This is a genomic window from Xylophilus sp. PBN-3R, assembly GCF_057747805.1.
Map to the genome: position 1 here is coordinate 4,006,551 of NZ_CM173225.1, position 56,599 is coordinate 4,063,149.

The following is a 56,599-nucleotide window of genomic DNA, read 5'->3' on the forward strand; positions in this document are numbered from 1 at the left end:
TTCGAATCCGTGAAGCGCCACCAATCCTAAAAAAGCCTTTGAAGTCAACGACTTCGAAGGCTTTTTGCATTTGCAGGGGTGCCACATGGGAGTGCCACTTTATGGGATTGTCCACAGCGCGTTTGTATCGTCGCGCCGAGTCAGGCGTCTACTTTATCCGGATACTTTTGTTGTATCCAGGCTCAGCAGCCCTCGACGGCGAACGCACCAAATCGGGGGGCTTTGCCGGAAACGCATTGAGCATTGCGGGCGTTGGGAACCCGCGCCCATCGCAGTAGACCACTGTCGCTAGCGAGGCTCGGAGCGCGCTGTCGGCGGCCGAATGACCCTGCGCCGCCCAACCCAACGCGAAGTGGGCAGCAAAGACGTCTCCCGAGCCGATCTTCCACACGATGTCAGTTTGGAAGGCAGGTACTTTTGACCAGACGTCGCCGTCGAGCACGAGCGCACCGAGCGGCCCGCGCTTTAGGACGACCCCGCGAGCCCCGTGGAGCGCGCGCGTTGCTTGAGCCAATTCGTAGGGAGTGGCCCTTCCTTCCAGTCCCGTGGTGGCGCGAGCTTCGCGTTCGTTGAGCACAACAAAAAGCTCATGTGCAGATGAGCCGTTCGAGTTGAACGGGCTACCGGTCAAGTCGCCTTGCGGGTCGTAGACGACGCGCTTGCCGTGCACGACTGCATCGCCCTCCAGGAAGCCGAAGCGCAGAACGGCCTCCGCCTTCACGCCGATGGGAGCATATGTCGACCTTGGCCCTTCGACCTCCGGGCGATGGAGCGCATGGGTGTAGCGGAAAGAGCAGGTCGCCCTCACGGCGGTTGCGACTAGGTGAATGCCTTCAAGCGCGCATCGAGCTTCAAGCACAGGAGCAGTGCGTACATCGGCGTAGCAGTGCAGGGTGAGCTTGACGTCGTCCGCCATCGCGGCGACGGCCGACGCGGCTCGGCCGGCCGAGCCAAAGACTTCGTGCCACGATGGTCTCAGCCACCATTCCTCGTAGGCGCCGCCCACCACGTCCATGTTCGTAACCTTGGTCACTATCGAACGGCAGTCACGCGCACTCGAACGAGAGCTTCGCGCTTGGCCGTAACACGTGCTAAGTACCGGGTCCCGCCCTCAATGCACTCGCGCAGACGGCTGATAGCAGGCGAAGCGAGACCTCCGGCAGCTTCTCCCTGAAACACAACTTCAACAACCGTCTCGCCGCCATCGCTGGTGGCGAGACCGACGAAAAGAACGTCACCGGGGTTGATGCGCTCGACGACCAGCGGCTTAGGTGAGGCGATCAGGGTGTCGATGACGAGTGACTCGCAACTGCCACCGGGGGATATCGGACCGCCCTTACCGTCAAATCCCGACATCAATCCTCCAGGTTTTCCGTTCCCGCCTGGCCGGAGTTTTCCCGCGCTTCGGCCAGCTGTAATTATGAGCCTCGGGCGCGCGATCCTGAGCGAAGTCACAGGCATAGCGACATTCGCATCGCACCATTGGCGTTGCGACGCCAACTAACGAGGTCGACCACTATCAATACCTCAATCTAGTCGTCACAAAGCGCTTGTTTCCGCTTGAATTCGACGCGAGTTACGGAATGTAGTCAAATCTCAGACTTGATACATCCACACACGACACAGCACTGATTCAACAGTGCGGCGAGAAAAAATTCAGAGGGGAATCATGGAGTCGATGCTCAAACACCTTGGCGCGCTGCAGCCCGAGGTGGGGGTCATTTGCGTGGGCATCCTTACGGCAGGCCTAATTGGTTACTTTGGCTGGGCTAGGCCGAAATTGTCTAGTGCGTGGACAGCGCTTGAAAAGTTTGCCCTTCTTGTTGAAGGCAATGATCCCGTCGGTGGCAACACCACCGCACTGAACGAGGCAACCGAGGCAACACCTTGGTTGCGCCAAGCCTGGAAAGCCACCAGTGGGCGTCTGATGTTGATGGGGCAAGGCGACCAGCAAAGACGCGTTTTGCTGGGCTCCGTGCATGATGTCTGGCAGCCGGAGAGGATGCTGAACAAGCACCTCAATATCCCCTTGTTTGAAGCTGTGCCAAACATTGCGGTGGGGGTGGGTTTGTTCTTTACATTCCTTTTTCTCACCTTGGCGCTTACCGACGCCACAACGGCACTCAGCGCTGCTGGCGTGGCAAACCCGGTCGACGCCACCAAGGGCCTTCTGAGCTCAGCCGGCGGGAAATTCGTGTCGTCGCTGGCGGGCCTGGCGGTCTCGCTAGCCTGGACGGTAGGCGGCAAACGCGCCTGGGCGCGTGTGCAACGTGCAAGCGATCGAGTCGTAATGTCCATTGAGACATGGTGGCCGCCGGTCGGCGCTGAAGCTGCCGTGGTCGAACAGCTGGCGCACTTAGGTGCGGTTGGGGACAAGCTCCGCGAACACCATGAAACGGCACAGGACCACAGCGACTTGGTAGGTGAGCTGCTTGTCGAGTCACGCGAGCAAACAGGCGTCCTGAAGCGCTTTGAGACGGACCTCGCCATGAGCATTGGAAAGGCGGTGACCGCCGGTTTTAGCCCGCAGATGGAGCAGATGACCTCACGCCTGGAGACGGCGATCTCCGATCTCAGCGAGCGCATGAGCTCAATGAACGAGGACGCCCTACGCACCATGATGCAGGACTTTTCGCAGGCTATCAGCGCCAACACGGCCGATGAGATGAAGCAGTTCAAGGAGACGCTAAGCGCGTTGTCCGGCAAGCTCGACGCGTCCGCTGAACTGCTGAAAGGGGGCGTAGAGGACGCCGCGTCGCAATTGGGCCAAGCCACTCAGGGCATGACCAACGGTATCCACGCAGCGACGGAAAAAATGAGCGTTGACATCGCAACTGCAGCACAGGGCTTGGCCGCTAGCGTGGATGGGATGGAGAAAGTGATGTCTCAAACATCGGAGGCGGTTAAAGAAATCGACGCCACGGTGCGGCGCGCTGCGGCAGTTGGCTCGAGGGGTGTAGAGCAGATGGAGAGGTCTCTCACGGCGGCACATGGACTGTTAGGCGATCTCGGTGAGGTAGGTGCAACCTGGGACCGGGTCAGTGGCAGCGTTGCTGGCCTGGCGGCCAACCTGACCGAAGCCAGTGACGCTGTCGAGGAACTGGCAGAAGGCCAGCGCGCAGTCGTCCGCACTCTGCAGGCCGCTGGACCAGAGGTGCTTGGCGCGGTTTCGCAAATGCGGTCGCAGATGGAAGGAACGTCGAACGCTGTCGCCGATGCGATGCAGCAAGTTCAAAACGCTATGGGCCGCACAAGCCAGGACCTCGGCGGCGTGGTCAATGCGATCAAGGATGGCGTGACTGAGTATTCGCGCCAGCTGGCGGCGCTGCACCTGGATATGGATACCGCAATGGCAAAGGCCGTGAGCAAGCTGGGCGGAGCCATTCAGAACCTCGACGAGTCTATCGAAGACCTCAATGACGGCCTGGAAGGCTTTCGCGGGAAGGGTTAACCAATGCTGATGCTCAGACCACGTCCTCTCGCACATGCCAGCAAGCAAGACGGCGAAGGCAGCTACTTGGCGTCAGCTAGCGATCTGATGATCGGGCTGCTGTTCATCTTCATCATCCTGGTGGTGGTACTAGCCTTGGAGCAGCGACGCCAGGAGTCCGAATTGGATGCGGTGAAAGGTGCTGCGGACCCGCGCGCTTCAGTCACCGACGTGATCGGTCAAGCGCTCAAGGATGCAAAGCTTGATGTCCGTGTGGACCCGGCCAGCGGTGTCATCTCACTACCGTCGGACACCCTGTTTGCATTGGGGTCGTCGACGCTCAGCCTGCCGGCGACACAGGCCATCCGCGACGCGCGCGAGCGGCTGGCCCTGGTGCTGCCCTGCTATGTGGCAAGCGAGCGAGCGCGTGTCACAGGCAAACAATGCGCTCGGAACCGGGGATGGCACGAGATTGACACCATCTTCCTGGAAGGACACACCGACAGCGTCGCCAACACGAACCCGGGTGGCAACCTCGCGCTGTCGTTCGACCGGGCTCGGGCCATCCAACAGGTATTGCTTGGCGATGGATCGCCTTTAGCACCATTTCAGAACGCAGCGCGACAGCCGATCTTCTCCTATAGCGCCTATGGTGCCGACCGCCTTCTACCCGGCATCAGTGGCACAGCTGCGCAAAACCGGCGCGTAGACATGCGCATCGTGCTGAAGTATCAGTCCATCAACGAGACTCTCGAGAACCTGAAGCGTGCGGGAAGCGGTGGCTGAGATGTTTGCCGCGCTGCCCTCTAGCTTCCCGGCCCTGGATGCCGCCATTGAGACGCTCGGGCGGTTCTCTATACCAGCGCCACCCGCGCTAGATCCCATCGGTTTGCGCATGCGCAAACTCTATGAGGAGGCGCGGGCGGACGGTTACCGGCATCTAGGCCGAGGAGCGCTGCGACGGCTGCCGTATGCGCTGTGGGTCGAGGGTGCTCCGCCGCTGAGCAGCACGGACCCCGAGCTAATTCGGGCTTATTGGGCTGATCACTTACCTTTGGCAGTACGCGATGCAAGAGCCGCAAGGCGCTGGCTAGTGCCTTTGTTTTACGTGTACTGCCACTCCTTTCAAAAACAGAACGCTGACTTCCAGGACTTTGCGAACCAGATCCGCCTCGCCTTGACGACAGCGAGCGGCCAGGCTGCAGACCGCTTTTCTAGGCTACATGCCGAGCAACGATGGTTCTCCCCCGACGAGGTAGGAACTCATCTGGGAAGAGCGTTTATGGAAGGTCCTGGGCAAATGCGGGACGTTCTGGCCAGGTTGGAGCTGTGGCCGGGTTTCATGGAAGAACCCATCTGCAGCGAAGCTTTCGCCGGCGCACTGCAGGGACCAAGCGACGTGCTATCCCAGGAACGGGTGATCGAGCGCATGAAGTCTTGGGCCAAGGCCGATAGCGCCTCTCGCATGGTGTCGATGCTGCGCTATGGGGAGCATCGCGTCGCGCTGGCGGATGGGCTTGTCAGGCCCTGGCTCCAAAAGAAGCCTGCTGACAGCATCCGCAATGGCCTGACATCGTTCCTGATCAAACACTATGGCGACCCCCGCATGCTTACCGCAGTCCATGCAGGGCATCGCTGGCAAGGTGTCGCGCCGGCGACCATTGCGACCGTGCGCCGTTGGCTAGTAGGCGACACGCTACAGGGCTTCATGCGGCTGCTGCAGATGACAGCCGACGAGATTTGGCGATACCGCGAGCGCTTCTGGATGGCGTACTACGACCATGGCGCGATTGAGGAAGCTTGGCTAGCTCTTGGTTCTCAAGCTGCCTGGCACGCGCAGCGCGCGTTCGGCAAGGCGGACTGGGCGCAGTACGGCTCGTTGGTATCTGGAGCGACATCGGATCAATCCGTGCTGTTCCTCAGAATCGGGCAAATGCTCTTCATGGAGTGGAGCCACAACGGCGCCCTTCGGGCATGTGCATACACCGAAGCGGACGCGCCATCCATGTACTTGACGGAGTACCGCGGCGAAGAGCTGAGGAACGTGGAGTCCTACGATTTCCATAACGGGCAGAACCAACGCCCGCAACTCATGCACATGAACTCAGAGGGAGGCACCTGGCAACGCAAGGCCCGGGACTTCATCGCACAGCACACGGGAGTGAGACTCAGTGACAAAGCCGTTATTGGTTAAAAACGGCGCCAGTTGGCGCGTGGAGCAGAGCTTCTCCCAATGGATGGATTCAATGTCGGTTGGCGCGGCTGCCGCCTGCAGCCAAGCGCTCGAAGAAGGTGCCTCGCAACGCGACGATCAGTACGTCGTGCCAGTCGCACTGATCTCTCATTGGTCCGAGACGGTTGCACTGGAGCTGGGGCTACCGCCCAACTGCCCGCTGGCACTGGACTTGAGGCTGAATGGCGCGTTGGGGCGTGACGGCGCAAAGCTTGCCGGCCGCTGGCTGCAGCCCGGCAAGACCGTTCCGGCACGCGATGTAGAGGTTCGCGACGGCTGGCTGTACCACAGCAACAAGGTATACCGTCTGCAGGCACCGATTTTTGAGATCTCACAGCGCGTCGAAGCGTTCAACCAATTACCGGCGAACGATCTGGATGGGCAGTTCCGCGTCTGGGCTGGCATTCGCTCCTGCCTGGGTGACGCCGCAGCAGGCCAACTCACGGACGGATTTCTAAAAAGCCTGAGAGTAGTCACGGCATCGGCATTTACCTGGTCCATACGTAGCGATGCGCATGGCCAGATCGAGCTGGTGCCCAGCCTACTCACCGAAAAGCTGTCTGAGGATGGGCAGACCACAGAAATGGTTCCCGCCTTGCCGCCCGTAGATGCCGAGGTATTTGCCCATCGGCTGGACCAGATGAAAGAAGGGGCCGCTGCGTTTCCGGTCAACCAAGGCCTTTATGTTGTGGCGGAAGACGGATTGCGGAAAGCGCTCACTGCGGTGCGCAAACTACGCAGTGCATCCAGTGAACAACGCAAGCGTGCAGCAATGCATCCAGAGGCTGTCATTCGTGAGCTGCTAGACCAGCCCGACGACGTACCTTCAGTGTTCGTGGAGACCGAGCGCTTCGCGGACCGTGTCGTGGATGTGGCCGAATGGGTCAGTCCGATCCTGCCCTGGATAAAGATCCAACCCCAATCGTGGGCCCCGCCGACGCAGATGGGTATCAGGCTCAACGGCGTCGATGTTGCGCTGGAACCTGATGAGCTTGCGCCACTCTGCGTCACCATGACTGAGGCCCTGAAAGCGGGGCAGCCAAGCATCCAGGTCAAGGGTGTACCCGTTCCGGTGACTCAAGCCAATTTAGATGCGTTGGTCAAGCTGCGGGTTACGGTCGAGGCAAGGCAGCAAGGCAGGCAAGAGCGGCAGGACACGGAGGTACAAGGCCGTAGCGGCCCGAACGTGCTTGTCATCGAGAGCAACTTCGATGCAGTGGGCTTCAGCCGCACTAATCAGAAAAGGCCCGGCACATTGGACTGGCCCACTATCGTGCGTACTTCGCCCAAACCACACCAGGAGATCGGTTTGGCTTGGATGCAGCGACATTGGATATCGGGCAGCAGCGGTGCAATGCTGTGCGACGACATGGGCCTAGGAAAAACTTTTCAGGCGCTTGCCTTCTGCGCGTGGCTTCGAGAATTGATGGTCGCGGGTCGGATTAAACGCCAGCCGCTGCTGTTGGTGGCACCGGTGGGTTTGTTGCGCAATTGGGAAAAGGAACACGAAGAGCACCTGTGGCATCCAGGCCTCGGCGACATCCTGCGTGTCTACGGCGAGCACGTGAAACTCCTCAAGCGTGGTCGGCACAGCGACGGTACGGCAAGCCTGAACACGACGCGCATAAGCCAGGCGGATGTGGTCTTGGCCAACTATGAGGCGATTTCAGACTATCAACTGAGCTTTGGCGCCATCCACTTTGCTGCAGTTGTTCTCGACGAAGCCCAGAAAATCAAGTCGCCGGGCACGCGTGTGACAACCGCTGTCAAGGCGTTGAACGTGGACTTCTTCGTCGCGATGACGGGAACACCGGTCGAGAACCGGCTTGCCGACCTCTGGTGTATCGCGGATGCGGTCCAGCCGAGTGCGCTGGGCGATCTCAAAACCTTCAGCGCCCGGTACGAAGCAGACGCGACCGCGGTGGCCTCTTTGCGCGATCAGGTCTGGCAAGAGGAGGGCCAGATCACCGAGAAACCAAAGCTGGTGTTGCGCCGGTTGAAATCTGAAAAGCTCCAAGGACTGCCGCGCAAATTTGAACACCTTATACAACGATCAATGCCACCGCGGCAGTTGGACGCTTACATGCGAGCAGTCCAGCAGAAGAACATGTCGGGGGATGGATCCATGCTGGAATTGATCCACAACATGCGCCGCGTATCGCTGCACCCTATCCTGATGGACGGTGGATTGGATCGTGGCGAAATCCTCGATCCCGTTGAATCGGCGCGCATGGCTGCTGCTATCGACGTGTTGGACGAAATCGCTTGCAAGGGGGAGAAGACACTGATATTCCTGGAATCGCTCGACCTGCACGACGCCACCCAGCTTCCGACCATTCTCGCGCGTCGGTACGGCCTTAAACGTCTGCCCATGGTCATCAATGGCGAGGTGGGTTCCGAGGCCCGTCAACAGCGCGTGGATCTGTTCCAGAAAGAAGCAGGATTCGATGTAATGCTGCTTTCGCCAAAGGCCGGTGGCGTCGGCCTCACGTTGACCGCAGCAAACCATGTGATCCACCTTTCGCGCTGGTGGAATCCTGCGGTCGAGGACCAATGCTCGGATCGGGTATATCGCATCGGCCAGACAAAAGACGTGCACATTTATTATCCGATGGCCGTTTTACCAGAAAACCCCGAGCACAGTTTTGATCTTCAGTTGCAGAAATTAATGGAACGAAAACGTGACCTCGCTCGCAACTTGCTGGCACCGCCTGCCTTCAGCAAAGAGGACTACTCACAACTAAGGGCCGCGTTATTCGTTAAGGAATAGCGATGTGAACAGATCTGTGAGCCGACTTGGAAGCAAAGCTGAGTTAGCTATGGTCCATGCCTGTCCCGAGCTTGTCATAGCCGTTGAAAACGCTTCTTTCTAATCGGTCAACATCAAGCTCAAATCCGATGCCGCCAGTGCTTAGCTACCGCCGGGCCAATGATCTCTCGAATTTTCCCCTCCCGTCTCAATGCTCGCGGGCATCAAAAAAACCCTTTGGGCCGCCACTGACAAGCTGCGCGCCAACATGAACGCCACGTTCGCTCCCAGTCCGGCCATCTTGAAAGCCTAGTCGAAACACAGGAGTCTCGAGTGCACTTCAATTCTTGGTGGACTCGTGAACACTTTCCCTGATCAATAAGCGGGTCTGCGCCAGCGTCGTCGCGCGTCGCGCGCACAGCGATGAGTTCAAGGCAGATGCGGTGGCTGCCTGCTCGGTAAGCGGCCAGCCAAAACATGGTGACGGCCGGATGCTGCGGTGACCAAGCTCAGTGAGCCGGGTTCCAGCTATCGTTGACAGAAAGTTCGCATGAATAGCCAAACTTGTGGAGTTTCCGTAAGCGATGCGGACGGGAGTGCCATTTTTACCGGCTGATTAAGGCCGCCCATGCCAACATCGAGCCACACAGCCACTGCTGGCCAAAAAATAAACGACCAAAAGCCTCTGCGAGCCTAAAACATCGTGCTCAGCGGAGCCGTCGCACGATAAGCGTCCGGTCAAGTCATTTTGACTGTGAGCATTTAAAACTGCAACTGCCAGTCAGTAAAAAACTTACCCAGTCGTCATTACAATCTATACCGCTAGCTCAATGTCTAGTCGAAAGAGACTTCCGATACGCAGTGACGCGGCGCGATCTTCCCTCATCACGGAGCTTTTACCCATAAGCGCAGTCCACCTCATGGAGCTGTTGTCATCTGCAAAATCCTCAACAGATGGTTTTTGCTCGAGCTCTTCCAATGCCTCACGATTAACGCCTTGTGCAATGATTACCCTCCGCACCGACTGACCGTCTACCAGCACCTCTCGCGGAAGCTCGACAACTGTCTCTCGACCCCGGAAATCTCCATCAAACGCCTTACCTGTTGATATAACACCACGTATCTCAGCGCGCGCTCTTTCGTCTCGCCGTTCTGTGATCCTTTTGCGTATGCCTTCTGCCTTCGCCGTCCGAGCAGGCTTGTCTTCAGGCCGACGTCCAAATGGTGAAGCCACAGACTCTGCGGTTACTTCGAATCCCGCCATGCGAAGTGTTTTGGCCATCACGCCTCGGTTGGCTGCATCTTGAGCGAGGTTCATTTGGTCGGACGCAAGCACAAACGGCTCATTTGCCACAGGGTCGATAATTTTAAGCGCACTCCCACCGCCACCTTCAACATCAATGCTTAGGCCACAAACCAAACGCTGTCCTGCATGACTTGATGGAAATTGGATTGAACACTTCTGCGCCACTCCACCCGTAGCCGGAGGCCCCTTAACTCCGAGTTGCTTCATGCTGTATTCAGAACCCGATTGCGTTCCCTTGCATTCAACAATGTGCCACTGTCCGAATGCATCTTGAGCAACGAAATCAGGTGTCTTATTCGGTCCTCGTTTCGCCGTGCGCGCCTGGGTTACACCAAGCGAACTGGCGATTCGCCGCATGAAATAGCGGCCATCGACAATTTGCACTAAAGAAAGCTTGTCACTTAGCCAGAGAATCGGAACGCCCATTCCGAAATCATCGCTGAGTATGGTCTTTTGGTGAGCATCTAACTGCCAGAAGCTTTTAGTGAGGCTTAAATTCGACGATTTGGCAATTGCAGCTAAGTATCGAACCCAAGCCCAGAACTCACTCAACGAGACGCCTGCCGCGGAAATCGGGGTCGTCAGATAGCCGATCATCAGGAGCATTGCAGGTATATTCAGCGCATACGAACTTTTTCCGTCCGTGAAGGTATTAGGAAAAGAGGGCAGTTTGCCGGTGCCTGGCCAGGTACTTTTGTCGATGTTCACTTGCAGATTTCGTTGCATTTCAGCCCTTTCAATGAAAATCGAAGCTGCTTTTCATTAATTGACAGCAGCATGTCGCGACGTTCGACTCCAGCGAAATTAAGTCATTGATGCGGCAGCAGCACGCTGGGGAAGTTGTCGGCGTATCACGGGTTATGTTGTCATCGTGTCCACCTAAATCTAGATGCACACGATCCTTACCGCCTAGCGACTGTCAATCAAGATGACGTGGTCGGACGTGGTCGGACGTGTGCGCCTCATATGCGCCTATCCCACTCCCAACGGCAACGCATTGAGTTCTGCCCGCGAGTCACGCCACTGTGGCCAAAACCGGTCTAGGATCGCTACGAAACGCTCGTTATGGCTGGGCTCAAGCAGGTGGGCCATCTCATGCACTAGCACGTACTCCAGGAGGTCCTTGGGCTTCTTGACCAGTTCCGTGTTTAGCCGGATATGTTGCTTGCGGGGGTTACAGCTTCCCCACTTGGTTCTCATGCGCTGCAGGAAGTAGCCGGTCACACGAACACCCAGCTTATGCTCCCACTTGCTGATCAATCCAGGCACTACAGCGTGGAGTTGCGCTATGTGCCATTCGTGCATGAGCTCGGCTCGCTTCTGCACAGACGACTGTGGTCGCACTTGCAGTGTCAGCCTTCTGGGGTTGACCGTGACCTGCGGCTTTTGGTCTACCTCGGTCACCGCCAGCAAGTACCGCCGCCCCCACAGGTAGTGGCTCTCTCGCGAGACAAATTGGCGCGGCGCTTCGCGAGCCTGAGAGTGCAGCTTGCTCTGCTGGTCCCGAATCCAGCCGAGCTTTGTGATGGCATAGGCCCGCGCCACTTCAATGCGGGTCGAGCGCGGCGTCACCAGGCTCACCCAGCCGGTAGGCGGATGGACCGTTAGGTGTACATGCTTCACATCCTTGCGCGTCAGCGTAATGTGCAAATCGCCCAGCTGGATGGTCTCCTGCATCAATAGCCCGATTGATTTTTAACGATGTTGAAGAGCGCCTGCGTGGCATCCCGGTCTCGATCCAAGAGCGGGAAAATCGCGTTTTGCACCGTCCGTTCTCGCGTCTCATCACCTTTCCATCCAGCTGGTGCCCGCTCCCGCACCGCCCGATCGATCTGTAGCGCCAGCGTAGCGCGGTGATCAATATCCGTCGGGAACTTGAATGTCGTAGCTTGAATCGTGTCGAGGTTGTTGAATATCGTCGCGGCCTCGGCGTTGCCACGCAATGTTGCGGGGACGTTGGCGCTCGGTTGTTTCTCGACCAGAGTACGCACCAAGGTCTCCGCGTTGCGTAGGAACTTCTCGTAGGCCTCCGAATCGGTTCGGGTTTGCGCAATCAAGTCATCTAGCAGTTTGGACATCTGCTCATAAAACTTAGGATCAGTCAGCTGTTCCCGGATGATAGTTTTGCGAACGTTGTTGATGATCCCTTCAGCAATCGCCCGTTTCGACAGCTTGCCCTGCTCATTGAGCTTCTTGGCAATGGCATCGTGGATACCCGACTGCACAATAAGCTCCGTGAGCGACAGCGCCCCCAAATCACCGAGGTCGGTCGCAGCGTCAGCCTGTACGTAGGTGTTGAGCAGGTGGCGCATGTCGGCCTCAAAGGGCTTAATGTCCAGCTCCTCACCCGCGTGCTTCTTGATCGACGCACGGATGCCAGCATAGAACTCGATCTCGTTCTTGATCGCTGCCGCTTCTGCGTTGCTGTAGCCCGCATCCGTCATGTGCGTAGCGAGGTCGGCATAGGCTCGTGTGTACAGGGTGATCGCCTTGTAGAACGAGATCCGCAGTGCCTCGGTGATGTCCAGTGCGCCAGCTTGCGCCGCATTGCCACAGAAGTAGTGCAAGAACTGCTCAACATCGCGCGGCTGAGCCACAGGCTCGCACAGATAGTGCAGGGCCTGACGTGCGTCATCCAACTGCTTCTTACCCTCCACCAGCCAGTTCTTCAGCTCGACGTTGTTGCTGCGGCCCTTATCGCCTTCGCTGCTTTCATCGATGTCCAGCTCGTCGGAGCTATAGACAGCGATGGCCTGCTGCACGTCACCAAATAGCTCCTTGAAATCTACGATGTGACCGTAGTCCTTGTCAGCGCCATCGAGCCGGTTAGTCCGACAAATCGCCTGGAACAGGTTGTGGTCGCGCAACTCGTTGTCCAGGTAGATGTAGGTGCAGCTTGGCGCGTCGAACCCTGTAAGCAGCTTGCTCACCACGATCAGCAGCTTCATGTTCGCCGGTTCATCCTTGAAGCGACGCTTGGTCTCGTCCTCGTACTGCTTGGTCGTCTGCCCGGCTTTCAGTACATGCTCTGTGTAAGTGTCGAACTTGTAGCGTTCGTCGCTGTTCTTGGGCTCGCGCGAGATCGCGTTGTGGTTGGGTTCGAAGGACGTAATGATTCCGCAGTAGGGGCCGAAGCTCGTGTTCTGCAGCAGGCGGAAGTAATGGCAGGCGTCGTAGATGGACGCAGCCACCAGGATGGCCGTACCCCGGTCGTTGTTCAGCCGGGGTTTCAGGCCAAAGTCCTCGATGACGTTGGCGATGATGCGCTGCTTGCGCTCGCCGGCGCTCATCAGCTTCTCCAGCGTCGCCCAGCGCTGCCGAAGCACCGATTTCTGATAACGGTTCAAGTTCTTGGTTTTCTCCTCAAACCAAGCATCAATCTTCTTCGGCGTCAGCAATTGCTGCGGCACTTCGCGCGCCTCGTACTTCAGGTCAAGCACCACCTTGTCGGCCACCGCTTGGTGGAACTTGTAGGTGTGGATGTAAGTGCCAAACACGTCGCGCGTCATCTGCTTGTCCCGGCGTAGCAGCGGCGTGCCGGTGAACCCGATGAACACCGCTTCTCCCAGCCAGCGCTTCATCTGTTTGTTCATATCACCGCCCTGGGTGCGGTGGCATTCGTCCACGAAGACGTAGAAACGGCCGTGGATGCACGGTGCCGCGCCGTTCAGGTCGGGCTCGAACTTGTGGATCAGCGCGCACAGCAAGCGCGGAGTGGCTTCGGCCAGCTTATGCGTGAACTCGGCGCGCGAGGTGATGCGCGGCGAAGGGGAATCAGTGCCGATGACGCCAGCATTGCGCATCACGCTCTCGATTTGCTTGTCCAGCTCGTCGCGGTCGGTGATGACGAGGATGCGCGCCTCAGGGTCGTGCTCTAGAAGCCACTTCGCGATTAGCACCATCAGGATGCTCTTACCGCTGCCTTGGGTGTGCCAAATCACGCCGCCCTCGCGCTGTGCCATGCGCTCTTGCGCCGCCTTGACGCCGAAGAATTGGTGCTGACGCGGCACCTTTTTCTGGCCGGCGTCGAAGATGACGAAGTTTCGGATCAAGTCCAGCAGCCGGCCCTTTGTGCACATTTGCGCCAGCGGCCGGTCGAGCAACATGCCGGGCAAGGCATCGCCCATTTTCGGCTCCTCGTCCTTCCATTCAACGAAGAACTGCTCCGGCGTGCCGGTCGTGCCGTACCGCAGCCCTTGCGAATCACTGCCCGCTAGCACCAGTTGCACGGTGCTGAAGAAACCCTTGTTAAAGATTTCTTCCTGGTTGGTGATGAGCTGACGCACGCCATCGGCCAACTCCACCGAGCTGCGCTTGAGTTCGACCACCGCAATGGCCAGGCCGTTCACATAAAGCACCAGATCGGGCCGACGCTGATAACCGCCCTTGAGCGTTACCTCCTCGGCTATCGCAAAGTCGTTAGCCTCCGGATGGGCCCAATCGATCAGATGAACCGTCTCGTGCGCTTGACCGGCGCCGATCTGCACCGGAACGCCGTAGCGCAAGAGCTGGTACGTGCGCAGGTTGGCCTGGTACAGCGTGATGCCCGTTGAGTCAGCCGCCGTTTCCAGCTTCTGCAGCGCCGCGCCAATCTGAACCGCTGAGTAGCCGCGGGCGCTGAGGTTGTCGCGCAGCAACGTAATCTCAATGCAGCGGTTGTTCTCGCGCTTCTGCCAGTCGCCGAGATTCCGATAACGCATCCCGTTCGCGGCGACGGGGCATACAAAGCGCTGGACGACGCGGTCCTGCGTGACGCGTTCGGGCCGGAGCGGCTGGATCATGCGGCAGCTTTCTGAAGTCTTTGAGGAGACCACACCATTTCAACCAAGGCACCGACCAGCTCACGCCGAGCGAGTTGCTCCGCTTTTGTGAAGGACTGGAAGGGCTCGAATGGCAGTTGGTTGATCGCAGCGAACTGCTGGAACTGCGGCTGATGCTGGTAAGCATTGGCGTCCAGGCTGGCCGCGTAAAAATTCTGCTTGGCGTAATGCGCGCGCTTCTGCTCGAAGGGTTTAGCCTGCAAGCTTCGATTCACGTCGGCAGGCAGCAACAAGAGCGAAGCGACGTGGTCACGCAACTCTTTGAACTCAACCTCACTGGCGAACTGAGCCTTCACAGCCTCGAAGTCGTCGGCCCAGATGTGTTCGATGTCAAAAGGATTCTTCGCGTCGCGATTCACGAGCTTGTCAAATGACTCAGTACGCCCTGCGCCGCTCTCAGTGGCCTCGGTAATGCGCGCCAGCAGGTGATAGATGTAGCGACGGCTGAATTGATTCAGGCCCAGGCCCTGGATGCCCGTGCGCCCTTTGGACGGGCTGCCGGCAAAGGTCACCTCGTCCTCGGCCAACTTCTGCTCCAGGATGGTCACGAGCTCGGCCAGGGACTTGCGGCGGATGTCGCGGCACAGCAGCCACATGGCGTAAGACACGCTCGAGTAGCCCACCCGGATGTAGTTCACCGCCCGGCGCATCACCCAGATGTCCAGGTAGCTGGCCGTCACCGCCAGCTTGCGGCGCACGGTCTCGTCGTCATCGGTCTCCACCAGCGGGGCCAGCAGCACCGTGCTCTGCCAAGTGAAGTCGTTGTGGGCGTTGTAGTAAACGGCTTCCAGCCCCGGCGTGTAGTGCTTGCTTGCCTGCAAGATGCGCCGGTAGGCTTTGGCGAAGAACGGAAAGCTCTCGACCATCAACTTCTGGTTGGCCTGTGCCTTGCCCAGGCCCAGCTTCGCGCTGTGGTCGCGCACCCACCGGTGGAAGACCGAGCCGATCAACTCCCAGTCCTTGTCCACCGCGCCGGCTTTGCGATCACGCGTGGAATCGGCGTACTGCGCTCGCAGCCAGGCCTTAATGCAGTTGGCATCACGCTCAGGCTCGTGCTCGCCATCCCAGGAGATCAGCTCCAGCACCTGCTGCTTCCAGGTCTGGTTGGCTTGGCTGCGCGCCGGGGCGTCCTCGATCGGCGCCAGCAGGTAGGCCTTGAGCATGTCCACAGGGCTGAGCGGTTTGCCCCGGTCGTTCATGGTCTCAAAGATCGCGTAAGCGTAGCTGTCGTTGTCGGTGGCGATCTCAATCAGCCCCACTCGCGTCAACAGCCAGTAGATGAAGTGCGGCAGTGCCGACACGCCCAGCTCTGCCAGCAAGTCGTTGTCCTCGATGTCGCCATACCGGGCGTACATCGTCTGGATCGATTCCTCCTTGCCGTCGGGGTTGAAGGCCTGCCCCTCGAACAGCGCTTTGATGACCGGCAGGCGCTCAGCAATGTCGAGGTTGAATTTGGGCTGGCCCAAGTTGTCGCTGAAAATCAGCGGTGCCATCGTCTGCACGACGGTCAGCCCTTGGTCCTTGGCTGCGCGGTACAGGCAGATCAGCAACAGCGTCAGCGAAGTCACGCGCTGCTGGCCATCGATCAAGTAATTCTTGCCGCTGCGCTTGCTGACGATGATGGAGCCGAGAAAATACTCGCCGTAGCCGCTGACCGCGGGTGTCTCGTCGCCGGGCTTGTAGTGGCTGAAGAACTTGGCCTGCAGATCCGACAATAGCTCGTCGATATTCTCCTTCTCCCACTTGTACTCGCGCTGGTATTCGTCAATGGAGAAGGATTGGCTTTGCAGCAGCTGCTGCACATTACGGTAGTGCGGAGTGATGGCGCTCATACGAGACGTGTTCTTCCGGTGAGAAGCTCTTGCATCATCCCCTGCTTGAGAGCCCGGATCTTGTCGCGGCGGGCTTCGAGTGCGACCAACTCCGCATCCATGTCCGACAACACAGCCGCGATGGAAGATTGCTCGGGGCCGCTCGGTAAGTCTAGGACAACGGAAGAAAGCAAGCGTCCGTTCGTTAATGCTCGCGTTGTGTACGAAGCCTTCGCAACAATCTGCCGCCGTACTGCGGCTGATTGGAAGCAGTAGGCTTTGAATTCATCTCGCAAGCGCTGGGTGAAGGGTCGCCCCCGAAGCAAAAACCCACTGAAGACCGTATCAATAGGGACGTCCGACATGACAGCCGCCATCCCAATCTCGCATGTCGTCTCCGAAGTTCGCGTGAAAAGGACATCACCCTTTCGGACGTCAAACGTCTTGATCTCCGCTGTGGTTAGCGACACCCGGCCCAGGATGTTTGAAGCCATCAGCTTTGTGCCGCGGAACACATCCATGTAGTTCACGATGGGGGTGCCGTACCCGAAGAATTCTTTTGCCTTGTTAAGACCGTTTTTAAATTCAAGCACTTCACCCAGCTGCACCTGCGTCCACTTGTCCCGAAAACCCGGAAGTCGGGTCTGCCCGGTGAGGAGTTGCTGCATGGCGGCCTGCTTGAGGTCGCGTTTCTTGGCGATAAGGCGATCCAGTCCGGCGAGCAATGCGTCGACATCGCTCAGCGCGGCAGCGATGGCGCACTGTTCTGCGAGTCCAGGAAGTGCAACCTGTATTTGCTTGACTAGGTGCCCGCTGAGGTTCTCTTGGCTGCCCGAGTTACTTGAGTTGCGAATCTGTTCATACCTGCTACTCAAGAAATGCAGGATGAACTCGCGTGACACCCCGTCGTGCAGCGAAATCGATGCACAGGCCTGATTCGTGGCAGCGGGCATGCCCAGCATCCCCACTTTGCCGCGAGTCTTACCTTGGCCATACATCGCCAAAAGTAGTGTGCCAACCGGCAGAAGCTTGGCAGCCGAGCTTCTCAGCCCTTCTGTCGTGATGAACTGGTCGGCGCTGTCGATGACGCCAAAGTCGATTTGAGAGGTCGTGACCCACGGGATCAAGCCATTCCAGTAGGCCGAAACTGCTCGACTCGGAGTTCCTCCGGAGCCAACAGTCGCGAGTTCACCAATTCTTTGCACGTCCCATTGCTCGGGAAGTGGACCCACTTCGGTTCGCTTGAATCCAGACGTCACTTCCACACTGCCCCCATCTTCGTGAGGTGACCTTCAACTTTTGAAGCCAGTACCGCGATCTCGTCATTTAGCTCCGGCAGTGGCATAGCGTAACGCTCGGCCAGCTCGCGGATGCGCCCGGTCAGCGTCTGCGAAACCTGGTCAAGTTCGCCCTGCACGGTAACCCCAAGCGTCGCCATCCACTTGTCGTCGATCACAAGAGACTGGATCTCGGCCTGACTCACCTTGGGATATTGCTCGTAGGCCAGCGTGTCCAGCGCCGCCTCGCCTTCGCGGATCTGCCTCCTAAGCGCCGCAATGCCGTTGCTCAGATCCAGCCACGCTCTCAGCAGCTTCAGCTCTTCCGCGCCGTCCGGGTCGCGGCCGATCTCGCGGACGCGATCCTTCACAGCCGCGGTCGTGACGCTGTCGTAGCCGTTGAAGATGCCGTCCTCCCCGGCTTGCTCTTCTTCCATCTCGCTCTGCTGCGCCTGGGCGGCGTCCAGCTCGGCCTGCAGCGCGTTGAGCACCGCCTGCTCTTTGGCGAAGTAGCGCGCCACGATCAAGGGCTTGGGGATTGGGTCGCAGGTCCAGCCGCGGTCCTTGGTCTTGCCCTTCTTGTCGGTCTCCAGGATGCGGCTGGTCTTGGCCACCCAGCCATCGGCGGCGATGATGTAGAGGTCGTCCTGCAGAGTCTGCGCCGCATAGTCCATCAGGTGCTGGTAAACGTCGTAGGCGTCGATCAGCGGCATCTCCTCGAAGCCGCCCAGCAGGTCTTCGGCCAGGGTCTCGATCAGCGCCTTCGGGTGGCCGCCAACGCTAAAGGCCTTCAACAGCGCCGTGGCCGCCGCGCGCCAGTGGGCAAAGCGATGCGTGGCCTCACGGTTGAAGGCCTGGAATTCGGCATGGCCCAGGATCGCCGTCTTCAGCTCTGCCACCGGCAGCTTCAGCTGCACATAGCCGGCGCGGCCGGCTGATTCAAAGAAGCCCTGGCGCACGCCAGGAAGCACCTGCCAATAGGGGGCCAGCGGGCTGGCTTTGTCATCCAAGTCGCGCGCCGGAATGCCGCCGCGCAAGTGGGCGGTGATGTCGTGCAGGTCCTCGGGCTCGCTGCTGTCGATGTAGCGCGGCAGGTTGAGGTTGTAGTCGTTCTTGGTGTCGGCGATCTCGGCCAACGGAACCAGGCGCGCGTAGCGGGGCTCGTTCGCCTGGCGTGCGAAGGTGTCAACGATGCGGTGGATGTCTTGCTCACGCAGGCGGTTCTTGTTGCCTTCCTTGATGAATCCTTTGCTGGCATCAATCATGAAAATGCCGGCGCCTGAAGCCGACCGAGCAGCTGCGCCGGCCTTGTCCAGCACCAATATGCAGGCGGGGATGCCAGTACCGTAGAAGAGGTTGGCGGGCAGACCGATGATGCCTTTCAGGAAGCCAGACTTGACCAACTGCTTGCGGATGCCGGCCTCGGCGTTGCCGCGGAACAGCACGCCGTGCGGCAGGATGCAGGCACCCTGACCGGTGGCCTTCATCGAGCGGACGATGTGCAGCAAGAAGGCGTAGTCGCCCTGCTTTGCCGGTGGTTGGCCCCAGGCGAAGCGCTGCCAGCGGTCGTTCACTGGGTCGAGGCCCGTGCTCCAGGTCTTGACCGAGAACGGCGGGTTGGCCACCACGTAATCGTAGGTGCGTAACTGCTCGCCATTCTTGAACTTCGGGTCGGCCAGCGTGTTGCCGGTGAGGATGCTGGCCGTCGGGAAATCGTGCAGGATCATGTTCATGCGCGCCAGGCCAGCGGTGGTCACGTCCATCTCCTGGCCTTCCAGAGTGATGTGCGTTGCACCTGCCTGGGCAGCCACCTTCAGCAGTAGCGAGCCCGACCCACAGGTAGGGTCGTAGGCCGTGGTCGAAGCCTTAGCATTAGCAGGGCCAATGCCCACCACCTTGGCAATGACACGACTGACTTCCGACGGCGTGTAGAACTGCCCCTTGCTCTTGCCACTCTCAGTGGCGAAGTGGCGCATCAGGTACTCGTAGGCGTCACCCAGGATGTCGTCGTTCTCTGCGTGGTTGCCCGAGAAGTCGAGTTCGGGCTTCTGGAAGATGCCGATTAAGTTGGACAGGCGCTCGACCATGGCCGACCCTTCGCCCAGCTTGTTCGGATCGTTGAAGTCAGGGAAATCGCTGCGTGCCAGACGCGCATTGGCTTCAATCAGCGGCTGGATGACCTGGATGTTGATCTTGTCGCCGATGTCTGACTTGCCCTTTAGTGCCACCATGTCTTTGAAGGCGGCACCGGACGGGATGACAACGGGCGGGGCGAAATCGTCACTGTCGCCGTACTTGTCGCTGATGTATTTGATGAACAGCATGAACAGGACGTAGTCCTTGTATTGGCTGGCATCCATGCCGCCGCGCAGTTCGTCGCAGCTGGCCCAGAGAGAGGAGTAGAGATCGGACTTCTTGATCGCCATGGGTTCGTTAGTCGAAATTCAAAGATGTAGGGTCAGCCGGCGGCGCGGCGGTTTCGGTCGCTGATGCCAGGCGCACGGTCCAGTGTCCGCCGGCTTCTTGCCTCAGTGCGAGCAGTTCATAGGTTCGCACCATGTCGAGCAGACCAGAGTGGCCGTAGGTCTGTGGAGAGAAGGCTGGGTCGGTCCGCTTGAGGTATTGCCCCAGGGTACCAAGGCTCACCCTCCCATCGGAGGAGTTGTTGTCGAGCAGCTTGACCGCCTCGACGAGCATTAGGGGCCGACGTTTGATCACGGATTTAGTGGTGTCTGGCTTGGCCGGCTCGGGCTTAGCAGCCTGGGAGACGCCATTCGCCAGCAGTTCGACAGCCGTCGAGGCCACCCATTCGAAGAACTGGTCGCTCGCATTGCGCAGGGCGTCCGGTGTCTTCGACTCTCCGACGATGTGCACTGTGGCACCGCGTTCACGTAGCTTGCGACATAGGTACGCAAAGTCAGAATCGCTGGTGATTAGGCAAAAGGTGTCTGCGCGGCCGTCGAACAAAGCCTCCATAGCATCCAACGCCAGCGCGATATCAGTGGTGTTTTTGCCCGCTGCGTACTGATATTGCAAGCATGGCGTGAAGGCCAGCCGAACCAGCGCCTCCTGCCATCTGTTGGCGAGCGTGGCATGGTTGCCATAACCGCGCCGCAGCACCACTCGGCCAAATTGCGCGACAACCCGCAATGCGTATTCAAGAATCTCTGGGCTCGTGTTGTCGCAGTCCACCAAGACGGCGACACGAGATTCAACGGGTAATGTGGGTCTCGCGGTCATGTATCTCCATGTATCCCGCCATCGTACCTTCAGAGCTTTGACCGCCATCGGTCAGGCAGATCCTCTAAATTGCTACGAACTTAGGTGGACCACTTGCACCAATGTGAGGCGCCAAAAGTTACGCGCTTTTGACCTCCAAAAAGACGCAAAGACCCACCGTTATTGTTAGTACCCCAAAGTTCTGTCCACAGGTACACTTGCGTGATCCACCAAGTGGATCACCGGGAGAACCCTGCACCCGGCGGAAGATCGTTGATTTTGTTGATATTTTCAGGATTCTTTGAGGTCCACGTGTCGCCTCCGTGAAGCGTCACCAAACCTATAAAAACCTTTCCAAGTCAACGACTTAGAAGGCTTTTTCCATTTCAGGGGTGCTGTCTTGGGGTGCCACTTGGTGTTGATTTCCACACCTCGGCTGTACCGCAAGCCCGGTTCCGGCGGTCACTTCAGACAAATTGCCACATTTTGGCCCGCAAAATCGTGGCGACGCTCAACGCCGCCTTGCAGATCCCCATGTCCCGCCGCACCGCTTTGCGACGACGTGCATGGCCAGCTTCTTGCCCGATTCATCAGGCGGGAGGCCGAGCCGATGCGCATCGAGGGGCGTGATGACATGCGCAACTTACTTCGCTTCTTCGGACATCGACGAGCAGGGACTTGAAGATTTCAAAGGTGTGTTCGAGAACGCATACCCGACCGAATTCGAAGAGATCGACCTCTACCGCCGGCGCAGCCTTCGTCTCTTCAGCATTGTTGGTGTGCTTGGCAACTCCGAAATACAGTCAATCTGGTGAGTGGTGGCCGGCAGCTACCGCCTGGAGCGCTTTCGGAGCAACAGCACAGCCGCCGTGACGGCCGCTCCCACCGCCACCTTGCGCAACACGCCAGCGCGGTCATGTTTCCACGCCGCGCCGATCCCCATCTCGCCCAGCACGTTGGGGATATGGCCGTGTACCAGGTCGCTGGCGACTCCTTCGACCACGTTCGTGCGGTCCGCCGCGAGAAGGATCATCCAGTGCCGCAGATCGTTCTCGCTGTACCTGAACGCGAGACGCCGCATGACGCCGCTGAGCCCGGATGGCGGCACGGTGCTTCCGAAGACCGGCGTGATCTTGCTGTCCCGCTCTGTGGAACACAGCACTTCGACCTTTGCTTCCTGTTGTGCGGGCTGGTCCCAGTGAAGCCCGGGAAGGCGAGCAGGCATGCGTTCTTTCGGGTACGCGGGCCTGTCAGCAGGGTCGAGGTCTGCTCCCCAGCCGGGGATGTGTGCGAAGCGTTGTTTGTTATCCATGATCGGTACCATTGGGTGCTCAGACGCCGGCCGGTAGCAAAACCGGCTTGATGCAGTTGTCCAGCTTGCTGGAGAAGAGGTGGTACGCATCGGCGACTTCCTCGAGGCGAAACCGGTGCGTGATGACCTTGCGCGGCTCGATATGCCCCGCCTGGATGTGTTCGATGAGCCGAGGCAGATGCCGCTTCACCGAAGCCTGGTTCATCCGGAGCGTCAGCCCCTTGTTGACCGCATTACCAAACGGAACAGCGCTGAACGTCGGTCCGTAGACACCGACGACCGAGACCGTGCCGCCCTTGCGCACCGAATTGATGGCCCAGTGGAGAACCGTGGCGGCGCCCCCTTGCAGCTTCATCTTCACGCCGGTGAGCGTCTGCATGAAGTTGCCTGCAGCCTCTGCACCGACGCAGTCGATGCAGATGTCGGGCCCGAGACCATCCGTCATTTTCTTCAGGTGGATGGCCATGTCGCCGACCGACTTGAAATCCACTGTTTCGCACTGCGCAAACTGCTTGACGAACGCCAATCGGTACTCGATGTGGTCGACCACGATGACGCGTCCGGCCCCGAGCAACCATGCTGACTTGGCAGCGAAGATGCCGACCGGGCCGGCTCCGAAGACGACCACGGTGTCACCCTCCTGGATGCCGCCCATTTCCGCGGCCTGGTAGCCGGTCGGAAATGCGTCCGTCAACAACACCGCATCGTCCTCGTCCATGTCCGCCGGCAGGATCGTCGGACCGATGTCGGCAAACGGAACGCGGACGAGCTCTGCCTGGCCGCCGTCGTAGCCGCCCGCGGTATGCGAATAACCAAAGATCGCCCCCACTGCCGTCGCCTCGGGATTGGTGTTGTGGCAATTGCTGAACAACTCGCGGCGGCAGAAGAAGCAGGTGCCGCAGAAGATGTTGAAGGGCACCAGTACCTTGTCGCCTTTCTTGAGATTTTGAACAGAGGGGCCGACTTCCTCGACGATGCCCGTGAACTCATGTCCGAAGGTCGTGCCTACCCGCGTGTCGGGCACAAGGCCGTGGTAGAGGTGGAGGTCGGAACCGCAGATGCATGCCCTGGTCACCCGGACGATGGCATCGTTGGGATGCTCGATGACAGGCTCGTCTTTCTCTTCTGCCCGGACTCGGTACGGGCCGCGGTAGTTCATTGCCAGCATGGGTTCTTTCGTGATTGATGCGCTAGCGTTCGCGTCTGCTCCGGCCGGTGCTGTAAGGCCTGGTCCTACGACTTTGTGGGCATATCACCTCAATTAAGTGGCGACTCATTTAAAGCGTGTGCAGCGCTTTTGTGTGTTCAAGTCATTCGTGCCCTGAATTACCAAGGAACACCGTGCAGGAACAAGGAACCGGTCACCGCGGTATGGGTGCAGGCTGTGAAAAAGCAAGTTGTGATCAACCAGGACAAAGGAAGACCCGATGACGAATGAAAAATCCAACTCCATGGGCGACGGCACCCAGCCAGACCGCATCGATTCAAATTCCGCTCAAGCGGTCGCGGATTGGGCTCGCAAGCTCGATTCGACGGAGATGCAGATCAGGGATGCCATTATCAAAGTCGGCAATCGTGCAACGGACGTTGAGATGCACCTCAAAGGCACTCGCAGCACGACAAACACGGAGCGCGTCGATGAGGTTGCTCCAAACCCTGCAAATACGGAAAAATAGCAGAAAAATTGAAGACTGTTTCCCGCCCGGTGCTACTTCGATATTCGGGGCCAAGCTGTGTGTAGATAGCTTCTTCATTGTTAAAGTTTTATCCCTTTCATAATCTGGAGACGTCATATGGCTGATGACAAATCAAACAGTGGCCCAGCAGATCGCACTCGCGTCAACGTCAATGAAGACTACGAATTGGCCTACTGGACAAAGAAGTTCGGTGTCGACGCCGACACGCTGCGCTCTGCGGTGAAGTCAGTTGGCGTCAGCGCCACCGCTGTCGAAAAGCAACTTCAGTCCAAGAAATAAGTGATTGCCAGGGCTGACGCCGAGAAACTTCACCGCTACAACGCGAGGCGCAACTTTGCGATCACCAGCTAGCCGGCGTGATGCTCAGCTGGGCGGTAACCAAAGGCCCGGCTGACGACACTGCCGACAAACGCATGGCGGTCCGTCAACAAGCTGCCGGGGAAGTGGCCCTGATCCGCATCAAGAATGCGCGACTCCAACCTAACAGCTAAGCATGACGCGCCGGCAGGTCATGCGTAGCTGTTGTCGAATTCAAAGATGACTGATGTTGGAAACCGCAGAACAAAATTCAGGAATCGGCGCCACGACCGGTCATAGCCTGCAGTTCATCAATCCGGATAGAAGCCTGAGCTTTGCTCAGCGACTCGTCGAAGTCGACTTTCGCCTCTTCCGAAAGCGTGGCCAGATAGGATTTCTGGGCCCCAGTCATCGGCTCATCGCCCGTGACCCATTTGGCGGGGTCCTTTTCCATATTTGAGTTTGCGGCCTCGGCCTGTACGTGCTTGTCGGTCATGGTGTTCTCCGGTTGTTGAAGAACTGACTATCGGAGGGCGCCAGAGCGCTGAACGTAGGCAAACATCGCAAATGCCTGTGGTTTCATACAGCACCAAGCCAACCAAATTGAGATCAAGTGGGTTCAGGTGTGCAGCTGCCCACCGCCGCCTTCCTCCCCTGTCGGTAATTCCGTAAAAAAGACGCTCAATTCAGAAGCTGCGCCACGTCGTCCATCGCGAAGCTTTCAAGCGCATAGCGGCGGCAGTGTTCGAGATAAGCCTTTTCATGCATGGCCGCCAGGTCGACAACGCTGTTCCACAGCCATGGCGGCGCATCGAGCGTTTTCGACCGGCGTCCTTTGGCAAGCTCGGCAGCCCAACGCACGCGGTCGGCCTCGGTCATCTGGCGCGCATGGGCTTTGCCCACGACGCGCGCAAGAAAGCGCGCCGCCCGCATCGCTTCGCGTTGGTCAACCCTTGCAAGTTCAAGCTTTAGGTCCTGGGGCAGCAGTTCGCGCAGCACGACTGCCCGTCCCAGTACATGGGCCGACGCCATTCGACCGCCGAGGTTGGGTGACATTCGCTGGGCACCGTCGAGCACACGCAGGGCGTTGTCCCTCGGCTGACCCGCAGACTGTGCCCTTGGTGCCGCTGCCTTGATGGCCTCTTTCACGTCGATGAGACAGAGGTCATGGCCCGTCGCCGCCTGACCGCCAACGTCAAGCAGAACCGCGTATCGAAGGTTGCCGAGCGAACTGCAGCCCTTCATCCAGTACGCGATATCCAGCACTTCCACGTTCGCATCGCTTTCGCGATATTTGAGACGCGCTACCAGCGCACTGATCAGTTCCTCGTCGAACAGGCCGGTAATGGCCTTCCGTTCTTTTGCGGACACTGGCCAAAACTTTTTTCCGAGCGGAATTCCGATGGTCTTGCCTTTGGTGCGTTCATGAGCGAGGTGCTTCCAAGTCCGCTGCTGCGCGCTTTTAAGGGCCACTTTGACTGCATTGGGCCTGGCGTTTTCCTGCACATCGTCCGGCGGCCCGAACGCGGATTCATATCCGTCGGCGATCTGCTCAACCATGCGGGCCGTCACAACGCCTGGAAGGTCTGATCCCCGCGCCGCCATGGCGAGTGACAGAGAAAGCCTGACCAGGTCGTGGACCGGGTTTCCCACGACAGTCTGGTCGAAGTCGCGAATCTGGACCTTGACCTTGCCACCGGTGTCCGAAATTGGCCCCAGATTTCCGACATGGCAGTCTCCACAAATCCAGATGGATGGGCCTTGTGGAAGCATGGGACCCGAGGTTTCGAGCCACTCGTAAAACTTCAACGTATTGCCTCTGACGTAGGCATGCGCGGAGGTCGCCATCTTTAAGTTTTTAGCTTTCAACAGGACGGGCTGACGCAAGTCCGGGCCTGGCATCAAATGGCTGTTTGTTTTATTCATGTCGCGCCTTGCGGTGTTGTAATAGGTTTTGCAACACCTTATGGCTGAATTTCGTCGCAGTGCGTAGGAGTCAGCGCTGCGCACTTGCCTCATAAATCACAGAAGGCCCAACGCGTCATATCCCTTTCGCTGATTCACGCGGTTCTGCCACGCCGGGGCACCTAGCGCCACGCGCAAGTTAATTGCTCAAGGAAATTCATTCCATTATTTCTTAGGTTCGGCATGTGCGGACAGCGTTGCTCTGAACCGGACTCGCCCTGCGTAGGTCTCCGGAAGCACGTACACGACACTCGCCTGGCGGCCGAGGCTTGGCTTGAGCCACTGGTCGTAAAAGGCGGCGGGAACGTTGATGCAGCCGTACGAAATGCGGTTGTCGGTCGGGCTTGGGGTGGTCAGTCGCTCGAGCCGCCTTTCACCCTTCAAGGCTCTTACCCGATGCATGGAGATTGCAGCGTCGTAGTCGACCCAGATGATGTCTTCACCTTGGAGGTTCGTGCCAGGCTCGGTCAAGAAGCGGCCCGCCGGCGTGGTCTTCTCGAAAGGTCGAATATCAGCCATCTTGCGCTCGCCGATACCCGGCACGGAATCGTCACCAACGGCGGCTCCCAGCAGCACAGGCGAGGATGCCTGCAGGGTGCCTCCAGAGCCGAAAAGGTGGAGCCGGGCATTCCGCTTGTCGAGTATTGCCCACGGCCTTCCGGTGTCGCCTAAGCGACTGGCAAGGGACGAACCGACGAACTCTCGGACCTCAGGCGACATGGTTCCATTCGCCGCGCCAGGCGCCGCCAACGCGCACGCGCCAGAAAGGGCCAGCAGGCCGAAGCAGGTGAGATTACGAAACGCCATGGAGCTTAAAAAAGGGCTGCCAAGGCAGCCCGTTCATATCCGGTCGATCAGCGGTAGACGTGTTCGCCGCGGTTGTCTTTCCAGCTCGACTCGAAATGCGCCGCGTCGTCATCATTCTTGGCGCGCATGCCCATCAGAATGCCGCCGTTCTTGATGCCCTCTTCGTAGTGCTTCACCCGCTCTTCCGGAATGTTCCAGCCGATCAACGCGCCGATGATGCCCCCGCCGGCGGCGCCAACACCGCCACCCGCTGCTGCCGCGGCAATGGGGCCGGCGATCACCAGGCCGATGCCTGGCAAGACCAGGCTGGTGCCGACGGCTGCTACCGCGGCGATGACGGCACCAACAGTGCCCCCGATGGCCCCCCCGATGCCGGCACCTTCGGCCGCCTTGTTGCCCAGTTCCGTTTCGGTTCCCACCTTTTCACCGGCGAAATGGCGATCGCGGGTAGCGTCGGACATGATCAGGTTGACGTCATCCTTGCTGTAGCCACGGCTGCTGGCAGAGGTATAGGCAGCTTCTGCGCTGGCACGGTCGGGGAACAGGCCGGTGACAAGACGGCCGGAGTCGTTGGTCGATTGGATGGAAGTCATGTTGGTTCTTTCGGTAAGGATGGAAATGCGGGTTTAGTTGCGATCGGCTTTCGGAGCCCGCTTTGCCGGGGTCGGCGTGGCGGCTTCGGTAGGCGTGGTGACGCTCGAAGTGCCCATGCCGGAGCCAGAGCGTGCGTTGTCTGCTGCTGCACCAGCGCGGTCTCCCGCGCTTGGGCCGGTCCGCACCAGCGTGCCGGTATCGGAACGCGCAACGGCCTTGCTGGCAGCTTCCGCCGCCGTGCCTTGCGACACCCCCACGTTTGCTGGCGCGGCATTGCTGGCGGCTTGCGCTTGTGCGGCCAGCGCTGCGACGGCAAGCGCTGCAGCTACAACTGCTTTGACTGAAGTTTTGGTCATCTCATCTCCTTGGTGTGTGGCATCGGAGAAAACCGATGCCGCCAGGGCACTGTTCATGTCAGCGCGGCTCGGGCGCTGCGGCCAGTGCCGCAAGCGGTTGTAGGCGAATGCGAACTTCCGTCCGGGTTCGGATGCCGATGGAACGGCGGCAAAAACTTTGCCGTATATGGGCATGTCGGGAGGCATGAAGACTATTACCGCACCCGACAATTCCCTACATGTGCGCGCTGACAAGGGAATACGGTGAATGGTCTTACCTCACCACTTCCTATAAGGAAAATCATGGCCAAACCTGAAAATCTTCAAGATCTGTACACCGATGAACTCAAGGACCTCTGGTCGGCGAATGACCAGATGCACCGATGTCTCAAAAAAATCGCATCCAAGGCTTCAGACCCTGGATTAAAGACGATGTTGGAAAAATCTCTTACCGGTATCGGCGAACATACCGATTTGATCAAGGAATTGATCGCAGCGAATGGAGAAAAAGTCTCAAAGGAACATTGCAAGGGGATGGAAGGTCTGGCAGCGGAAGCCATCAAGCACACTACGGAAGAAGCGCCCGACAAAGGGCCGGTGCTGGACGCTCAAATCATTGCGCAATACCAGCGCATGTCGCACTACGGAATCGCCGGATTCGGAACGGTCACGGCCTATGCCAAGGAACTCAACCTCAAGGATGATTATAAAAAATTAGCCGGTTTGACCAAGGACGTTTATGGCGCTGATGAATACATGACTCAGCTTTCGAAAACACTGAATGCGGCTGCCAAATCCGAAGGGAAATAATTCCTCAGAGGCCGATTGCAAGGATGCCAGTGCGGCTCGTGTTCCAGACGCAAACCAGATGGTATGCACCAAAGAAGATACCGCCTCCATCAATCAAACGCCGCCATCAAAGCCGGTGGAACGATGGGCAAAACATCTTTTTGACAAGCGTTTCAATCAGCTGTTTTTGCGTATCGTTCCCGCATATCGTGCGCATATCTGGCGTTGCATAGTTGGTGAGTACCACAATAGTTGGTGAGCTTTGCTCGTTCGAAGACACGCTGTCACATCTACCCGTGAATTCCACTGGCCAACGCAGGAGCGCAGCGCGTGAAAGTCGAGGCGCGGTATCCTGATGCATGACTGCCAATAGCCGCTACCAGCAAGTCTCGACATTTCTCCTGCATGGAGATCTCTCCGGTGCTGTCGCCTACCTGAATGAGGGTGTGCCCCACCGCTTTACGGCGGTTTACCGGCTGACGGAAGAATTGCTACAGGTGCGAGCGCTCTACGACAAGCAATCGCAAGTGACTCCCGCGGATCTGCTGGCGATACCGCTGCGGCACAGCCTCTGCCAGTTTGCGATTCGTGCAGGGTCTCTGGAGACCGATGACTCGACCAAGGACCGGCGACTTCGAGGCATCGCCTTGCATGCAGCGATGGTCGCGTACACGGGTGTTCCCATCACCGACGGAACCGGCTCGAACAAAGTCGTCGGTACCCTGTGCCATTTCGACTTCGTGCCTCAGCAAATTTCCGACGATGAGTACGCGCTGCTACGCCAAGTCAGCACTTTGATGGATTTGCGGAAACTGGTTCTTGCCCGCGTGAATTGACGGATGGGGTCTGCGGGAGTCCGGCACTTCAGGGCGTGAAGGCCGCGATGTAAAAAGACATATCGCCTGTATGTACGCTTCTGCTGCAGCGGCTGCCGCCATCGCAGCGTGACCGCTAACCGCCCACTGGGAAGTACCCCACCACGCCACGTTCCATCTACGATTTCGGGCATATGCCCCTGCACCATGGCCATTGATGAGAAGCCGCCGATCCGAGGGTCGCACGCACCAGAAGTCTCCGAGCAAGGCTCACTGCTTGGCTCCATACAGCAACACCGAGACGACATCTTCTTCGCAGCGATCGAGACGACACGCATGCCCATGCTGGTGACGGATCCTCGCCAGCCAGACAACCCGATCGTGTTCAGTAACCGTGCATTCGCCTCGATGACAGGCTATGCGTCGGAAGAAGTTATTGGAACCAACTGCCGGTTTCTTCAGGGCCCTGACACCGACCGGACGAAGGTCGCGGCCATTCGTGAAGCCATAGCCAACCGGCGTGAAATCACGGTCGAAATCCTGAATTACCGCAAGGATGGGTCCAGCTTCTGGAATGCGCTGTACATCTCGCCGGTGTACAACAAGAACAAGGAACTGGTCTTTTTCTTCGCCTCACAGCTGGACGTCAGCCGCCGCAGAGACGCTGAAGAAAGCCTTGCCCAAGCCCAAAAAATGGAGGCACTCGGCCAGCTTACGGGCGGGATATCTCACGACTTCAACAACCTGCTTCAGGTGATGTCGGGGCATGTTGACTTGCTGATGGCGAGCGCGGATCGGGGCCAGGCTACACCTGAGCGCGTGAAGCGTATCGGCGGCAACATGCGCAGCGCGGTATCCAAGGCCGCCACTCTTACCCAACAGCTGCTGGCGTTCTCGAGAAAACAGCGCCTGGAGGGCCGTGTCGTCAATCTGAACGCAGTCATCCGCAGTCTCTCGGACCTGGTCGAACGTACCTTCGGTGGCACCGTCACCCTCAACACCGTCTTTGCGTCGAACCTCGATAACTGCCGCCTGGATACCGTCCAGCTGGAACTTGCCATCCTCAACATTCTGGTGAATGCCCGGGACGCGATGCCGGAGGGTGGACGCATCACATTGAAGACCAGCAATCAGATCGTTGAAGTGGAAGACCATCGCCACTTCCCCGACCTCACCCCTGGCGAATATGTATGCATTTCCATTACCGACACCGGCTCGGGCATTGCACCTGAAATCGTGAGCCGTGTCATGGACCCGTTCTTCACCACGAAAGAGGAAGGCAAGGGCACGGGGCTTGGACTGTCGATGGTCTATGGCTTCGCCAAGCAGTCTGGAGGAGCCACTCATCTCTATAGCGAAGTGGGAATCGGGACCACCGTGCGCATGTATTTCCCAGCGACCAAGGATGTGCTGCATGCGGACAGGCAAGTCGTGCCGCGCGACCCGGATCTGGGTGGTGACGAAACGATCCTGGTGGTGGACGACCGGCATGAAGTGGCTGAACTTTCGCGCGACATGCTGGAAGGCCTCGGCTACAAGGTTTATGTGGCCAACGGAGGCAAGGAAGCACTGCAACTGGTGGACAGCAACGTCCTGGATAAAGCTCCGGACCTGCTCTTTTCCGACATCATCATGCCGGGAGGCATGAACGGCTTTGTCCTCGCACGTGAACTGCAAAAGCGATTGCCGAACATCAAGGTGGTGTTGACGACCGGCTACGCAGCCACCGGCGACACGGGTGAACGCGAACAAAGCCACGAATTCGAGATTCTCAAGAAGCCGTACCGTCTCTCTGAACTTGCTCGGAAAGTAAGGCGCGTTCTGGACATTCAAAGCGCTTCGACATAGCAGCCGCCCGAGTTGCCTCATGCACCGGTCGTCAGTTCATCGCGGTCATGGGCGGAGCCGAGCCGCAAGGCGAAGCCGACGTGCGACATTCAACCACTAGGTTCTTCGACAGCAGACCATGGCCGCGCCATCGGTCGCGTATTGCATGTTGCCAACCGCGGGGTCAGACGTGAATTCGATCGTTTTTTTGCTGGGTGTGCTGCTGGTTGCAATAACGCTGCTCGACGCGTTCGAGGTCGTTCTGCTTCCACGGGCCATAGAACGCCGGTTGCGGGTCAACCGATATTTCTTCAGGGCGACCTGGTGGGTATGGGCGCGAGTTGCATCCAGGATGGCGCCAAGACGTCGTCAAGACGACTTCCTGGCGGTCTACGGCCCACTGGCAATGGTGGGCCTGTTCGCGCTATGGGGCTGCTGCCTGATCGGCGGGTTCGGACTCATGCAGTGGTCGGTCGTGCAGGGCGACCATGCATCCACCACCCTCCTCGGCCAGATCGTCGTGAGCGGCGACGCCTTTTTCACCTTGGGTTACGGCGACAACGTGCCGGGCGAACGGTTGGCCAGACTCCTCGTGATCGTCGAAGCCGGCACCGGATTCGGTTTCATCGCCTTGACGATCGGCTACCTGCCGGTGCTCTACCAGCACTTCGCGCGGCGGGACGTCCAGCTCATCGAGTTTTCCTTGCGGGCAGGGTCGCCACCATCCGCCGAGGCGCTCCTGGACTGGCATGCACACGGCGGCGCCGAGTCGCTGGAACGTTGGCTCGGCCGCTGGGAAACATGGGCTGGCGATCTCATCGAAAGTCATGCCGCCTACCCGATGCTGGCGTTCTATCGATCCCAGCATCGAGGCCAATCATGGGTTGGGTCGCTCGCCACGGTGCTCGACGTATGTAGTCTCGTCATCGCCGGCGCGGAGGACGGACGGCGCCGACAAGCGACAGCGACCTTCGTTGCGCTTCGGCGCACCTTGATGGAGGTGAGCGATGCCCTGCAGATCCCGCCGGTCGCTGGTGACGCTTCTCGTGAGTTGAATGAACATATACGCCGTCGCCTTGGTTCGTCCATGCAACCCATTCTCGAGGGTTGGCAGAATGATCCGGCCGCGATGGAAGCAGTCGACCGTTTGCGCAGCAGCTATGAGCCTCGTCTGATCGCGCTGGCGTCCTATTTGTTGCTGCCCTTGCCTCTGTGGGCCAATCCCGACGTACTCCAGTCCGACCGGTTCGGTCGCGACTCAGTGGTGATGCGGCTTATGGAGAACGCGGAATCGAAGTAAAAACTGACGGTTCGGCGCCGCCGCTTGTACCTCCGCGTCAGGCCGAAAGTTCCCACTGCGAGCATTTAGGCAGGCCCGCAGCGGGTCTGACGGGCAATATTGAAGGGCTGCTTTTGCAACCGTACCATCGGGCATGTTTCGTAAATTTCTGACAACCACGGCGATCCTTGCTTTGGCGAGCGCTGCAACAGTTGCACATGCAGCACAGTGGTTCACCGTGACGGGTGATCCTCAGGATCCGTCCGTGGACACCGCGGAACTGGATGTTTCGACGGTGGGTTCCAAGGCAGATGTGCGTCAATTCTTGTTCCGCGTGACGCTTGCCAGGCCGCGTTATGACGCTTCAGGCCTGCTGTATCAGTCTTATCTCTCGAACATCACCATCGAATGCCGTTCTTCATCGATCTTCCACGACGACCAGCTGAGGTACCGCGATCCGGGTTGGAACGGGCCCACGCAGCAAGAGGTGTTTGTGCAACCCAAACCCATGGCCTTCGGTGGTCTGATCCCAGACCCTCGTGAGCGACTTTTGGCTGCGGCATGTGGCTCACGAACTCGCTGACGATCTGAAGTCACCACGCTGCGTCGCCAAGGTAATACGCGGATTCGTTCGGACGCGAGCGGCGTCCTCTTAAACGGCTATGGCTTGATTGCCGCAAGCGTGGCCACAAATGTGCGACCGCGTGCGATGGCGTTTTGCCAAGAGCGCTGTGGCAACCTCGCGCATCCTTCCGGATGCACCGCAAAAAAGCATCTTCATGAATATTCGATTGGTCCTTCTCGCAGCACCGGTATTAGCGCCGGCCGGCCTGATGGCGGCAGCCGCCATGACGGCACGCTTGCGCCGAAGGCTGGATGCGGGGCCGTGGAAGCTGTTCTCGACGCTGTCCTGGATTGCGCTCGCATCCGTGGCGCTCTGCGCGGCGTTCGGCCCTGGGCGGCTGGTGATGCCATCCTTTCTCCAGGTATCCGGCTTCAGCCTGACCCTGGCATTTCTGGTCCAGCTTCTCGGCACGGTCATCGGTGGGTTCTCGGCCCGCTACCTCCAGGGCGAGCTCGGCCAACGCCGATACGTATCTGCCCTCGCGGGTGTGCTGGCCGCCGTGCATCTGCTGCTGCTGGTCAACCACTGGGTCGTCCTGATCATCGCCTGGGCCTTGGTAGGCACGGGGCTGCAGCGCCTTCTTTGCTTTTATCCTGAGCGGCCTTTTGCTCTCCTCGCCGCCCACAAGAAGCGTATCGCCGACCGTCTGGCCGATGGACTGCTTGTCATCGCGGCCGCGTTGGCTTGGATCGAGGTAGGCAGCGGCTCGCTGAGCGCGCTGGAGGCGCACCTCGCACAGGACGGAATGTCCGTCGCCCTGCACTGCAGCGCGTTGGCACTGGTTGCCGCCGTCGCACTGCGCACCGCCCTCCTGCCGGTACACGGCTGGTTGATCCAGGTGATGGAAGCACCGACCCCGGTGTCGGCTCTTTTGCATGCCGGTGTGGTCAACCTCGGCGGTTTCGTGCTGATCCGTTTCGCGCCGCTGCTGGAGGGTTCCCTGCCGGCGCGCGCGGTTCTGCTGGCTTTCGGCCTCACGTCGGCGGTCTTGGCGGGCATGGTGATGCTGACTCGCGTCAGCATCAAGGTTCGACTGGCGTGGTCCACGGTCGCCCAGATGGGGTTCATGCTGGTGGAATGCGCCGTGGGGCTTTACGCCCTGGCCGCACTGCATTTGCTCGGCCATTCGCTCTATAAGGCCCACGCCTTCCTGTCGGCCTCCGCCATCGTTCGCCAGACCCGGTTGCATTCGCTGCATCGGTCGGCGGTTCCGTCCGTCGTCAGCCTCGGTGTGGCGCCACTGGTGGCGTTGGCAATCGTGCTGACGATCCAGTCCGCAGCGGGATTTTCGTCCTGGCCCTGGTGGTGGAGCACCTTGCTGGCATTGGCATGGGCACCGCTGCTTTGGCTGCCTGTCGCAGCAACGGGCGAGATGGCGGTGCGCGCGACAAAGGCCGCCTTCGGCCTGGTGATCGTCGCCGGGCTGACGGGCACGGCCCTGCTCGCCCACGCCCTCCCGTTCGGCATTCACGACCATCCACATGCGGCGATGGGCCAGCTTGCGCTGCTGGGCATGGCGGTGCTCTACCTTTGCGTCGCGGTACTGCAACGTCGGCCGCAGGCGCTCAGCCCCTGGTGGCGATGGAGTTATGCCGGCTTTTATGTCGATGAGGCCTACACGCGCCTGGCCTTGCGGATTTGGCCCGCGTGGCGATCCGATCCGCCAGTCGACCATTTGTTTCTCGAGTCCGTCCCTGCGGACGACGAGTCGGTCACGGCAGCGCCACGTGAGACCCTTTCATGACCAATGCTTCGCCTACTCTCGACGTGCACGACCTTGATGGGTCTGCGGACACGGCCCTCGACGCCCGAATCGAAGCGGCCTGCGGCCAGGCCTGCCGAGCGATAGCGCCCACCTGGCCGCTGGACCGGTCCATCGCGGTGAACCCGCACTGGTCGCGCATCGCCTTGCCGGTACGCCGTGTCGCTGCGCGCATGGCGCTATTGGGCGGCATCCAGGTATTCCCGCCGCGGGAGCGCCAGCGGGCCGCCTGGACCGAGGGACGCATCCTCGCTGCCGACGTGGCGCACGCGGCCAGCCTGATCCCCGATGCACAAGCGCGTGGGCTCGACCCGCATGAATGGGCCGAGTCACTCGACTCGGCGATTGATCCTCAGCCGCTACCCCTGCTGGTCGACCTTCTCGACAAGGATCCGCACCGCCATACCCGGCTGTCCTGGCGACAGGCGATCACGCACCAGGTGAGCCAGACCTGCGCCGCCTACTTCGACCAGCATCAGGCCGACTGGCAGCCCGCGCGGGGGCAAGGCCTGTATGCGTTCTGGCGGCAAACCCTGCAGCACGACCACAGCATCGGCCTGCTCATGGGGCTGCCCGACATCGGTCAGGCGATCGACGCCCTGCCGGCCACGGCCCGGGAGGCAGAGCGCCGGGTGCTGGAGCGCCTCGGGCTGCCGCCGGCGGTGTGGGCCGACTACCTGGAAGCGGTGCTGCTCACCATCAACGGCTGGGCGTCGTGGTGCGCTTATCAGGGATGGGAAGCCGAATTGCAGGGGCGAACCGACCCGCACCTGCGCGAACTGCTCGCCATCCGGCTCGCCTGGGGCACGGTGCTGCTGGAATGCCAGGACGACGGCGTGGGCCGGCAGGCGTTCCGGGTGCTTCAGCGGGCGTGGACCCGCAGCCCGCGCCAGCTCGAGCTGGCGGAGCGCGGTCTGCTGGTCGACGAGGTCTGGCAGGCGGCGCTGGAGGTCGGCTACCAGCGGACGCTGGCGCAGCGGCTGGCACCGTCGGCCGTTACTGCCGAAAAGCCTTCCGCACCAGCGGCCGAAGTCCAGGCCCTGTTCTGCATCGACGTGCGCAGCGAGCCTCTGCGCCATGCCCTGGAAACCGCGTGGCCCGCCGTGCACACGCTGGGGTTCGCCGGCTTCTTCGGGGTGCCCATGGCCTATACGCCGCTGGCGACTCCAGCCCGCCGTCCGCAGTTGCCCGGGCTGCTGGCACCGTCGATCGAAGCGACCGACCGTGTCGTGAGCCCCGGCACCGCGTCTGCGGAAGACGACGAGCGCCTGCAGCGGAATGCGGCCCGGTCGCGGCGCCGCCGCCTTGCGATCGACGCCCAGTGGTCCGACCTGGGCCGCTGGCCAGGCGCCGCGTTCTCCTTCGTGGAAGCCGCCGGCGTCGGCTACCTCGCCAAGCTCGGAAAATGGCTGGCGCCCGCGCAGACCGACCGTCCCCAGGACGATCTCCACGGGTTGCCGGCCCGCTACCGGCCGCTGTGCCGGCCGCGCCTGGCCGGGCTGGATTCAGCGGATCAGGTCGCCCTGGCCGAACGCCTCTTGCGTGCGATGGGCCTGGACCAGGGCTGCGCCCCGCTGGTGGTTTTCGTCGGCCACGGCAGCCAGTCCGCCAATAACGCCCATGCCGCCTCGCTCGATTGCGGCGCGTGCGCCGGCCAGACGGGAGAGGCCAATGCCCGCAGCCTGGCGTCGATGCTCAACGATCCCGCCGTGCGGGAGGGGCTGAAGGCGCGGGGGATCCTGATCCCGGAATCGACGGTGTTCATGGCCGCGCTGCACAACACCGCGACCGACGAAATCGAAGGATTCGACCTCGATCTCCTGCCGCCGGCGGCGCGCGACCGCTGGAACCGGCTGCGGTCGGCGTTCGGCCTGGCCTGCGAACAGGTGCGCCGCTGGCGCGCGCCCCGCCTCGGGATGGACCCGGCCACCCCGCCCGCCGACCTGCTGGGACGCCTGCGAAGGCGCGCCAACGACGGCGCCCAGACCCGACCCGAGTGGGGCCTCGCCGGCAATGCCGCCTTCCTGATCGCGCCGCGCCACCGCAGCCGCGGCCTTTCGCTGGACGGTCGCGTCTTCCTGCACGACTACGACCCGGACCGCGACACCGACGCCAGCCTGCTGGAGCAACTGATGACGGCGCCGATGCTGGTGACCCACTGGATCAACTGGCAATACCACGCATCCACCTGCGACCCGGATCGGCTGGGCAGCGGCAACAAGGTGCTGCACAACGTGGTAGGCGGCAACCTCGGCGTCTTCGAAGGCAACGGAGGCGATTTGCGCATCGGCCTGTCCCGCCAGTCGTTGAACGACGGGGAACGCTGGATCCACGAACCCCTGAGACTGACCGTCGTGGTGGACGCGCAGCGGCAGGCCATCGATTCGGTGATCGCCAGGCACGATGTCGTCGCCCGACTGGTGGAGAACGGCTGGCTGCACCTGTGGCGCTTCGTTCCGGGCGGTGTGGAGCGCCGGGCGATGGCCGGATGGCATCCCATGCGCCTTTCCGATACTTGATTGCCGGGCGTCTTCAACGGAACGCACGGGGTGGCGCGTCGTTTTGACGGCCCGGCACATCCATCACGTTGAACCTGACGGCCATCCTTGGACCAAGGGGCTCGCGCTGGTCCAATGTTGTTTGCACCCGAGGATCCCTGCCATGCCTATTGCGACACCGAGGCCCGTGCCGGGCAAGTTGAACAACAAAGCCATTCCTCCGACAGACTGCTGCATTTCCGTCAAAATTACGTCATGAAACAGGTGTTTTACGTCAGTCAGTCGGTAGCGGGTCATGTGGACGTGCCAGCCATCTTGTCGTCCGCGCGCCGCCGTAATTCCAGCTTGAACGTGACCGGGTCATTGCTTTTCACCGGCGGGTTCTTTGCACAGGTACTGGAAGGCGACGAACCGTCTCTTGGTGAGGTCATGGCCGTCATCGCTGCCGACCGCCGTCATCGAAACATCAAGACCTTGCTGGACCGGCCGCTGGTCCAGCGCCAGTTCAGCAACTGGTCGATGGCTTTCACAGAGCTGCCGGGTGCTGAATACCTGATCGAGCAACTGACCGCCGACGAGAACGTGAGCAGCGCACGGGCAGAAAAACTGATTGCGCTCATGTTCGACAGTTGTCCGAAGGCGGTTTAGACCGCCTTCAACGGCGCACGAAATTCGTATCCCACACCAGAGACCGCGTGCACCGGCCAGACCGGCTGGCCCGCTTGCTCGACACGCTTTCGAAGCCGGTAGAGCGTCGCCTGCAATGCGCCCTCCATCACATCCTGAGACGCGCCCCATAATTTTTCCGCCAACGCGTCGCGCGGAACCACCTCCCCTTCGGCGGCAGCGAACGCACTCAGCAGCGTCACGTCGCTTTTGCTGAGTTTGATGGTGGATGCGTCGGGCGCAATCAGCTGGCTTTTCTGGGCATGCAGGCGCCAGCTGCCGATGCCGATGGCGGCGCTGATCTGCACCCTCCGCTGAACCGCTGCGATGAGCGCCTGGACCCGCTCGGCCGGCGTCTCACGCTCGATGACCAGATCGGCCCCATCGTCCAGGGCTCGGACGAAGTCACCATGGGGCGCCGTGCTGAGCGCCACCAGGCCGGTCGCACTTTTCCGCCGAATCAGCCGTACCAGGTCGGGACCCCGCACGCCGGGCTGCACGAGATCGACCACATAGAGCGAGAACCCGAAAGGATCTTCGCTGAGTAGGAATTCGTCCCCGTCAGGGAAGGCGGTGAAACCTGCAGCAACGCACTCGAGCTCCGGTGATGGCATGCCAATCCAAGCGTGACGCGCTTGTGCCAAGAGCTTTTTTTCCATATCGCATCGTACCACCTCGGCGTCATACTCATCCCAATAGTTGTAATTTATCGTTTTGCTTCGTCATAAATGACGTTTTAGCCGTCACACTAGCGACCATAAGCCGTCCCCGACGTGACGCGCACCTTGCAAAAATGATTGATCTCAAAAAATACGGTCTGCTGTACCGCCTGCATTGCCTCCAGGGCACGTCCGTCATCGAGGGTGACGACCTGGAGTCGCTGCACACCTACATGCGCGACGGCCTGGTGGCTCGCAGCTTCGCGCACCACCGACCGGGCATGCGCACCCTCGAACTCACGCCGGACGGCCAGGTGGTGGTCCAGGTGATCAAACGGCAGATCAGGTTTTCGATCGCCCGCATCCTCCCTCAGCCCTTCATCCATCCGATGCACCAGCTGCCATCGAGGGTTCTGGAACAGGAGTAAATCCATGCATGCATTCAATGAAATTCGTGTGGTCGATTCGACGTCATCGCCCAAAAAATGCCAGGGTTGCGCTTCGAGCGCCTTGCTGTTTCCATTCACGATGGCATTCCAGCCCATCGTCAATGCCGTGACCCGAACCATTTATGCGCAGGAGGCCCTGGTTCGGGGTCCTGGAGGCGAATCGGCCTACAGCATCCTTTCGCAGGTGACGCCGGAAAACCGGTACTCATTCGACCAGGCCTGCAGGGTCAAGGCCATCGAACTGGCCGCATCGCTGGGATTCGAATCCAAACTCAGCATCAACTTTCTGCCCAACGCGGTGTACGAGCCCGCCGCGTGCATCAAACTCACCTTGAATACTGCGGAACGGGTCGGGTTTCCAGTCGAGCAGATCATGTTCGAGGTGACCGAGGGTGAGAAGTCTGCCGACCTGGGACACTTGAGAAAGATTTACGCCGACTACAAGCGCCGTGGCTTCACGACGGCCATCGACGACTTCGGCTCAGGTTATGCCTGTCTCGGCATGCTTGCCGAATTCGTTCCCGATGTGATCAAGATCGACATGAACCTGATCCGGGGCGTCGACGGTAGTCCGATCAAGAAGATATTGATCAAAAACCTGGTAAGGCTGGCTGCCGATCTGGACATCACGTTGATTGCAGAGGGCGTGGAGACCCGGAAAGAATTCCTGGCGCTGCGGGAATTCGGCATTGAATTGTTCCAGGGATATTTCTTTGCAAAACCTGCATTTGAAAGCCAGGCCGAAATAAGCTGGCCTTCGTAAATTCAGCGCAATGCCACCGCATCGGGGCCGACGCTGTTTCTCCCTTTTCATAAAGTCGCCACCCCATTTTGGGGTTGCCGAGAACACCCGTGAATTCAAAACCTTTTTCCGTTAAAGCCAAACTGACCGCGTCTTTCGGCGTGTTGTCGCTGGCCGTTCTCTTGATCGCGATCTACTCGCTGCATGCCATCGCGAGTGCGAACGACCGTTTCCTGGCATATGTCGACGGCATCAACGCTCGTGCGCTGGTGGCGGATGAAATCCGCACGGCGGTCGATCGCCGTGCCATTGCAGCCCGCAACATGGTGCTCGCGACCTCGCCTGCCGAACTGGAGGCCGAAAACAGCGCGGTGCTGCAGGCCCATGCGGATGTCCAGACCGAGTTGGCAAAGCTCACCGACATGGTGCAGAACGGTGGCGGCACATCGGTCCGGGCCCAGGAACTCGTCGCGGAGATGCGGCGTGTCGAACTGCTCTACGGACCCGTCGCGCTGGACATCGTGAAGATGGCCAGGGAGCGCCGGCTGGAAGAAGCTTCCACCAAGATCAACGTCGAATGCCGGCCGTTGCTGGCCCAACTGGTCGCGTCTTCCATCGCCTACAAAACCTATACGGCCGGGCGGGCGCGCGCGCTCCTGGCCGACGCCCAGCAGCTTTACTCGGTGCAGCGAAACCTGTTGCTGGCGATCTGCGCGGCGGCACTGGCCGCGGCGGTCGTCGCCGGTGCGCTCATCACACGGAATCTCGGGCGTGCGCTGGGTGCCGAACCCGGCATCCTGGGGCTTGCCGCACAGCGGATCGCGGCAGGCGATCTGCAGCCCATCGACGGGGCGAGCGGCGCGGTGGAGGGAAGCGTGCTGGCATCGCTGGGCACGATGCAGCAGAGCCTCGCGAACATCGTGAGCGTGGTTCGCAATGCCTCCGAATCCATCGCCAACGGCTCCAGCGAAATCGCCGGCGGCAACGCCGACCTCAGTCAGCGGACCGAAGAACAAGCCAGCGCGCTGCAGCAAACGGCGGCCACCATGGAAGCGCTGGGCACCACCGTGCGCCGCAATGCCGACCACGCTCGTCAAGCGAGCGGTCGGGCGACGGACGCCGCTGCAGTCGCAGTGCAGAGCGGCGAAGTCGTGACCCGCGTGGTGACGACCATGAAGGGCATCCACCAGAGTTCCCAGCGCATCACGGACATCATCGGTGTCATCGATTCCATCGCGTTCCAGACCAATATCCTGGCCTTGAACGCTGCCGTGGAGGCCGCGCGAGCCGGCGAACTGGGGCGGGGTTTCGCGGTAGTGGCGACGGAAGTGCGCAGTCTCGCCGGACGCAGCGCGCAGGCCGCGAAGGAAATCAAGACCCTCATCGCCGCCAGCGTGGAGCAGGTGGAGCAAGGGAACCTGCTGGTCGATGAAGCCGGCAGGACCATGCAGGACGTCGTGTCCTCCATTCAGCGGGTGAGCAACATCGTCGCCGAAATCAGTTCTGCGAGCGTCGAGCAAAGTACTGGCGTGGCCCAGGTGGGTGAAGCGGTGGTGTCGATGGATCGCGTCACCCAGCAGAACGCCGCTCTGGTGGAAGAAAGCGCGGCGGCGGCGGCCAGCCTCAAGCAGCAGGCTCAGCAGCTGTTGGCCGTGGTCGGCACCTTCACGCTGGATTCCACTGCGGGATTCATCGTGACTTCTCGCGCCAGGGACTTCCTCTCCACGGCCAAAAGCCCTGAACTCGAAAGCCGTCTGACCGGGCGCGTTGCCTTAGCCAGCTGACTTGGTACGAAAAACGTTTGCGCAGAACCAGCCGGAAGCACGACGCGCACTCGAAGGCGCCTTCGACGGCGCGCAAAAGTAACCGCGCAGCACTCGGTCGCGCGCGGGATCGATCCGGGCCGAAAAAGCAGTGCCGCTTGCTAAACGCATGGGCCATGCGCTGCACGACACCGTGAGTTTTGGTTCAGCCATGTTTTGGCAGTCCAGCAAACCATTCCTTGTATGACGAAGCGGCGACCATTCGGCGATTGAGATCAGGCGCACCATCGGTCCACCAGACCGGGCCTCTCTCACCAAGGGCGCGCTTCGCAGCATCCACCGCGGCCCGCGCCGCCTTTTCAGCAACCTCATCTCGAACCTGCAGAGCCACTCCAACCTTCCGCCGGGCGCTCATGAGCTGGTCGACCCAAAACTGTCGGTCGCCCTCGCTGAGGTCAGGATTGCTCGAGCGCCAAAGCCGCCCATCGGCAACGAAGTAGCGGCCGTCAGGGGTGGTGGGGTACTTTTTCGGATCAGGCACGGAATGTGATCGGTGTCGGGATCTCAACCTGCGGTTTCGCTCACGCCGCTGTCATTACCTTTGCTTCTGCGAGGCGGCTGCGCTCGATGCGTTCCACAACTTGTCTGGCAAGTCCTCTCAATGCAGCCAATTGCCGCGAGTTCGCTTCACGAGGGACCTTGTCGAACACGCAGAGGGTTCCAATGGCGTTGCCCAGAGAAGTGACCAGTGGTGCACCGGCGTAGAACTGCACTTCGGTCATCGCCGCGATTACGGCATTGTCCGCAAAACGGGGGTCGGCCGACGCGTCGTTCACCACCAGTACCTCGTCCGGCATCAGGATCGCATAGGAGCACACAGACTCGATTCGCGGTGTTTCCTTGCCGAGGCGCCCTGTTCGCGCCAGGAACCATTGCCGCTCACCGTCCACCAGCGTGATAAGCGCTGTCGGCACGTCGAACAGTGCCGCAGCAATAAGAACAAAGTCTTCGTAGTCCGTCTCGTGGTCGGCGTCCAGCAAGCCGAGCGAGTGCAGGTCCGCCAACCGGGCCGCTTCTTTTTGCGGGCTTAGCGGAGGCGGGAAACGCAGTTTAGAGGGGCGTGCCTCGACGCTCGGGACGGCCGGCAGGATGCTTCGCAACGCTGCGGCCAACTGATCGGTACTAAAAGGTTTGGGCAACACCTTGAAGCCATGCTCGTGGGTGCTGGCCAAAACGCTGCTGTAGCCGCTGCACAAAAGCACAGGCAGGTTTGGGTACCCGGCTGCGACCCTGCGCGCCAGGGTAATGCCGTCCATGTGCGCCATCATCACATCGGACAACATCGCAGCGAAGCCAATCTTGTCCACAGCCAGTCTCGCCAAGGCATCGTCGCCGTTGTCGATGTGAACGACCGTGTAACCGAGGTCTTCCAGAATGGCCACGGTGGCGGCCGCGACTTCAAGGTTGTCTTCCACGTATAGAAGGCGTCCTGCGGCTAGTGCCGCCGATGCCGGAAGCGTCGCCGCCATTGGCGCGAGTTCAATGGGCAGGGGGCGTGCGGAGACGGGAAGGAAGAGCGTGAAAGCTGTCCCTTCACCGACGGTACTGTGAACTCTGACGTCCCCTTTGGACTGCTGCGCAAACCCGATGACCTGCGACAGGCCGAGGCCGGTGCCTTGGCCTACCGGCTTTGTCGTATAGAAAGGGTCGAATACACGTGCAAGCAACTCTGGCGCTATGCCGGCTCCGGTATCGGCTACGGTAATCGCAACGAAATCACCTTTCACTGCAGGCCGTGCGCTATCCCCTGGAATCGACGCCACTCGCCCGGTACGGACGCTGATTTTCCCCGCCTGCCCGATGGCGTCTCGAGCGTTTGCAACCAGATTCACGATGGCTGCATCGAACTGCGCCGGGTCCACGTCGATGATGCAGTCGCTGTCTTCGGACTCGAATGCGACCTCGATGCGCGAGCCGGCCAGGGTCTGCAGCATTTCCTTGATGGAAACGAGGTTGCGAAACGCATCGAAGACGACCGGCTGCAGCGTTTGCCGGCGCGCGAACGCCAAAAGCTGACCCGTCAGCCGGCTGGCTCGCACTACCGCGCCAGAAATCGAGCCCAGCAGGCGTTGCCGCCGTTCCTCAGCAAGGCGGGGCTTTTGAAGCAACTGCAGCGAGGTGCTGATCACCGTCAGCAAATTGTTGAAATCGTGGGCAATGCCACCGGTCAACTGACCGACCGCCTCCATCTTCTGCGCGTGCCGCAGGGCTTCCTCCGCAGCCATGAGTTCGCTGACGGCGGTGTTGACCCGGAGTTCGAGGTCCTTGTTGGCGTCGGCCAAGGAGCGCTGCGCCCGTACTTGTTCGGTGACGTCGTAGCCGCCCACGAAGATGCTGGTGACTCCACCTGCGGCATCGCGCACCGGCTGGTAGAGAAAGTCGATGAAGCGGTCCTGCTCATTCGGCGGTCGGTTGGTGAGCCTGATGGGTGCCGCCCGTGCCGAAAACGCCTCGCCAGTCTGGTAGACCCTATCCAGGAGTTCATAAAAGCCCTGATCCGCGAGTTCCGGAAATACATCGCGCACGGATCGACCCAGGAATTCACGCGGGCCGGAGATGTCGACATACGCGTCGTTCACATAGTCGAAGCGGTGTTCCTCACCATTCAGGATGGCGACGAAGCCCGGCATCTGTTGCAGCGTCTGGCGCTGCCGGGCTGTCATTTCGCGCAGTTCCATGTCCGCCAGGACCTTGGCCGTCGTCTCGTTGGTGAAAATGAAAAGGCCGGCGATTTCGCCGTCACTGCCGAGGATGCGTGAATAGGAGAACGTCCACCACGTGTCAGCCTGGCCGCGATCCGTCGCCAACTTCCAAGGCATGTCGTTGAATCGCTGGCTTCTACCTGCCATCGCTTCGGCAATGATGGGGTGCGCCTGGTCGCGCGCATCCGCCCACACCTCGTCAAAAAGCGCGCCCATGGCCCATTCGACGCGGGGGCCCAGCAGCGGGATGTAGGTGTCGTTGAAGAAAAAATGGAGCTGCGGCCCCCAACACAGAATCATCGACTCTGGTGAGTTGACGACCAGGCTGAGAGCCACCTTGAGACCTTCCGGCCACTGCACCGGATTGCCTAAAGGATGATCGGACCAATCCCTTTGCAGGATCAGCTCAGCTGCGCGGCTGCCGCCGGCGAGAAAGGGGAGAGGCGATGGAGTGCGCACTTCTTAATTCTAGAGTTCCACATGCGCCTGCCGCACCATGGTTGCCATGCATGTGAGGATTTCGACCATGCACTTTTTGGCAACCTGCCGCCGGCCGGGACTTGCGTCAGCAACCCGGGGACCTGCCCGTACGCCGTACCGAGGGTGGCCGTAGCGTTTCGAACACCTTGGGCAGCCGGATGCTGACAACGCGCGCCTGCCTCTTGCATGGCAACGACAGCGCTCCGCTTGACGGCGTCAACCTCGGCGTTGGCCCCGTCGAAGTTGTCGACCACCATGATGACTTTCCCATCCAGTGTGCATTTCGAAAGACCGCTCGCCTTCGGCTTCTCCGGCTGCATCATGTCTTGGGTGGAGGCGTGGTTCCTGTCATCTCCCCTGAATGGCATCGAGCACGATGGCCCTGCTCGGCGAAAGACCATTGATTTTATGGATCTGTCTAGGTTGTTTCGAGGAGGTCTGCGTGTCGCTTCCGTGGAGAGCCCCCAGATATTCAAAAGCCCCTCAGGTCCACAGCCTGAAGGGCTTTTTCTTTTCTGCAGCCGACCTGACCGATCAGGCCAGTGCTTTGCCGAACGTCTCCAGCAGGCGCGACCATGCACGTTCGGACTGAGCGGCGTCATAGACCTGCGTGTCGGGCGGGCACCAGCCGTGAGCCGCGGGGTACACCTCCACCTCGGCCGGCAGCTTCGCGCTGTCGAAGGCGGTGCGCAGCGCGACCTTGGCTTCGGGGTCCTTCTTGTCGTCGTTCTCGGCCACCGCGATCAGGTAGCTGGCCTGCGTCTGCCCCACCAGCCGGTGCGGGCTGTCGGCCGCGGCTGTGACCATGGCCGCGCCATGGAAGGTTCCGACGGCACCCACGCGACCTGGCGCCACGAAGGCGGTGCGGACCGCGATCGGGCCCCCCATGCAATAGCCGGTGGTGCCCAGCTTGCGTGCCTTGTCCACCTCCGGTCGGGCGTCGAGCCAGGCCACGAAGGCAGCACCGTCGCTCAGGTGCATGGCCGGCGTCAGCGCCTGCATGAGCGGCATGACTTCGGCGATGGGGGTCTTGCCGCCCATCGGTGCCGTCGGGGCCGCTTTCTGGCGGTAGAACGGGTTGACCACCAGCACGCTGTAGCCGGATTCCGCGAGCCGTCGGCCCATCTGCCGGAAGGCCGGACGAAGACCGAACACATCGGGCCACACCAACACGCCCGGCGCGGCGCCGGAAGTGGGGGCGACGAAATAAGCGTCGCAGATGCCGTCTTTGGTCGTGATGGTGACATCACGCTCCGTCACGGCCACGGCGTTGGCCACGCCCGGCAGCGCCGTCAGGAGGCCCGCGGACGCGGCCCATGCGGCAAAGTCGCGGCGGTTGTACTTCTTGAGTTCTTCCGGCTCGTTCACATCACACATGTCTGGTTTTCCTTCGAGGATCAGGTTGGACGGAGCCTTGTGCCACAAGTCGGATGAGCGAGCAAGCACCTGCAGCACTCCGCACCGGCATGAACCCGCCCGGTATTCGGGCTTGCGCAGTTCCGGCCGCTCGACCACCTGCAGAAACCGCTCCAGGAACGAGTCGCCGATGCAGGCGATGACGATGTGGCCGTCCTGCGTGGGCATGCACGTTGCCGAGCACTTGCACGGAATGCGCATTGCCATGCGCTCGGCGCATGGCCGGACACCAGGTGCAGGGTCGCCATACAGGTCAGCAGCGACACCTTCCCGAAACGATGCAGAGGCGAGGTCGTCATGACCATGGCCGACAGGCGGGTCGAACGCCACCGGCAGGCGGTCAGCCGTGGACACCCCGATCGCCCGGTGACCGACGCGGAGGTGCGCGAGGAGTTCATGGAAAACACCGCCCTGCACTTTTCGAAAGTCCACGCCGAAGCGGTCTGCAAGGCGGTGCCGGGCCTCGACCGGCTGGCGAGCGCACGCGGACTCGAATCGCTGCCGGCGCAGGACCCCTGAGGCGCCCCAGTCGTCACAAAACGTTAATCGAATTGAAATAATCTGGGCGGCTCCCTTCCAGCGCCCCCCGAATGTCCGACACCAGCGAATACCTCAGCGAGTTCCGGCCCCGGCTTCAGCAGCCCAACGCCCAGGCCCTCTGCAACCCGGTGCCGCACCTGAGCGCCGACGATACCAACGACACGGTGATGGAGCTGTTCACCCGGCACCGTGACCTGAACAGCCTGCCGGTGGTCGAACTGAAGCGGCCCATCGGCCTCATCAACCGCAACATCTTCATGTCGCAGATGAGCCAGCCCTTCCGCCACGAGCTGTACGGTCGCAAGAGCTGCATTGCCTTCATGGACAAGCAGCCGCTGGTGGTCGAAGGCGGCATGGACCTGGAAGAGCTGACCTTCAAGGCAGTCGCGCACGGCGAAAAGGCGCTGGCCGACGGTTTCATCATCACCGCCGGGGGCGAGTTCGCCGGCGTGGGCAACGGCCTGCAACTGATGCGTGTGGTCGCCGACCTGCAGGCATCGCGCAACCGCCAGATCATGCACAGCATCGAATATGCGAGCGTGATCCAGCAGTCGACGCTGCGCAGCTCACGCGAGGCCCTGGCCAGGGCCTGCCCGGACGCCGACCTGGTCTGGGAACCACGCGACGTTGTCGGTGGCGACTTCTACCAGTTCAGCGTGGCCGACGACGGCTGGTTCGCCACCGTGGCCGACTGCACCGGCCACGGCGTGCCCGGCGCCTTCATGACCCTCATCGCCTCGACCAGCCTGAACCAGGCCATCGAACAGCACGGCCCGCGCGACCCGGCGCGGCTGCTCGGCAACGTCAATCGCAGCATCAAGCAGGTGCTTGGCCAGATGGACGGCAAGGACGGCACGCCGGGCTCGGACGACGGCATGGACGCCGCCTGTTTCTGGTTCGAGCCTGCCGCCGGCCGCCTGGTCTTCGCCGGTGCGCGGCTGTCGCTTTTCGTGCTGCGCCCGGGTGCCGACACGGTCGAGTTCACCGAAGGCCAGCGCAAGGGCGTGGGTTATGTCGACAGCGAATTCGACTTCGTCTGGACCAACCGGGATCTGCAACTGCCGGCCGGAAGCCTGGTCTTCATCACCACCGACGGCCTGATCGACCAGATCGGCGGATCGCGGGCGATCTCCTTCGGCAAACGCCGGGTGCGCGAGCTGCTGCTGGCGCATGCGCAGGACTCCGCCGCCGCGGTCAACCAGGCCGTGCTGGCGGCGCTGCGCAAGTGGCAGGCCGGCAACCACCGGCGCGACGACCTGACTTTTTTCTGCTTCCGCACCTGAAAGCACCCTGTGTTTATGGCTTCCAAATCGATCGCCGACAAATACGGCTCATTCTTCAACCTGGCGCACGAGCACCAGGTGATCTTCTATTACGTCGGCTATTTCTCGCAGCACATCGTCGCCGCCATGGCCGAGGCGGTGAAGCTCCAGCTGGAGGTTTCCGGTGCATCCGGCCCGACGCGCCGCAAGCTGTTCTCGTCCTTCGTGGAGATGGCGCAGAACATCATCCATTACTCGTCCGATTCACTGACGCCACCCAGCCAGCGCGAAGGCGAACTGCGCCACGGCGCGGTGTGCATCCGGCGCGAGGCGGACGGCGGCTTTCTGCTGCTGTGCGCCAACCCGGTCGAACACCAGGTCGCCGACGACCTGAAGGTGAAACTCGACGCGCTGCGGGCCATGACCATGGAAGAGATCAAGCAGGCCTATCGCCAGACGCTGCGGGAAGAAACACCCGAAGGCAGCAAGGGCGCGGGCATCGGTTTCCTGACCGTCGCACGCGACTCGCGCGAGCCGCTGGAGTTCGACTTCGACGTCGCCGAGACCGTCGGCGCGCCGCCGGTGTTCTACCTGAAGGCGGCGATCTAGTTCGCGCAAAAACAGCAAAAGAATCGAAAGCAAGGATGGAAAACCTCTACATCGCACCGACTCCGAGTTCCCCGGAAGTCGACTTCAAGTTCGACGCACGCGTGCTCAGCCTGCGTGGCGAGTCCTACCCCGAAAATGCCGCGGCGTTCTACGGCGACATCATCGCCAGGCTGAAGGAATACCTGGCACAGCAGAGCGGCCAGCAGATCGAGGTCAATATCGCCCTGGCCTACTTCAACAGCTCCAGCACCAAGATGCTGTTCAACCTGATCGAGGCACTCGACGACGCGGTCGATGCCGGCAACCGGGTGAAGCTGAACTGGTACCACGACGAGGAAGACGAGACCATCCTCGAATTCGGCGAAGAGCTCAGCGAAGACTTCTCCGCCATCGAGTTCATCAGCCACGCCGTCAGGCAGGCCTGACATGGACAGCAACGCGGCTGCACCTCCGGACCTGTTCGATGCCGAGCATCGGACGCTGCTGGCCGCACGGGCCGCCCTTGCCGACCCTTCCGCCACTTCGAACTGCCACCAGGCCCTGGGCGAACTGATCTCCGGCTATGACCGGCTGCTGCGAGAAACCCGTCGGCTGGTGCGCCGCAGCGACCGGGCCGAGCGCGAGATGAATGAACTCAACCAGCGCCTGCAGGACCTGGCCCGCGAACTGGAATACCGCGCCACCCACGACCCGCTCACCAGCGTGCTGAACCGGGCCGCGATCATCGACCGGGTGAACCATCTGTTCGGTCGGCACGACCTGGCGCTGATCGTGCTGGACATCGACCACTTCAAGCGGGTCAACGACAGCTTCGGCCATCCGGTGGGCGACCGGGTGATCGTCGGTGTGGTGCAGTGCCTGAAAGCCGCCGTGCCACCGCATTCGCAGGTCGGCCGCGTGGGAGGGGAAGAGTTCACCGTGATGCTTCCGACCCAGGATGTCCGGCATGCGGTCGAAGCTGCGGAAGCCGTGCGGCAGGCCATCGAGGCGCATGCGTTCTGCCTGCCGGACGGCAGCCGCATCACCGCCAGTTTCGGCGTCAGCTGGGCCCGCTGCGGCGGCAATTTCGGCGATGCCTATGCGCTGGCCGACGAAGCCCTCTACACGGCCAAACGCGGCGGGCGCAACCGGGTCGCGCAAGCCAGCGCTCCACTGCAGACGTCGCTCGCATGAAACGCGTTACCGAGCACACCTGGATGGTCGTTCCTCCAGGTGGAGATTCCCTGTCCCCGGCGGACAGGAAACCCGACCCGGTCGCACGCCGCTGGCAGGTGCTGGTGGCCGACCGGGACGCTGCGGTGCATGCCGCGGCGGACGCCGCGTTGGAAGGCAGGTTGCTGTTCGGCCGCGCACTGTCGGTGCTGCATGCCTGGTCGGCAGAAGAAGCCAGGACCGTGCTGCAGCGCGAACACGGCCTGGCTGTGGTGATGCTGGACCAGGCGCTCGAAATAGACGTCTCCTGGCCGGAACTGGCGGACGCAGTCCGCGCAGCGCCGGCGCTGGCCAGCACTCGCATCGTGCTGCGCGCCGATCCGCATCGGTGGCCCGCGCTGGAGATGCTGCTGCAGAACGACATCAGCGACTGCCGCGACCAGGCCGACCTGTCGGGCGACCGGCTGGTGGCCATCGTGGCGAATGCCATCCGGTGCGTCGAACAGCTGTGCACCATCGAGGCCAACCGGCACGACCAGAGCCTGCTGAAACGTCTCACCGACTACGCCTATTACGACCCGCTGGTGCAGCTGCCCAACCGCGCCCGTTTCGTCGAACAGGTGGACGAATGCGTGCGCCAGGGCATGCGCCAGCACATCCTGGCGCTGGTCGACATCGACGACTTCAGTGCCGCCAACGAAGTGATGGGCCACCGTTTCGGCGACTGCCTGCTGGAGATGGTGGCCCAATGCCTGGCCCGGTCGCTGTCGTCCGACGTGCTGCTGGCCCGGGTGGGCCCGGACACCTTCGGTGTGCTGGCCTCGGTACACCAGGCGCGTCCGCAGCAACTTGTGAATTGCGTCGACCAGCCGCTGAGCATCGAGGGCGTGCCCTACAAGGTTTCTCTGACCTGCGGTTACGTGCTGCTGCTGCAGGGTGACGGGCGCACCGGTGTCGACCTGGTGAAGGACGCCACCATCGCACTGAAACGCGCCAAGCGCGACCACCGCGGCCATTACCTGCAGTACCTCGACGACATGGGCACCGAGGCGCGCGCCCGCGCGCTGCTGCTCTCCGACCTGCGGTCCGCCATCGACCACGGCCTGCTTTTCCTGGTCTACCAGCCGCAAATCGACCTGCACGACGGCACCCTCATCGGCCTGGAAGCCCTGGCACGCTGGCGCACCAGCGAAGGCAGCTATGTGCCGCCTGACAAGTTCATTCCGGTGGCGGAACACTCCGGCCTCATCGTCGGCCTGGGCCGCTGGGTGCTGAACACCGCCTGCCGGACCATGCGCCGGCTGCTGGATGCCGGCTGCGCGCCGCAACGCATGGCCGTCAACGTGTCGATGGTGCAGCTGCGCGACCCGGGTTTCTCCTCGATGGTCTGTCTGGCGCTGGCCAACAGCGGCCTGCAGGGCCGGCACATCGAGCTGGAGATCACCGAGTCGGTGGCGGTGCTGCCCACGCCGGAGCTCGAATCGACCCTGAGCTCCCTGCGGGCCGGCGGCATCACCATCGCCATCGACGACTTCGGCACCGGCTATTCGTCCCTGAGCTGCCTGGAACGCCTGCCGCTCGACCGCATCAAGATCGACCGCGCCTTCATCAGCCAGCTGGGCGCGCCACGCGGCGCACGCATCGCTGAAATGGTGGCGCAGCTGGGGCTGAAGCTGGACCTGCAGGTGCTGGCCGAAGGCATAGAAGACGCGGCGACCTTGAAGGCTGCCATCTCCATCGGCTGCCACCAGGGGCAGGGTTATCACATCGCCCGTCCGATGGACGAGGCGGCGCTGCTGGAATGGCTGGACTCGCCTTCCGGCCAGGCCCGCGTATCGAACGCCCACGCCTGAGACACCTTGGCGAGGCATTACACTCGGCCTCACCAACCGTACTCGGAAGCCTTTCAAATCAATGACTTGAAAGGCTTTTTTTCATTTCTTGATGTTTCCCACGTTCCCTGGCACCGTCGACTCCCCGCGCTGCATATCCCTGACCGGCGTGAACCTGCAGCGCGGTAGCCGGCGGGTGTTCGAGTCGCTGACGCTGAAGCTGCATGAATCACGCATCGGCCTGATCGGCGACAACGGTGCGGGCAAGAGCAGCCTGTTTCGCCTGATCGCCGGGCTGGACCAGCCGCAGCAGGGCAGCGTGTCGGTCCACGGCTTCGACACCCGGGCCGACCGCCACGAATTGCCGCGCCATGTCGGCCTGATGTTCCAGAACCCTGAAGACCAGATCATCTTCCCCACCGTGGTCGAGGAAGTCGCCTTCAGCCTGACCGCCCAGGGCATGAAACGGCCCGCCGCACGCGAACGGGCCCTGACGTTTTTGCAGGCTCGCGGACTGGGGGACTGGGCCGGCCGCGCCGTCAGCGAGCTGAGCCAGGGCCAGCGCCAGCAGGTCTGCCTGGCCGCGCTGCAGATCAGCCAGCCATCCACCCTGCTGCTGGACGAACCCTACGCTAGCCTCGACCTGCCGAGCCAGCACAAGCTGTCGATGCAACTGCACGCCAGCGACCAGCAGATCATCCTGTCGACCCATGTGCTCGACCATGTGCGCGACTTCGAACGGGCGGTGTGGCTGGAACGCGGCGGGGTGCGTGCCGACGGCCCGGCCCGCGAGGTGTGCGAGGCCTACACCGAAGACGTCCGGCAGCGGGCGCGTCATGCGTAGCCTCTACCTGCCGCAGCGCACCTGGCTGCACGGGGTGCGCGCCTCCGCAAAACTGGCATCGCTGGCCGCCTGCGGCACCGTGCTGGCGCTGGTCGACCGGCCTCTGTGGCTGGCAGCGGGGCTGGCGCTTGTGGTGCTCGTCTTCCTGTCGCTCGGGCGGCTGGCCTGGCGCCAGGCCGCCATGCTGCGGGGCGTGCTGATCGCCTGCGGGCTGATCATGGCTTTCCAGTGGTTCCTGGGCGATCCGTGGCTGGGTGTGGTCACCGCATTGCGCCTGACCAGCGCCGCCTTGCTGGCCCTGATGCTCACCCTTACCACCCGCTTCGAAGACCTGCTGGCCGTGCTGGAGCGGGTGCTGAGTCCGTTGCGGATCTTCGGCCTGCCGGTCGACCGCATCGCGCTCGGCCTGGGCCTGCTGCTGCGATTCACCGAAGACTTTTACGCCCAGTGGCAGCGCCTGGACGACGCCTACCGCGCCCGCACCGGCCGTGGCGGCGGCCTGCGGCTGCTGGCGCCCCTCACCATCCGCGCGCTGACCACCGCCGAACGGGTGGCCGATGCCCTGGCCGCGCGGCTTGGCAAATAATCGCCACCCTCTTCACTCTGAAAGCAACCATGGTCGTGACCAACACCAGCGCCTTTTCTTCGCGGTCCCTTGCCTTCGTCGCGCTGTTCGCAGCGCTGATGGCGGCGCTGGGCCTGGTGCCCAAGATAGACCTCGCCTTCGGCGTGCCCATCACCCTGCAGTCGCTGGGCGCCATGCTGGCCGGCTGCCTGCTGGGACCGCGGCGTGCGCTGATGGCGCTGGGCCTGTTCCTGCTGGGCGTGGCGCTGGGCCTGCCGCTGCTGTCCGGCGGCCGAGGCGGCCCGGGTGTGTTCATGGGCCCGACCGTCGGTTTCCTGTTCGGCTGGATGCTCGGTGCCGGCGTGACCGGCCTGGTCATGCGCAGTCTGATGCGCCGGCTCGGTGACAACGCCGGCTGGCCGGTGCTGGCCGCCGCCTTCGCGGCTTCTGCGGCCGGCGGCATCGTGGTGGTCTATGCGGTCGGCATCGCCGGCCTGTGCCTCATCGCCCACATGACACCGCTGCAGGGCCTGTTGTCGATGGCTGTCTTCATTCCCGGCGACCTGATCAAGTGCGGTGTGTGTGCGGCGGTCGTGCAGACCGTGGTGCGCGGCCTGCCCGGCTGGCGCCTCGACCGCGACTGAGCCACCGGTTCAGGGCAGCCGCGTGAAGACCGTGCGGGACACGTAGTCCTTGCGCGGCCCCTTGACGACGTGTTCGACCTCGAAGCTGCCGCCAGCACGAAAAATGTAGCGGCTGTCGTAGGTGTCCGCGACGCAGAGATGGGTGGTCGTGCCCACCAGCGCATCGCCTTGCGGCACGATGGCGACGGCATGGAACAGCCGCATCGGTTCTTCCGCGAAGTGCACCGCGAAGCCCGCCGCTGCACGTTCGTAGAAATACCTCTGCGAGCCGCCATGCGACTTGCCGTTTGCAAGTTGCACCCTGGCTTCCTCCCGGTAGGCGAACAGGTCGCCGGGCAAGCGGAGGAAGACCGCCGTGCCGGTCATGCGAGCCGTGCCGGCGATAACGCGGTCCAGCGCCCATTCGCCTTCGAGCCGGTCGAAGACCTGGTCGGCGTTGCCCCAGTCACGGGGGTCGGTTTCGGGGCCGGTGGGGTTCATCCGGCGACTTTAAGATAGTCCATGGAGCCGTACAAATCTCCATGGAACCGCCGCCTCCCGGACCACGGACCAAGCCGTCATCGACGATTCGCCGACCGTGCGAGAACCTCGTCCCGCGCCCCTGCATCCACCACACTCCCGGCTTCCACCACCACCACCGTATCGAACCGCGCGAGAAGCCCCGGCCGGTGCACCGACGCCAGGATGCAGGCATCCGGAAACGAAGCGTCCATCCGGTCGAACACACGGCCTTCGGCCAGCGGGTCCAGCGCACTCGTCGGCTCATCCAGCAGCAGCACCGAGCTGCCCTTCGCCGCCAGCGCTCCGCGGGCCAGCGCCAGCCGTTGACGCTGTCCGCCGGACAGGTTGCCGCCCCGTTCGTTCAGGGGGCTCGCCAGCCCGTCGGGCATCCGGTCCAGCACCTCGTCGAACACGCCGGTAAACACGGCCGACTTCAACGCGGCCGCATCCGCCGGCTCGCCGAACGTCAGGTTCTCTTCCACGCTGGCCTCGAACACTTCGGCCTCTTGCGGTATGAGGGTGGCGAGGGTCCGCAACTCGGACCAGTCCACCGGCACGCCGTCCCGCAGCAGTTCGCCCGATTGCGGCCGGTACAAGCCAGCCAGCGTCTTCAGCAAGGTGCTCTTGCCGCCGCCGCTCGGCCCGATCAGTGCCACCCGATCACCACGCCGCAGCACCAGGTCGACACCGTGCAGGCCGCCCCGCGCATCGTCCGCATAACGCCAGGTGGCGCCCCGCAATTCCAGCGTCTGCCAAGGCGCGTCGGGCACCACGGCGGGCACGGTTTCGTCCGGGTCGGCGGGCGCCTGCCAGATGGGTTCGGCGCTGCCGTAGTCGGTGTGCATGCGGGCGAAACTCTGGAAGTTCGAAGCCATCGCGCCCACCACCGAAGCGGCCTGCTGCGCGTACTGGTAGATCATGAAGATCGTCCCCAGCAGCACCGCCTGCCCCGGCTGGCGCGACTGCAGCACGTAGACGACGACCAGGATCCAGGTCAGCCCCATGCCCAGCAGGTCGACCGCGAACCACTTGCCTTCGTTGACCATCACCGCGCGGCGCAGCGGGGCCATGACCGCCTCCATCCGGTGGCCGAGCAGCTTGCGTGACGCGGCCTGCAGGCGCAGGCCGATCACCGTGCCAGCGTTGCCGACGAAATCCAGCAAGGCTGCTGCATAACGGCGCTCGGCGTCGTTCTCGGCGCGGGCCAGCAGCATCAGCACCCGGTCGAAGCGCAGGATGATGACGGCGATGACCACGTAACCCGTCACCGCGATGGCGCCGCTGGTGCGCGACAGCAGGGCCAGCGCCACGATGGGGCCGACGAAGTTGAAGGCGCTCTGCAGGTAACCGAACTGGTTTTGCGCGAAGTCCGACAGCGCCCGGCTGGCCTGGGTGACGCGGTGCTGCAGCTCGCCCGAATGCCGGCCGTCGCGCCACGCCAGCGGCGCCGCGGCGATGCGGGCGTACAGCTGGTCGGTCAGCCGCACCCGCACCCTTACGCCGACGTTGCGTTCCAGCACCCGGCCCGGGCCGTGCAGGCACCACGACAGCAGGTAGATGCCGATGAGGCAGGCGATCCAGCGGCCCGATGCGGCCAGGTCGTCCCGCTGCAGCGCGTTGATGGCCTGGGCGGCCAGCCAGGGCATGGTGAGGCGCATCAGCTGCGCGGCGGACAGCAGGCCGGCGGCGCCGAGCAACTGGCCACGCGCACCCTCGGCATGGCGCCAGAGCGCGCGGTACAGGTCGCGGGCGGCGCTGCCGAGACCGATGGCGAGCGGTTTGGCGGCGGGCTCGTCGGCCGCCTGCGCGGTGCCGGGGGCGGCTGGGGTTTCCGTCATGCAGTCATCACTCCTTGCCGGCATTGTGCCGAGCGATGCATGGCGTAACGGCCGTTCCGGGCTGCGCACCGCGACAATGCGTGATGCGTATACCTCCCAGACTCCAGCCCCTCATCGAGGAAGGCCTCATAGACACCGTGGTGCGCCAGCTGATGAGCGGCAAGGAAGCCATGGTTTTCGTGGTCCGGCTCGGCGAGGACACGCTCTGCGCCAAGGTCTACAAGGAAGCCACCCACCGCAGCTTCCGGCAGGCCGTCGACTACACCGAGAACCGCAAGGTCAAGAACTCGCGCCAAGCCCGTGCCATGGCCAAGGGCAGCAAGTTCGGCAAGCAGGCGATGGAAGCCGCCTGGCAAAGCGCCGAGGTCGATGCGCTCTACCGGCTGGCCGCGGCCGGCGTACGGGTGCCCACCCCCTACAACTTCGCC

50 protein-coding genes and 1 tRNA gene (2 of these 51 only partly in view) are annotated in these 56,599 nt (G+C 61.5%); 29 read left to right on the top strand and 22 right to left on the bottom strand.

The features are described from left to right. Positions 1-23 (top strand) — tRNA-Met (locus AC3ANW_RS19160); it begins 54 nt to the left of the window's first position. A 125-nt stretch (positions 24-148) separates the two neighbouring features. Here AC3ANW_RS19160 and AC3ANW_RS19165 read toward each other — a convergent pair. Then, a complete protein-coding gene (locus tag AC3ANW_RS19165; RefSeq protein ID WP_488342424.1) occupies positions 149-1,015 on the bottom strand; it encodes a carbohydrate kinase family protein in 867 nt (288 codons plus the stop codon). Positions 1,016-1,032: 17 nt separating this feature from the next. Next, positions 1,033-1,356 (bottom strand): hypothetical protein, encoded by a 324-nt coding sequence (locus AC3ANW_RS19170; RefSeq protein WP_488342425.1) that lies wholly within the window; start codon positions 1,354-1,356, stop codon positions 1,033-1,035. A 313-nt stretch (positions 1,357-1,669) separates the two neighbouring features. Between AC3ANW_RS19170 and AC3ANW_RS19175 the strand changes: the two genes are divergently transcribed. The 4 genes from AC3ANW_RS19175 to AC3ANW_RS19190 all read left to right on the top strand — a co-directional run bounded on the left by AC3ANW_RS19175 (position 1,670) and on the right by AC3ANW_RS19190 (position 8,433). Then, the gene (locus AC3ANW_RS19175; RefSeq protein WP_488342426.1) at positions 1,670-3,451 is read left to right on the top strand and encodes a hypothetical protein; all 1,782 of its coding nucleotides are present in this window, start codon (positions 1,670-1,672) and stop codon (positions 3,449-3,451) included. Between the two features lie 3 nt (positions 3,452-3,454). Next, a complete protein-coding gene (locus tag AC3ANW_RS19180) occupies positions 3,455-4,216 on the top strand; it encodes an OmpA/MotB family protein (protein WP_488342427.1) in 762 nt (253 codons plus the stop codon). A 109-nt stretch (positions 4,217-4,325) separates the two neighbouring features. Continuing rightward, on the top strand, positions 4,326-5,624 hold the full coding sequence (locus tag AC3ANW_RS19185) for an EH signature domain-containing protein (protein ID WP_488342428.1): 1,299 nt from the start codon (positions 4,326-4,328) through the stop codon (positions 5,622-5,624). After that, complete coding sequence (locus AC3ANW_RS19190; RefSeq protein ID WP_488342429.1) at positions 5,602-8,433, top strand: DEAD/DEAH box helicase; 2,832 nt, start codon at positions 5,602-5,604, stop codon at positions 8,431-8,433. The genes AC3ANW_RS19185 and AC3ANW_RS19190 overlap by 23 nt, the downstream gene beginning before the upstream one ends. 793 nt (positions 8,434-9,226) lie before the next feature. Here the strand turns inward: AC3ANW_RS19190 and AC3ANW_RS19195 are convergent. The 7 genes from AC3ANW_RS19195 to AC3ANW_RS19225 form a co-directional block, all read right to left on the bottom strand. Beyond that, positions 9,227-10,444, bottom strand: coding sequence for a hypothetical protein (locus AC3ANW_RS19195; protein WP_488342430.1), 1,218 nt, complete (start codon positions 10,442-10,444; stop codon positions 9,227-9,229). A gap of 246 nt (positions 10,445-10,690) precedes the next feature. After that, positions 10,691-11,395, bottom strand: a complete 705-nt coding sequence (locus AC3ANW_RS19200; protein ID WP_488342431.1) for a M48 family metallopeptidase — start codon at positions 11,393-11,395, stop codon at positions 10,691-10,693. Then, a complete protein-coding gene (locus tag AC3ANW_RS19205; RefSeq protein WP_488342432.1) occupies positions 11,395-14,499 on the bottom strand; it encodes a type I restriction endonuclease subunit R in 3,105 nt (1,034 codons plus the stop codon). Before AC3ANW_RS19205 ends, AC3ANW_RS19200 begins: the two co-directional genes overlap by 1 nt. Continuing rightward, a complete protein-coding gene (locus tag AC3ANW_RS19210) occupies positions 14,496-16,370 on the bottom strand; it encodes a DUF262 domain-containing protein (protein WP_488342433.1) in 1,875 nt (624 codons plus the stop codon). Before AC3ANW_RS19210 ends, AC3ANW_RS19205 begins: the two co-directional genes overlap by 4 nt. Further along, positions 16,367-17,614: a restriction endonuclease subunit S gene (locus tag AC3ANW_RS19215; protein WP_488342434.1), complete on the bottom strand. Its 1,248-nt coding sequence runs from the start codon at positions 17,612-17,614 to the stop codon at positions 16,367-16,369. The genes AC3ANW_RS19210 and AC3ANW_RS19215 overlap by 4 nt, the downstream gene beginning before the upstream one ends. After that, positions 17,605-20,052 (bottom strand): type I restriction-modification system subunit M, encoded by a 2,448-nt coding sequence (locus AC3ANW_RS19220; RefSeq protein ID WP_488342435.1) that lies wholly within the window; start codon positions 20,050-20,052, stop codon positions 17,605-17,607. The genes AC3ANW_RS19215 and AC3ANW_RS19220 overlap by 10 nt, the downstream gene beginning before the upstream one ends. Before the next feature lie 7 nt (positions 20,053-20,059). Next, a complete protein-coding gene (locus AC3ANW_RS19225; protein ID WP_488342436.1) occupies positions 20,060-20,866 on the bottom strand; it encodes an NYN domain-containing protein in 807 nt (268 codons plus the stop codon). 545 nt (positions 20,867-21,411) lie between these two features. Here AC3ANW_RS19225 and AC3ANW_RS19230 point away from each other — a divergent pair. After that, complete coding sequence (locus tag AC3ANW_RS19230; RefSeq protein WP_488342437.1) at positions 21,412-21,660, top strand: hypothetical protein; 249 nt, start codon at positions 21,412-21,414, stop codon at positions 21,658-21,660. Between the two features lie 14 nt (positions 21,661-21,674). On the opposite strand, the gene AC3ANW_RS19235 is transcribed toward AC3ANW_RS19230, so the two are convergent. Further along, entirely contained in the window at positions 21,675-22,070 is a 396-nt protein-coding gene (locus AC3ANW_RS19235; RefSeq protein ID WP_488342438.1) for a hypothetical protein, read from the bottom strand. A gap of 106 nt (positions 22,071-22,176) precedes the next feature. Further along, positions 22,177-23,325, bottom strand: a complete 1,149-nt coding sequence (locus tag AC3ANW_RS19240) for a zinc-dependent alcohol dehydrogenase (RefSeq protein ID WP_488342439.1) — start codon at positions 23,323-23,325, stop codon at positions 22,177-22,179. Between the two features lie 259 nt (positions 23,326-23,584). Here AC3ANW_RS19240 and AC3ANW_RS19245 point away from each other — a divergent pair, with 259 nt between their 5' ends. Next, positions 23,585-23,833, top strand: coding sequence for a DUF3606 domain-containing protein (locus tag AC3ANW_RS19245; RefSeq protein ID WP_488342440.1), 249 nt, complete (start codon positions 23,585-23,587; stop codon positions 23,831-23,833). Positions 23,834-23,950: 117 nt separating this feature from the next. Continuing rightward, complete coding sequence (locus AC3ANW_RS19250; protein WP_488342441.1) at positions 23,951-24,133, top strand: DUF3606 domain-containing protein; 183 nt, start codon at positions 23,951-23,953, stop codon at positions 24,131-24,133. A gap of 289 nt (positions 24,134-24,422) precedes the next feature. On the opposite strand, the gene AC3ANW_RS19255 is transcribed toward AC3ANW_RS19250, so the two are convergent. The 5 genes from AC3ANW_RS19255 to AC3ANW_RS19275 form a co-directional block, all read right to left on the bottom strand. Beyond that, on the bottom strand, positions 24,423-24,647 hold the full coding sequence (locus tag AC3ANW_RS19255) for a DUF3072 domain-containing protein (protein ID WP_488342442.1): 225 nt from the start codon (positions 24,645-24,647) through the stop codon (positions 24,423-24,425). Between the two features lie 185 nt (positions 24,648-24,832). Beyond that, entirely contained in the window at positions 24,833-26,077 is a 1,245-nt protein-coding gene (locus tag AC3ANW_RS19260) for a DUF2252 family protein (protein ID WP_488342443.1), read from the bottom strand. Positions 26,078-26,281: 204 nt separating this feature from the next. Then, on the bottom strand, positions 26,282-26,923 hold the full coding sequence (locus tag AC3ANW_RS19265) for a L,D-transpeptidase (protein ID WP_488342444.1): 642 nt from the start codon (positions 26,921-26,923) through the stop codon (positions 26,282-26,284). A gap of 47 nt (positions 26,924-26,970) precedes the next feature. Then, a complete protein-coding gene (locus tag AC3ANW_RS19270) occupies positions 26,971-27,516 on the bottom strand; it encodes a hypothetical protein (RefSeq protein ID WP_488342445.1) in 546 nt (181 codons plus the stop codon). 33 nt (positions 27,517-27,549) lie between these two features. Next, a complete protein-coding gene (locus AC3ANW_RS19275; protein ID WP_488342446.1) occupies positions 27,550-27,873 on the bottom strand; it encodes a hypothetical protein in 324 nt (107 codons plus the stop codon). A gap of 282 nt (positions 27,874-28,155) precedes the next feature. Between AC3ANW_RS19275 and AC3ANW_RS19280 the strand changes: the two genes are divergently transcribed. From AC3ANW_RS19280 to AC3ANW_RS19315, 8 genes are all read left to right on the top strand, one after another. Then, positions 28,156-28,662, top strand: coding sequence for a YciE/YciF ferroxidase family protein (locus AC3ANW_RS19280; RefSeq protein ID WP_488342447.1), 507 nt, complete (start codon positions 28,156-28,158; stop codon positions 28,660-28,662). A gap of 338 nt (positions 28,663-29,000) precedes the next feature. After that, a complete protein-coding gene (locus AC3ANW_RS19285) occupies positions 29,001-29,477 on the top strand; it encodes a GAF domain-containing protein (RefSeq protein ID WP_488342448.1) in 477 nt (158 codons plus the stop codon). 186 nt (positions 29,478-29,663) lie between these two features. Beyond that, on the top strand, positions 29,664-31,304 hold the full coding sequence (locus tag AC3ANW_RS19290) for a histidine kinase famiy protein (RefSeq protein WP_488342449.1): 1,641 nt from the start codon (positions 29,664-29,666) through the stop codon (positions 31,302-31,304). Between the two features lie 118 nt (positions 31,305-31,422). Then, on the top strand, positions 31,423-32,583 hold the full coding sequence (locus AC3ANW_RS19295) for an ion channel (RefSeq protein WP_488342450.1): 1,161 nt from the start codon (positions 31,423-31,425) through the stop codon (positions 32,581-32,583). Between the two features lie 133 nt (positions 32,584-32,716). Then, entirely contained in the window at positions 32,717-33,145 is a 429-nt protein-coding gene (locus AC3ANW_RS19300) for a hypothetical protein (RefSeq protein WP_488342451.1), read from the top strand. A gap of 196 nt (positions 33,146-33,341) precedes the next feature. After that, the gene (locus tag AC3ANW_RS19305) at positions 33,342-34,931 is read left to right on the top strand and encodes an NADH-quinone oxidoreductase subunit L (RefSeq protein ID WP_488345464.1); all 1,590 of its coding nucleotides are present in this window, start codon (positions 33,342-33,344) and stop codon (positions 34,929-34,931) included. Further along, positions 34,928-37,468 carry a YbcC family protein gene (locus tag AC3ANW_RS19310; protein WP_488342452.1) on the top strand — a complete coding sequence of 847 codons (2,541 nt, stop codon included), beginning with the start codon at positions 34,928-34,930 and terminating at the stop codon, positions 37,466-37,468. Before AC3ANW_RS19305 ends, AC3ANW_RS19310 begins: the two co-directional genes overlap by 4 nt. 114 nt (positions 37,469-37,582) lie before the next feature. Next, the gene (locus AC3ANW_RS19315) at positions 37,583-38,095 is read left to right on the top strand and encodes a BLUF domain-containing protein (protein ID WP_488342453.1); all 513 of its coding nucleotides are present in this window, start codon (positions 37,583-37,585) and stop codon (positions 38,093-38,095) included. Here AC3ANW_RS19315 and AC3ANW_RS19320 read toward each other — a convergent pair. Then, on the bottom strand, positions 38,092-38,772 hold the full coding sequence (locus tag AC3ANW_RS19320) for a winged helix-turn-helix domain-containing protein (RefSeq protein ID WP_488342454.1): 681 nt from the start codon (positions 38,770-38,772) through the stop codon (positions 38,092-38,094). The genes AC3ANW_RS19315 and AC3ANW_RS19320 overlap by 4 nt on opposite strands. Before the next feature lie 134 nt (positions 38,773-38,906). Here AC3ANW_RS19320 and AC3ANW_RS19325 point away from each other — a divergent pair, with 134 nt between their 5' ends. The 3 genes from AC3ANW_RS19325 (at position 38,907) to AC3ANW_RS19335 (ending at position 41,747) form a co-directional block, all read left to right on the top strand. Then, positions 38,907-39,200 carry a hypothetical protein gene (locus AC3ANW_RS19325; protein ID WP_488342455.1) on the top strand — a complete coding sequence of 98 codons (294 nt, stop codon included), beginning with the start codon at positions 38,907-38,909 and terminating at the stop codon, positions 39,198-39,200. Between the two features lie 4 nt (positions 39,201-39,204). After that, on the top strand, positions 39,205-39,984 hold the full coding sequence (locus tag AC3ANW_RS19330) for an EAL domain-containing protein (RefSeq protein WP_488342456.1): 780 nt from the start codon (positions 39,205-39,207) through the stop codon (positions 39,982-39,984). Between the two features lie 89 nt (positions 39,985-40,073). Beyond that, a complete protein-coding gene (locus AC3ANW_RS19335; RefSeq protein ID WP_488342457.1) occupies positions 40,074-41,747 on the top strand; it encodes a methyl-accepting chemotaxis protein in 1,674 nt (557 codons plus the stop codon). A 184-nt stretch (positions 41,748-41,931) separates the two neighbouring features. On the opposite strand, the gene AC3ANW_RS19340 is transcribed toward AC3ANW_RS19335, so the two are convergent. The 3 genes from AC3ANW_RS19340 to AC3ANW_RS19350 all read right to left on the bottom strand — a co-directional run bounded on the left by AC3ANW_RS19340 (position 41,932) and on the right by AC3ANW_RS19350 (position 46,552). Continuing rightward, complete coding sequence (locus AC3ANW_RS19340; RefSeq protein WP_488342458.1) at positions 41,932-42,267, bottom strand: hypothetical protein; 336 nt, start codon at positions 42,265-42,267, stop codon at positions 41,932-41,934. Between the two features lie 40 nt (positions 42,268-42,307). After that, positions 42,308-44,947: an ATP-binding protein gene (locus AC3ANW_RS19345; RefSeq protein ID WP_488342459.1), complete on the bottom strand. Its 2,640-nt coding sequence runs from the start codon at positions 44,945-44,947 to the stop codon at positions 42,308-42,310. 555 nt (positions 44,948-45,502) lie between these two features. Next, on the bottom strand, positions 45,503-46,552 hold the full coding sequence (locus AC3ANW_RS19350; RefSeq protein WP_488342460.1) for a dienelactone hydrolase family protein: 1,050 nt from the start codon (positions 46,550-46,552) through the stop codon (positions 45,503-45,505). 129 nt (positions 46,553-46,681) lie between these two features. On the opposite strand from AC3ANW_RS19350, the gene AC3ANW_RS19355 reads away from it, so the two are divergent. From AC3ANW_RS19355 to AC3ANW_RS19395, 9 genes are all read left to right on the top strand, one after another. After that, the gene (locus AC3ANW_RS19355) at positions 46,682-46,903 is read left to right on the top strand and encodes a hypothetical protein (RefSeq protein ID WP_488342461.1); all 222 of its coding nucleotides are present in this window, start codon (positions 46,682-46,684) and stop codon (positions 46,901-46,903) included. Between the two features lie 71 nt (positions 46,904-46,974). Next, entirely contained in the window at positions 46,975-48,207 is a 1,233-nt protein-coding gene (locus AC3ANW_RS19360) for a SpoIIE family protein phosphatase (protein ID WP_488342462.1), read from the top strand. 15 nt (positions 48,208-48,222) lie between these two features. After that, positions 48,223-48,795 (top strand): SiaB family protein kinase, encoded by a 573-nt coding sequence (locus AC3ANW_RS19365; RefSeq protein WP_488342463.1) that lies wholly within the window; start codon positions 48,223-48,225, stop codon positions 48,793-48,795. 35 nt (positions 48,796-48,830) lie between these two features. Continuing rightward, on the top strand, positions 48,831-49,220 hold the full coding sequence (locus AC3ANW_RS19370) for a DUF1987 domain-containing protein (protein WP_488342464.1): 390 nt from the start codon (positions 48,831-48,833) through the stop codon (positions 49,218-49,220). A gap of 1 nt (position 49,221) precedes the next feature. Further along, a complete protein-coding gene (locus AC3ANW_RS19375) occupies positions 49,222-49,968 on the top strand; it encodes a GGDEF domain-containing protein (RefSeq protein ID WP_488342465.1) in 747 nt (248 codons plus the stop codon). Next, on the top strand, positions 49,965-51,800 hold the full coding sequence (locus tag AC3ANW_RS19380) for a putative bifunctional diguanylate cyclase/phosphodiesterase (RefSeq protein ID WP_488342466.1): 1,836 nt from the start codon (positions 49,965-49,967) through the stop codon (positions 51,798-51,800). The genes AC3ANW_RS19375 and AC3ANW_RS19380 overlap by 4 nt, the downstream gene beginning before the upstream one ends. A gap of 91 nt (positions 51,801-51,891) precedes the next feature. Beyond that, positions 51,892-52,623 (top strand): energy-coupling factor ABC transporter ATP-binding protein, encoded by a 732-nt coding sequence (locus AC3ANW_RS19385; RefSeq protein WP_488342467.1) that lies wholly within the window; start codon positions 51,892-51,894, stop codon positions 52,621-52,623. Beyond that, the gene (locus tag AC3ANW_RS19390) at positions 52,616-53,209 is read left to right on the top strand and encodes a CbiQ family ECF transporter T component (RefSeq protein WP_488342468.1); all 594 of its coding nucleotides are present in this window, start codon (positions 52,616-52,618) and stop codon (positions 53,207-53,209) included. The genes AC3ANW_RS19385 and AC3ANW_RS19390 overlap by 8 nt, the downstream gene beginning before the upstream one ends. A gap of 29 nt (positions 53,210-53,238) precedes the next feature. After that, the gene (locus AC3ANW_RS19395; protein ID WP_488342469.1) at positions 53,239-53,832 is read left to right on the top strand and encodes a biotin transporter BioY; all 594 of its coding nucleotides are present in this window, start codon (positions 53,239-53,241) and stop codon (positions 53,830-53,832) included. A gap of 9 nt (positions 53,833-53,841) precedes the next feature. Here the strand turns inward: AC3ANW_RS19395 and AC3ANW_RS19400 are convergent, their stop codons facing one another. Further along, positions 53,842-54,312, bottom strand: a complete 471-nt coding sequence (locus AC3ANW_RS19400) for a DUF6314 family protein (RefSeq protein ID WP_488342470.1) — start codon at positions 54,310-54,312, stop codon at positions 53,842-53,844. 77 nt (positions 54,313-54,389) lie between these two features. Next, positions 54,390-56,171 carry an ATP-binding cassette domain-containing protein gene (locus tag AC3ANW_RS19405; RefSeq protein ID WP_488342471.1) on the bottom strand — a complete coding sequence of 594 codons (1,782 nt, stop codon included), beginning with the start codon at positions 56,169-56,171 and terminating at the stop codon, positions 54,390-54,392. 83 nt (positions 56,172-56,254) lie between these two features. On the opposite strand from AC3ANW_RS19405, the gene AC3ANW_RS19410 reads away from it, so the two are divergent. Further along, positions 56,255-56,599, top strand: the beginning of a protein-coding gene (locus AC3ANW_RS19410) for a PA4780 family RIO1-like protein kinase (protein WP_488342472.1). 504 nt of this gene lie beyond the right edge of the window; only the first 345 of its 849 coding nucleotides appear in the window; it begins with the start codon at positions 56,255-56,257; its stop codon lies beyond the right edge, outside the window.

What these genes read in the sequence shown, in the direction of transcription:
- AC3ANW_RS19195 (WP_488342430.1), bottom strand. Translation starts at nt 10,444, where the DNA reads ATGCAACGAAATCTGCAAGTGAACATCGACAAAAGTACCTGGCCAGGC.
- AC3ANW_RS19285 (WP_488342448.1), top strand. Translation starts at nt 29,001, where the DNA reads ATGACTGCCAATAGCCGCTACCAGCAAGTCTCGACATTTCTCCTGCAT.
- AC3ANW_RS19300 (WP_488342451.1), top strand. Translation starts at nt 32,717, where the DNA reads ATGTTTCGTAAATTTCTGACAACCACGGCGATCCTTGCTTTGGCGAGC.
- AC3ANW_RS19405 (WP_488342471.1), bottom strand. Translation starts at nt 56,171, where the DNA reads ATGACGGAAACCCCAGCCGCCCCCGGCACCGCGCAGGCGGCCGACGAG.
- AC3ANW_RS19235 (WP_488342438.1), bottom strand. Translation starts at nt 22,070, where the DNA reads ATGCCTGCTCGCCTTCCCGGGCTTCACTGGGACCAGCCCGCACAACAG.
- AC3ANW_RS19225 (WP_488342436.1), bottom strand. Translation starts at nt 20,866, where the DNA reads ATGACCGCGAGACCCACATTACCCGTTGAATCTCGTGTCGCCGTCTTG.
- AC3ANW_RS19175 (WP_488342426.1), top strand. Translation starts at nt 1,670, where the DNA reads ATGGAGTCGATGCTCAAACACCTTGGCGCGCTGCAGCCCGAGGTGGGG.
- AC3ANW_RS19295 (WP_488342450.1), top strand. Translation starts at nt 31,423, where the DNA reads ATGGCCGCGCCATCGGTCGCGTATTGCATGTTGCCAACCGCGGGGTCA.
- AC3ANW_RS19275 (WP_488342446.1), bottom strand. Translation starts at nt 27,873, where the DNA reads ATGACCAAAACTTCAGTCAAAGCAGTTGTAGCTGCAGCGCTTGCCGTC.
- AC3ANW_RS19290 (WP_488342449.1), top strand. Translation starts at nt 29,664, where the DNA reads ATGGCCATTGATGAGAAGCCGCCGATCCGAGGGTCGCACGCACCAGAA.
- AC3ANW_RS19260 (WP_488342443.1), bottom strand. Translation starts at nt 26,077, where the DNA reads ATGAATAAAACAAACAGCCATTTGATGCCAGGCCCGGACTTGCGTCAG.
- AC3ANW_RS19365 (WP_488342463.1), top strand. Translation starts at nt 48,223, where the DNA reads ATGGCTTCCAAATCGATCGCCGACAAATACGGCTCATTCTTCAACCTG.
- AC3ANW_RS19220 (WP_488342435.1), bottom strand. Translation starts at nt 20,052, where the DNA reads ATGGCGATCAAGAAGTCCGATCTCTACTCCTCTCTCTGGGCCAGCTGC.
- AC3ANW_RS19400 (WP_488342470.1), bottom strand. Translation starts at nt 54,312, where the DNA reads ATGAACCCCACCGGCCCCGAAACCGACCCCCGTGACTGGGGCAACGCC.
- AC3ANW_RS19255 (WP_488342442.1), bottom strand. Translation starts at nt 24,647, where the DNA reads ATGACCGACAAGCACGTACAGGCCGAGGCCGCAAACTCAAATATGGAA.
- AC3ANW_RS19310 (WP_488342452.1), top strand. Translation starts at nt 34,928, where the DNA reads ATGACCAATGCTTCGCCTACTCTCGACGTGCACGACCTTGATGGGTCT.
- AC3ANW_RS19325 (WP_488342455.1), top strand. Translation starts at nt 38,907, where the DNA reads ATGATTGATCTCAAAAAATACGGTCTGCTGTACCGCCTGCATTGCCTC.
- AC3ANW_RS19305 (WP_488345464.1), top strand. Translation starts at nt 33,342, where the DNA reads ATGAATATTCGATTGGTCCTTCTCGCAGCACCGGTATTAGCGCCGGCC.
- AC3ANW_RS19280 (WP_488342447.1), top strand. Translation starts at nt 28,156, where the DNA reads ATGGCCAAACCTGAAAATCTTCAAGATCTGTACACCGATGAACTCAAG.
- AC3ANW_RS19240 (WP_488342439.1), bottom strand. Translation starts at nt 23,325, where the DNA reads ATGCTGGCAATGAACTACCGCGGCCCGTACCGAGTCCGGGCAGAAGAG.
- AC3ANW_RS19350 (WP_488342460.1), bottom strand. Translation starts at nt 46,552, where the DNA reads ATGCCCACGCAGGACGGCCACATCGTCATCGCCTGCATCGGCGACTCG.
- AC3ANW_RS19265 (WP_488342444.1), bottom strand. Translation starts at nt 26,923, where the DNA reads ATGGCGTTTCGTAATCTCACCTGCTTCGGCCTGCTGGCCCTTTCTGGC.
- AC3ANW_RS19170 (WP_488342425.1), bottom strand. Translation starts at nt 1,356, where the DNA reads ATGTCGGGATTTGACGGTAAGGGCGGTCCGATATCCCCCGGTGGCAGT.
- AC3ANW_RS19360 (WP_488342462.1), top strand. Translation starts at nt 46,975, where the DNA reads ATGTCCGACACCAGCGAATACCTCAGCGAGTTCCGGCCCCGGCTTCAG.
- AC3ANW_RS19200 (WP_488342431.1), bottom strand. Translation starts at nt 11,395, where the DNA reads ATGCAGGAGACCATCCAGCTGGGCGATTTGCACATTACGCTGACGCGC.
- AC3ANW_RS19230 (WP_488342437.1), top strand. Translation starts at nt 21,412, where the DNA reads ATGGCCAGCTTCTTGCCCGATTCATCAGGCGGGAGGCCGAGCCGATGC.
- AC3ANW_RS19210 (WP_488342433.1), bottom strand. Translation starts at nt 16,370, where the DNA reads ATGAGCGCCATCACTCCGCACTACCGTAATGTGCAGCAGCTGCTGCAA.
- AC3ANW_RS19180 (WP_488342427.1), top strand. Translation starts at nt 3,455, where the DNA reads ATGCTGATGCTCAGACCACGTCCTCTCGCACATGCCAGCAAGCAAGAC.
- AC3ANW_RS19355 (WP_488342461.1), top strand. Translation starts at nt 46,682, where the DNA reads ATGACCATGGCCGACAGGCGGGTCGAACGCCACCGGCAGGCGGTCAGC.
- AC3ANW_RS19270 (WP_488342445.1), bottom strand. Translation starts at nt 27,516, where the DNA reads ATGACTTCCATCCAATCGACCAACGACTCCGGCCGTCTTGTCACCGGC.
- AC3ANW_RS19370 (WP_488342464.1), top strand. Translation starts at nt 48,831, where the DNA reads ATGGAAAACCTCTACATCGCACCGACTCCGAGTTCCCCGGAAGTCGAC.
- AC3ANW_RS19245 (WP_488342440.1), top strand. Translation starts at nt 23,585, where the DNA reads ATGACGAATGAAAAATCCAACTCCATGGGCGACGGCACCCAGCCAGAC.
- AC3ANW_RS19385 (WP_488342467.1), top strand. Translation starts at nt 51,892, where the DNA reads ATGTTTCCCACGTTCCCTGGCACCGTCGACTCCCCGCGCTGCATATCC.
- AC3ANW_RS19320 (WP_488342454.1), bottom strand. Translation starts at nt 38,772, where the DNA reads ATGGAAAAAAAGCTCTTGGCACAAGCGCGTCACGCTTGGATTGGCATG.
- AC3ANW_RS19375 (WP_488342465.1), top strand. Translation starts at nt 49,222, where the DNA reads ATGGACAGCAACGCGGCTGCACCTCCGGACCTGTTCGATGCCGAGCAT.
- AC3ANW_RS19165 (WP_488342424.1), bottom strand. Translation starts at nt 1,015, where the DNA reads ATGGACGTGGTGGGCGGCGCCTACGAGGAATGGTGGCTGAGACCATCG.
- AC3ANW_RS19330 (WP_488342456.1), top strand. Translation starts at nt 39,205, where the DNA reads ATGCATGCATTCAATGAAATTCGTGTGGTCGATTCGACGTCATCGCCC.
- AC3ANW_RS19205 (WP_488342432.1), bottom strand. Translation starts at nt 14,499, where the DNA reads ATGATCCAGCCGCTCCGGCCCGAACGCGTCACGCAGGACCGCGTCGTC.
- AC3ANW_RS19395 (WP_488342469.1), top strand. Translation starts at nt 53,239, where the DNA reads ATGGTCGTGACCAACACCAGCGCCTTTTCTTCGCGGTCCCTTGCCTTC.
- AC3ANW_RS19250 (WP_488342441.1), top strand. Translation starts at nt 23,951, where the DNA reads ATGGCTGATGACAAATCAAACAGTGGCCCAGCAGATCGCACTCGCGTC.
- AC3ANW_RS19185 (WP_488342428.1), top strand. Translation starts at nt 4,326, where the DNA reads ATGCGCAAACTCTATGAGGAGGCGCGGGCGGACGGTTACCGGCATCTA.
- AC3ANW_RS19315 (WP_488342453.1), top strand. Translation starts at nt 37,583, where the DNA reads ATGTTGTTTGCACCCGAGGATCCCTGCCATGCCTATTGCGACACCGAG.
- AC3ANW_RS19380 (WP_488342466.1), top strand. Translation starts at nt 49,965, where the DNA reads ATGAAACGCGTTACCGAGCACACCTGGATGGTCGTTCCTCCAGGTGGA.
- AC3ANW_RS19390 (WP_488342468.1), top strand. Translation starts at nt 52,616, where the DNA reads ATGCGTAGCCTCTACCTGCCGCAGCGCACCTGGCTGCACGGGGTGCGC.